The 57671-nt window shown below is 38.6% G+C and carries 52 protein-coding genes, 1 other RNA gene and 3 pseudogenes (2 of these 56 running past the window's edge); 23 read left to right on the top strand and 33 right to left on the bottom strand.

The genetic code is table 11. From position 1 onward, the window contains the following. Positions 1-55 carry the 3' portion of an IS30 family transposase gene (locus SH603_RS06090; RefSeq protein WP_321533653.1) on the top strand. 1076 nt of this gene lie to the left of the window's left edge, so 55 of the gene's 1131 nt are visible here — the last part of the coding sequence; the start codon falls outside the window, past its left edge; the stop codon is at positions 53-55. 154 nt (positions 56-209) lie between these two features. After that, positions 210-479 (top strand): YbaN family protein, encoded by a 270-nt coding sequence (locus SH603_RS06085; RefSeq protein ID WP_169471673.1) that lies wholly within the window; start codon positions 210-212, stop codon positions 477-479. A 40-nt stretch (positions 480-519) separates the two neighbouring features. Here SH603_RS06085 and SH603_RS06080 read toward each other — a convergent pair whose 3' ends face one another. The 4 genes from SH603_RS06080 to SH603_RS06065 all read right to left on the bottom strand — a co-directional run bounded on the left by SH603_RS06080 (position 520) and on the right by SH603_RS06065 (position 6482). Then, entirely contained in the window at positions 520-2844 is a 2325-nt protein-coding gene (locus SH603_RS06080) for an ATP-binding protein (protein ID WP_169472921.1), read from the bottom strand. A 177-nt stretch (positions 2845-3021) separates the two neighbouring features. After that, positions 3022-3876, bottom strand: coding sequence for a DNA/RNA non-specific endonuclease (locus tag SH603_RS06075; RefSeq protein WP_135951560.1), 855 nt, complete (start codon positions 3874-3876; stop codon positions 3022-3024). A gap of 109 nt (positions 3877-3985) precedes the next feature. Further along, a complete protein-coding gene (locus SH603_RS06070; protein WP_169472919.1) occupies positions 3986-5377 on the bottom strand; it encodes an amino acid permease in 1392 nt (463 codons plus the stop codon). A 286-nt stretch (positions 5378-5663) separates the two neighbouring features. Continuing rightward, positions 5664-6482 (bottom strand): LPXTG cell wall anchor domain-containing protein, encoded by an 819-nt coding sequence (locus SH603_RS06065; RefSeq protein WP_169471676.1) that lies wholly within the window; start codon positions 6480-6482, stop codon positions 5664-5666. Between the two features lie 187 nt (positions 6483-6669). Here SH603_RS06065 and SH603_RS06060 point away from each other — a divergent pair, with 187 nt between their 5' ends. Then, a complete protein-coding gene (locus SH603_RS06060; RefSeq protein WP_013923736.1) occupies positions 6670-7800 on the top strand; it encodes an IS30 family transposase in 1131 nt (376 codons plus the stop codon). Between the two features lie 64 nt (positions 7801-7864). Here the strand turns inward: SH603_RS06060 and SH603_RS06055 are convergent, their stop codons facing one another. Then, complete coding sequence (locus SH603_RS06055) at positions 7865-8833, bottom strand: IS30 family transposase (RefSeq protein WP_003668074.1); 969 nt, start codon at positions 8831-8833, stop codon at positions 7865-7867. A gap of 145 nt (positions 8834-8978) precedes the next feature. Then, a complete protein-coding gene (locus tag SH603_RS06050; protein WP_169471677.1) occupies positions 8979-10754 on the bottom strand; it encodes a 1-deoxy-D-xylulose-5-phosphate synthase in 1776 nt (591 codons plus the stop codon). A gap of 167 nt (positions 10755-10921) precedes the next feature. Between SH603_RS06050 and SH603_RS06045 the strand changes: the two genes are divergently transcribed. The 4 genes and pseudogenes from SH603_RS06045 to SH603_RS06030 form a co-directional block, all read left to right on the top strand. Further along, positions 10922-12172 (top strand): DUF2075 domain-containing protein, encoded by a 1251-nt coding sequence (locus tag SH603_RS06045; RefSeq protein WP_019252783.1) that lies wholly within the window; start codon positions 10922-10924, stop codon positions 12170-12172. 2 nt (positions 12173-12174) lie between these two features. Beyond that, positions 12175-12495 (top strand): annotated as a pseudogene (locus tag SH603_RS06040) (hypothetical protein); the annotation flags it as partial. Between the two features lie 116 nt (positions 12496-12611). Continuing rightward, complete coding sequence (locus SH603_RS06035; RefSeq protein ID WP_321533652.1) at positions 12612-13742, top strand: IS30 family transposase; 1131 nt, start codon at positions 12612-12614, stop codon at positions 13740-13742. Between the two features lie 33 nt (positions 13743-13775). Continuing rightward, positions 13776-14159, top strand: a pseudogene (locus SH603_RS06030) (TVP38/TMEM64 family protein); the annotation flags it as partial. Between the two features lie 63 nt (positions 14160-14222). Here the strand turns inward: SH603_RS06030 and SH603_RS06025 are convergent. The 3 genes from SH603_RS06025 to SH603_RS06015 are packed head-to-tail and all read right to left on the bottom strand — an operon-like array spanning position 14223 to position 17460. Further along, positions 14223-16736 carry an excinuclease ABC subunit UvrA gene (locus tag SH603_RS06025; RefSeq protein WP_321533651.1) on the bottom strand — a complete coding sequence of 838 codons (2514 nt, stop codon included), beginning with the start codon at positions 16734-16736 and terminating at the stop codon, positions 14223-14225. A 15-nt stretch (positions 16737-16751) separates the two neighbouring features. Further along, positions 16752-17090, bottom strand: coding sequence for a fluoride efflux transporter FluC (locus tag SH603_RS06020; protein ID WP_169471345.1), 339 nt, complete (start codon positions 17088-17090; stop codon positions 16752-16754). Further along, entirely contained in the window at positions 17083-17460 is a 378-nt protein-coding gene (locus SH603_RS06015; protein WP_321533650.1) for a fluoride efflux transporter FluC, read from the bottom strand. Before SH603_RS06015 ends, SH603_RS06020 begins: the two co-directional genes overlap by 8 nt. Positions 17461-17566: 106 nt before the next feature. Between SH603_RS06015 and SH603_RS06010 the strand changes: the two genes are divergently transcribed. Beyond that, entirely contained in the window at positions 17567-17959 is a 393-nt protein-coding gene (locus SH603_RS06010; RefSeq protein WP_169473142.1) for a VOC family protein, read from the top strand. A gap of 51 nt (positions 17960-18010) precedes the next feature. Here SH603_RS06010 and SH603_RS06005 read toward each other — a convergent pair whose 3' ends face one another. After that, on the bottom strand, positions 18011-18826 hold the full coding sequence (locus SH603_RS06005; RefSeq protein ID WP_169477794.1) for a YdcF family protein: 816 nt from the start codon (positions 18824-18826) through the stop codon (positions 18011-18013). Positions 18827-18829: 3 nt separating this feature from the next. Beyond that, the gene (locus tag SH603_RS06000; RefSeq protein ID WP_321533649.1) at positions 18830-20566 is read right to left on the bottom strand and encodes an ABC1 kinase family protein; all 1737 of its coding nucleotides are present in this window, start codon (positions 20564-20566) and stop codon (positions 18830-18832) included. A gap of 139 nt (positions 20567-20705) precedes the next feature. Between SH603_RS06000 and SH603_RS05995 the strand changes: the two genes are divergently transcribed. Then, positions 20706-22067 carry a hemolysin family protein gene (locus SH603_RS05995; protein ID WP_019252776.1) on the top strand — a complete coding sequence of 454 codons (1362 nt, stop codon included), beginning with the start codon at positions 20706-20708 and terminating at the stop codon, positions 22065-22067. A 58-nt stretch (positions 22068-22125) separates the two neighbouring features. On the opposite strand, the gene SH603_RS05990 is transcribed toward SH603_RS05995, so the two are convergent. After that, on the bottom strand, positions 22126-22554 hold the full coding sequence (locus SH603_RS05990; RefSeq protein WP_169470798.1) for a CopY/TcrY family copper transport repressor: 429 nt from the start codon (positions 22552-22554) through the stop codon (positions 22126-22128). Positions 22555-22708: 154 nt separating this feature from the next. Here SH603_RS05990 and SH603_RS05985 point away from each other — a divergent pair, with 154 nt between their 5' ends. Beyond that, complete coding sequence (locus SH603_RS05985; protein ID WP_321533648.1) at positions 22709-24097, top strand: DHA2 family efflux MFS transporter permease subunit; 1389 nt, start codon at positions 22709-22711, stop codon at positions 24095-24097. Positions 24098-24146: 49 nt separating this feature from the next. Here SH603_RS05985 and SH603_RS05980 read toward each other — a convergent pair whose 3' ends face one another. After that, positions 24147-24602 carry a DUF441 domain-containing protein gene (locus SH603_RS05980; protein WP_035157368.1) on the bottom strand — a complete coding sequence of 152 codons (456 nt, stop codon included), beginning with the start codon at positions 24600-24602 and terminating at the stop codon, positions 24147-24149. Between the two features lie 71 nt (positions 24603-24673). Beyond that, positions 24674-25090: a cupin domain-containing protein gene (locus SH603_RS05975; RefSeq protein ID WP_169473143.1), complete on the bottom strand. Its 417-nt coding sequence runs from the start codon at positions 25088-25090 to the stop codon at positions 24674-24676. Between the two features lie 274 nt (positions 25091-25364). Here SH603_RS05975 and SH603_RS05970 point away from each other — a divergent pair. Continuing rightward, a pseudogene (locus tag SH603_RS05970) lies at positions 25365-25646 on the top strand (transposase); the annotation flags it as partial. A gap of 92 nt (positions 25647-25738) precedes the next feature. Here the strand turns inward: SH603_RS05970 and SH603_RS05965 are convergent. Beyond that, positions 25739-26263 (bottom strand): GNAT family N-acetyltransferase, encoded by a 525-nt coding sequence (locus tag SH603_RS05965; protein ID WP_321533647.1) that lies wholly within the window; start codon positions 26261-26263, stop codon positions 25739-25741. 159 nt (positions 26264-26422) lie between these two features. Here SH603_RS05965 and SH603_RS05960 point away from each other — a divergent pair, with 159 nt between their 5' ends. After that, a complete protein-coding gene (locus tag SH603_RS05960; protein WP_169473136.1) occupies positions 26423-27268 on the top strand; it encodes an alpha/beta hydrolase in 846 nt (281 codons plus the stop codon). On the opposite strand, the gene SH603_RS05955 is transcribed toward SH603_RS05960, so the two are convergent. After that, positions 27242-28090 carry a glycosyltransferase family 8 protein gene (locus tag SH603_RS05955; RefSeq protein WP_321533646.1) on the bottom strand — a complete coding sequence of 283 codons (849 nt, stop codon included), beginning with the start codon at positions 28088-28090 and terminating at the stop codon, positions 27242-27244. The two genes, SH603_RS05960 and SH603_RS05955, sit on opposite strands and share 27 nt — an antisense overlap. A gap of 95 nt (positions 28091-28185) precedes the next feature. On the opposite strand from SH603_RS05955, the gene SH603_RS05950 reads away from it, so the two are divergent. After that, entirely contained in the window at positions 28186-28845 is a 660-nt protein-coding gene (locus SH603_RS05950; protein WP_321534218.1) for an HD domain-containing protein, read from the top strand. Between the two features lie 62 nt (positions 28846-28907). Here SH603_RS05950 and SH603_RS05945 read toward each other — a convergent pair whose 3' ends face one another. Then, on the bottom strand, positions 28908-29552 hold the full coding sequence (locus SH603_RS05945; protein ID WP_153700744.1) for a hypothetical protein: 645 nt from the start codon (positions 29550-29552) through the stop codon (positions 28908-28910). Beyond that, a complete protein-coding gene (locus SH603_RS05940; RefSeq protein WP_153700745.1) occupies positions 29549-30427 on the bottom strand; it encodes a DegV family protein in 879 nt (292 codons plus the stop codon). Before SH603_RS05940 ends, SH603_RS05945 begins: the two co-directional genes overlap by 4 nt. Before the next feature lie 216 nt (positions 30428-30643). Here SH603_RS05940 and SH603_RS05935 point away from each other — a divergent pair, with 216 nt between their 5' ends. Then, on the top strand, positions 30644-32326 hold the full coding sequence (locus SH603_RS05935) for an NFACT RNA binding domain-containing protein (protein ID WP_169472813.1): 1683 nt from the start codon (positions 30644-30646) through the stop codon (positions 32324-32326). Positions 32327-32374: 48 nt separating this feature from the next. Here SH603_RS05935 and SH603_RS05930 read toward each other — a convergent pair whose 3' ends face one another. The 5 genes from SH603_RS05930 to SH603_RS05910 all read right to left on the bottom strand — a co-directional run bounded on the left by SH603_RS05930 (position 32375) and on the right by SH603_RS05910 (position 37780). Beyond that, on the bottom strand, positions 32375-34849 hold the full coding sequence (locus SH603_RS05930) for an ATP-grasp domain-containing protein (RefSeq protein ID WP_321534217.1): 2475 nt from the start codon (positions 34847-34849) through the stop codon (positions 32375-32377). Continuing rightward, complete coding sequence (locus tag SH603_RS05925) at positions 34849-35934, bottom strand: carbamoyl phosphate synthase small subunit (protein ID WP_169477788.1); 1086 nt, start codon at positions 35932-35934, stop codon at positions 34849-34851. The genes SH603_RS05930 and SH603_RS05925 overlap by 1 nt, the downstream gene beginning before the upstream one ends. 76 nt (positions 35935-36010) lie before the next feature. Further along, on the bottom strand, positions 36011-36922 hold the full coding sequence (locus SH603_RS05920; RefSeq protein ID WP_321534216.1) for an RluA family pseudouridine synthase: 912 nt from the start codon (positions 36920-36922) through the stop codon (positions 36011-36013). A 3-nt stretch (positions 36923-36925) separates the two neighbouring features. Beyond that, entirely contained in the window at positions 36926-37372 is a 447-nt protein-coding gene (lspA, locus tag SH603_RS05915; protein ID WP_169471218.1) for a signal peptidase II, read from the bottom strand. Further along, the gene (locus tag SH603_RS05910) at positions 37373-37780 is read right to left on the bottom strand and encodes an EbsA family protein (RefSeq protein WP_003667861.1); all 408 of its coding nucleotides are present in this window, start codon (positions 37778-37780) and stop codon (positions 37373-37375) included. Positions 37781-37803: 23 nt separating this feature from the next. Between SH603_RS05910 and SH603_RS05905 the strand changes: the two genes are divergently transcribed. Then, positions 37804-38199: a ribonuclease HI family protein gene (locus tag SH603_RS05905; RefSeq protein WP_004562299.1), complete on the top strand. Its 396-nt coding sequence runs from the start codon at positions 37804-37806 to the stop codon at positions 38197-38199. Positions 38200-38383: 184 nt separating this feature from the next. Here SH603_RS05905 and SH603_RS05900 read toward each other — a convergent pair whose 3' ends face one another. From SH603_RS05900 to SH603_RS05880, 5 genes are all read right to left on the bottom strand, one after another. Next, the gene (locus tag SH603_RS05900) at positions 38384-39538 is read right to left on the bottom strand and encodes a THUMP domain-containing class I SAM-dependent RNA methyltransferase (RefSeq protein ID WP_169472809.1); all 1155 of its coding nucleotides are present in this window, start codon (positions 39536-39538) and stop codon (positions 38384-38386) included. Positions 39539-39682: 144 nt separating this feature from the next. After that, entirely contained in the window at positions 39683-40159 is a 477-nt protein-coding gene (locus SH603_RS05895; protein WP_321534215.1) for a class Ib ribonucleoside-diphosphate reductase assembly flavoprotein NrdI, read from the bottom strand. A gap of 312 nt (positions 40160-40471) precedes the next feature. After that, positions 40472-40847: RNase P RNA component class B (gene rnpB / locus SH603_RS05890), an RNA gene on the bottom strand. A 32-nt stretch (positions 40848-40879) separates the two neighbouring features. Continuing rightward, positions 40880-41242 (bottom strand): cell division regulator GpsB, encoded by a 363-nt coding sequence (gene gpsB, locus SH603_RS05885; protein WP_003666193.1) that lies wholly within the window; start codon positions 41240-41242, stop codon positions 40880-40882. A 71-nt stretch (positions 41243-41313) separates the two neighbouring features. After that, positions 41314-41886: a DUF1273 domain-containing protein gene (locus SH603_RS05880; RefSeq protein WP_019253613.1), complete on the bottom strand. Its 573-nt coding sequence runs from the start codon at positions 41884-41886 to the stop codon at positions 41314-41316. Positions 41887-42004: 118 nt separating this feature from the next. Here SH603_RS05880 and recU point away from each other — a divergent pair, with 118 nt between their 5' ends. Together recU and SH603_RS05870 are read left to right on the top strand one after the other, a co-directional pair. Then, the gene (gene recU, locus SH603_RS05875; RefSeq protein WP_003674119.1) at positions 42005-42619 is read left to right on the top strand and encodes a Holliday junction resolvase RecU; all 615 of its coding nucleotides are present in this window, start codon (positions 42005-42007) and stop codon (positions 42617-42619) included. 11 nt (positions 42620-42630) lie between these two features. Further along, positions 42631-44892 (top strand): PBP1A family penicillin-binding protein, encoded by a 2262-nt coding sequence (locus SH603_RS05870; RefSeq protein WP_321534214.1) that lies wholly within the window; start codon positions 42631-42633, stop codon positions 44890-44892. A 77-nt stretch (positions 44893-44969) separates the two neighbouring features. On the opposite strand, the gene SH603_RS05865 is transcribed toward SH603_RS05870, so the two are convergent. From SH603_RS05865 to SH603_RS05850, 4 genes are all read right to left on the bottom strand, one after another. After that, positions 44970-45887 carry a DMT family transporter gene (locus SH603_RS05865; RefSeq protein WP_003667879.1) on the bottom strand — a complete coding sequence of 306 codons (918 nt, stop codon included), beginning with the start codon at positions 45885-45887 and terminating at the stop codon, positions 44970-44972. Between the two features lie 22 nt (positions 45888-45909). Next, positions 45910-46614, bottom strand: coding sequence for a DnaD domain-containing protein (locus SH603_RS05860; RefSeq protein ID WP_169471213.1), 705 nt, complete (start codon positions 46612-46614; stop codon positions 45910-45912). Positions 46615-46697: 83 nt separating this feature from the next. After that, positions 46698-47216: a DUF5590 domain-containing protein gene (locus SH603_RS05855; protein WP_169472806.1), complete on the bottom strand. Its 519-nt coding sequence runs from the start codon at positions 47214-47216 to the stop codon at positions 46698-46700. A gap of 93 nt (positions 47217-47309) precedes the next feature. After that, complete coding sequence (locus tag SH603_RS05850) at positions 47310-50174, bottom strand: helicase C-terminal domain-containing protein (protein WP_321534213.1); 2865 nt, start codon at positions 50172-50174, stop codon at positions 47310-47312. 215 nt (positions 50175-50389) lie between these two features. Here SH603_RS05850 and mvk point away from each other — a divergent pair, with 215 nt between their 5' ends. From mvk to SH603_RS05820, 6 genes are all read left to right on the top strand, one after another. Continuing rightward, complete coding sequence (mvk, locus tag SH603_RS05845; RefSeq protein ID WP_169471211.1) at positions 50390-51340, top strand: mevalonate kinase; 951 nt, start codon at positions 50390-50392, stop codon at positions 51338-51340. Then, positions 51340-52311, top strand: coding sequence for a diphosphomevalonate decarboxylase (gene mvaD, locus SH603_RS05840; protein ID WP_169472803.1), 972 nt, complete (start codon positions 51340-51342; stop codon positions 52309-52311). Before mvk ends, mvaD begins: the two co-directional genes overlap by 1 nt. A gap of 27 nt (positions 52312-52338) precedes the next feature. Beyond that, positions 52339-53466 carry a phosphomevalonate kinase gene (locus SH603_RS05835; RefSeq protein WP_321534212.1) on the top strand — a complete coding sequence of 376 codons (1128 nt, stop codon included), beginning with the start codon at positions 52339-52341 and terminating at the stop codon, positions 53464-53466. 15 nt (positions 53467-53481) lie between these two features. Beyond that, positions 53482-54528: a type 2 isopentenyl-diphosphate Delta-isomerase gene (gene fni / locus SH603_RS05830; protein ID WP_169471208.1), complete on the top strand. Its 1047-nt coding sequence runs from the start codon at positions 53482-53484 to the stop codon at positions 54526-54528. A 60-nt stretch (positions 54529-54588) separates the two neighbouring features. Then, positions 54589-55077: a DUF1440 domain-containing protein gene (locus SH603_RS05825; RefSeq protein WP_113896465.1), complete on the top strand. Its 489-nt coding sequence runs from the start codon at positions 54589-54591 to the stop codon at positions 55075-55077. 127 nt (positions 55078-55204) lie between these two features. Further along, positions 55205-56173, top strand: coding sequence for an IS30 family transposase (locus SH603_RS05820; protein WP_003668074.1), 969 nt, complete (start codon positions 55205-55207; stop codon positions 56171-56173). A gap of 26 nt (positions 56174-56199) precedes the next feature. On the opposite strand, the gene SH603_RS05815 is transcribed toward SH603_RS05820, so the two are convergent. Then, a protein-coding gene (locus SH603_RS05815; protein ID WP_321534211.1) for an alpha-galactosidase crosses the window boundary here: on the bottom strand, positions 56200-57671 show its 3' portion. 718 nt of this gene lie beyond the right edge of the window; the window shows 1472 of its 2190 coding nt (coding positions 719-2190); the start codon falls outside the window, past its right edge; its stop codon occupies positions 56200-56202.

The following is a 57671-nucleotide window of genomic DNA, read 5'->3' as shown; positions in this document are numbered from 1 at the left end:
AGAGATATCACAGCTCCATCAACCAATAATCAATTGGTCAGTATTATTTATTTGAGTCCAGTGGCTAACTTATTCTTGAAATTTAGGTGTCAATTTATTTCTCTCCTTAACTTAAATGTAATAAAAACTTAAGCAGCTCCCCACCCTTTTTTCGTTCGCACATGATAGAATGGTAGTAACTTTAATATGAAAGAAAGGAGGAATTCTTAATGATCATAAAATTAGTATTAAAACTTGGATGGATCTTGTTAGGGAGCATTTCATTCGTTGGTGGGATAATTGGGATACTTCTCCCTGTAATTCCGCAGGTTCCATTCTTCCTCCTCACAATATGGTGTATCACTAACATTTCACCGCGTTTTCACAACTGGCTCCTTCGTAATCCACTCTACATAAAATATGCAAAACCCTTGGTAAATCGGCTTGAAAATCTGAAACATCATCCGAAACAAAGGGCACAAAAAATTAATAGTAAATAAAAAGGTCTTGAATGCTATTTGCGTCCTAGACCTTTTTATATTAGCCAAATAATCGTGCCCAGAATCCCTTCTTTTGTTCTTTAACAGGCGATTCTGTAACTTTTTCAGCTGTATTCGTAGTTAACATTTCCTCATTATTTGCTTCGTTTTCCGCAGTATCTTCAGCATATGGGTTGCGTTCACCAATCCATTTAAAGAATTCATCAGCTTTAATTTCCACAAATTTGCCACGCTTGCCATTGATACCATCTACACAAAGTTCAATTGGTAATGCATTTCGGTACTTTTCAATACTATCGGCAGTAAAGCCATTAAAAGTATTAAGTTTCGAAATATCAAATAACAAACTTTGATCTTGCTGGCGGTATTTAAAGTCTTCTTCTTGTGTTAGGTAAAGTTTAGCCCACCGGTTACGCGAACTTTCCTTAAAGTCATCACAGATTTCATCTGCAAAGTAAGGAGGTATTTCCATATCCGCCATTTGATAGTAATCGCGGAAAATCTTACGGGTATTTGCCAAGAAGTCAAGTTTACCAGTCTTTTCATCGAATGCGCGCCATGGCGTTTCATCGTCCTCTAGTAAGCTTGCCATCCGCATTACAAAGTCCTTAAACAACGTATTATTTAAGGTTTGTCGTACGTTATAGATATATTTATTGGCTTCACCTTTTTGCTGGTCATCAATAACCTTATCAATTTGAAGATAATAAGTCCGTCGTGCAGTTTCACGTAGCATAGTAAAACCAGAATCATAGTTAGTTGTTCCGATTAATGGCGCAATTGCATGTGGATTGTTAACCAATTCATTCATCGTATCAACAACTAAGTGCCGACTATATTGATCCTGTTGGAAGAAGTATGGTTCAATCTCATCCATTAAAACGGGGTATGAACTTCCAAGCTTCATGTAGTGCTCGATTGCATCAACAGTTTTTGCTTTTTTCTGCGGTGTATCTGTAGGATAGATAGTCCCAAAATCAATTAATGACCGATCAGTATTCCATGTCAATTGATTAATAATTCGTAATAGAGTTGACTTTCCAGAACCAGCAGTTGCTCCTAGAATCAAGAAGTTAGGAATATCATTACCATCTTCAGGATTCAAACTAGCTTTCGCACGAATTTCCCATAAAAATGGTGCCGTAAAACTATATAAAATAGCTTCATAGAATCGCTTGCCATAATCATCATTGTAGTCAACAACGTATTGCTGATATCCTTTTAATACCGCATCAATACTCTTTAAGCCATCACGAATTTGACTAATAGTCGCAATCTTCCCAAATTGAATTGGGTGCGTGCCTGTATCATTCGGTACGTACAGGCCACTATTATTGTTAACCAGATTTCTTTCCATCGGACGGTCATATAAGAACGTTGTATACTTCTTCTCTGCTGACCGTTGTTGTGGTGTCATACCACTAATCAATGCATCCTGAACTTGTTTAAAAATCTTTTCGCGCGATTTCAATTTTGGCTTAGCTGCTCGTGGCGATACGGCCGTTTTTTGCAAAGTATAAATTGTATCGTGTTGTTGAATTTGTCGTTCTGCTTCTTCTTTATCTTGAGAGCGGTTAGTCGTAATATCTCGCATCGACTTAGTAATCATTGCGGGAATTTTATTTTCATCAATTTGTTTTTGAACGTCATGACTAATCAAGTCGGTCATATCTGCCGCTGCGATTTGATCTGTAACTTCATTATCAAGAATTACAACCGCATTCTTAGTTCCTTTAGTATCTTTCAAGCTCTCATCAATTTGATTTTGTGCTGCATTTAAAAGATTTTCAGTAAAAAATGGTCGTAATACTGGCTTGATGTCATTCTTATAGTGGTTATCAAGATTTTGAAATAGCCGAATGTCATCATCAAAGACTAATATTTCTTCATATTGGTTACGCTCTTTATCAAATGAAGCACTGTCCAAGTTAAGACTTCCCAAAATCACACGAGTATCATGGGTCTCGGAATTACTTAGGAGGTAAAAACGTGAATGGATAGCCTGGGTTGGTGCAATTGCAACTTGAAAAAGATTGTTCAACACGTTTGCTTGATTGTCACTAGTTAATGCTTCAAAGACTTTAGCAGGCTTTTTATTAGCAGCAGATAGCAATGCATTAGTTAAAGCAACCTTAGTGATCACTTCATCACCAGTTTTAGCTTCATAATTTTCAGGGCTGCTCAGTGCAACTTCGACTTTAATGAATCGACTTAGATACTGATTAATAAAGTTGGCAGTCACGTTACCAGTAACTGCTGTTAAACGATTGAACTTATTAGCATCAAAAAGCTGGCTAATCTTTAATGGTGGAGTATCCTGACCATTAAAAACAATATGAATCTTTTTTAGATCTGAATCTGTCATTGGCGTAGTCCTTTTCTAAACAATATTAACTCTTTTTATTTTCGTTTATTTAAACCAATTTTGCAAGTGACCATCGAAATATTTTGTTTCTACGCTAGTTTTATATGCATATGATAAAGAACCCCCAATACTTTAATTAAATGAAGTATTGAGGGATTATTCTAATTACATAGTTTTTTAATTCGTGTTCACTTGTGTTACTGCCCCTGTTGCATAATTTATACTGATATTGTTTTGCACATTGGGGACAAAGACATTGTATTGCAAACTGCCATCCTTTGATTTGGCCTCAATATGGGCACCAGAAGGCACTAAATTATTACCATCATATACGTCAGTTACCCGATAACGAACTTGTTTATTTTGATCCAGAGCTTTTCGCACTAAACCTTCATAGTAGTTTTGCCCGGTTGATGTACTGCTTCGAGCTTCGTTGGCCCAAGCAGTTTGCGTTGCAATATTAGCAGAATTTGACTCCGAAGCATCAAAACCACGGATACCACCTACTAATGCATATCCTAGTAAGTGTCCTCGATCATAAGCATGGGAGATACCACCTTTTAAGTTGTGGGCTTGTAAAAATCCAGCTGGCTTCCAATTAGTGGCCCCATTCCCAGTTTCATTCCGATTACGATACTGGCGTGTTGTTCGATTGAGCCAGGCGTCTCCCTGCCATGCTCGTCCACGCGAATCACGTCGATTAACAGCGTATGGCGCATTATTAATATTTGCGTTCAGCGCTGTCTGATTGTTATTTAAAATAAACGCTCCGTAACCATTCCATTTTATGTCAGATGTTCCTAACTGCTGACGGACGCCATTAGAAAGAACACTCGTAGCCTGCTCTTGGGTTGGCGGCGTAAAAGAAGATGATCGATTATTGTTGCTGGAATGGCGCCAAGATGCTACCCGTTGGATTCCCTGTGGTAAGGTGCTTCCCTTGTCAGATGGCTGGGAAAAACTACCAATGCCGAGAATCGCTACTAAAGCTAAAAGTAAATACTGGGTCTTTTTATTGAATCGAAATCGCATGTTTCTAAAATACCTTTCCTCTTAAACGTATGTTCGTAAAAGTATTTTATCATTTTAAGCGATAAAAGAAAATACTCCCAAAACAATCTGTTTCGAGAGTACTTATTCTTTATGCTAATTTATCTTGGCGCTGAGTTCTTAACTTGTAGATAATGCTCATGATAACTAAGAAGACTGCCCCAACACTAACCGAAATCCGTGTATCTGGGTTAAAGAACATAAACAGTAAGATAACACTTAGCGCAATCAAACTAAAGTAGTTATATGCTGGATAAAGCGGCATCTTGAATGGGTGATCCTTTAACTCAGCCGGATTATTACGCCGGAAGTTTAATTCTGAAATCAAAATAATAAACCAAGGTACCATTCCAGGAAGTACACTTGAACTATATACAATCACGAAGATATTAGCAGAGGCTGCATTAAACATTGATATAAGCATGTTAACAATAAAGCCAAGAAAAATCCAGAATGAAATTGTTAAGATTGCAACATTTGGTACAACCCGCTTTGACAATTTACTAAAGACCTTAGGAACCTCACCGTCAACTGAAAGCTTGAAAAGCATCCGACTAGCACTGTAGATTCCTGAGTTGGCACCGGACAATGCAGCAGTCAAAACAACAAAGTTAATGATTCCAGCTGCTCCAGTAATACCAACTTTAGTAAATGTCTCAACGAATGGTGATCCAACTGCTTTTAATTCGTCCCATGGATAAATGGAAACGATAACGAAAATTGCCCCAATATAGAAAATTAAAATCCGCCAAATAACAGATTTAACTGACTTAACAATCGCATGGCGTGGTGAAGCGGCTTCACCAGCAGTAATACCAAGTAATTCAATTCCTTGATAGGATCCAGCAATCACAGATAGTGAGAACATGAATCCCATGAATCCACCAGTAAAGAATCCACCATGTGACCATAAATTGGAAATTCCAACCGGATGCCAATTGTTACCCAACCCAAGGACAATTACTAACAATCCAAGAATGATCATAACAATAATTGTAACAACTTTAATCATCGCAAACCAAAATTCCAACCGGCCATACGCCTTAGCAGATGCAAGGTTCGCAAGAGTTAAGATAATGATCATTACTAACCCAGAAATCCAGTCTGGTAAGTTAGGCCACCAATAATTAAGATATTGACTCATGGCAATAATATCTGAAATACCAACAATGATAAATTGAAAGACGTTACTCCACTTTGTCAGGTATCCAGCTAAGGGATGAATATATTTAGATCCATAGTCCGCAAAGGAACCAGTTCCTGGACTGATATAGATCATTTCCCCTAACGCACGCATAACACCATACAGGACTAAACCTACAAAGGCATATGCTAATAGGACAGAAGGACCAGTCCATTTAATAGTTGATGTGGCTCCCATGAAAAGACCACTACCAATTGTCCCACCAATTGCAATCATTTCCATTTGTCCGGGAGTCATTGTCCGATTTAATTTAACTTCATTTTTCTGATTATCCATCATTCTAACCTCACTTTAAATAAAAAAGCTACCCAAAATGTCCCTAGCCAACCCTTGTCAATTTTTGATAAGTGGTTGAGACATCTTGAATAGCTATTGCTAACAGATTTAAGAGATATTAAAATTACTCAACCACGGTAATTGTTGTTGTGGTTGAGGTGGAGGTTAGGTAATGAATAATCGATTTATTGTAAATTTGCATTTTAGTTTCCTCCATTTCGTTTTTCAATAACATTAGAATACTATTAGAAAATTAAAAATGCAAGTCCTTTTATCAAGTTTTTTTGTTTTATTTCTTTTTGTGCGCCTTCTTTAACGAAAAAAGACTCATCCCCGCGACCATTATCGTTATCCCCAAACCAAGAAAAGTCGTTAAATTATCGGTCTCATTTCCCGTTTGTGGAAGTATTTGCTGGTCAGAGTTATCGTTTTTACGCGAATTCCGATGTGAACGATTTAGTCGATTATTAATGCCCGTTACCCGTTGGTGCAAATTTTGCTGCTTTCTTGTATTATTTACCTCCCCATAATTTCCCGTGACCTGACTATCATCCCCCAGATCTTCTTCCACGGGGTAATTATCCTGCGAATCTTTCTTTTCCTCTTTTTTATTCTCTGTTGCTTTTTCCACCGCCTTCTTTTCTGCCAACGTATTCTCTTTGCTGTCCTTTTTTGTCACTTCATCTTTATTGAGGGGCTGATAATAAACATTTACTGTACTTTTTAATTGTGGTAAATCCTCTATTTCTGTAACAGTCGGAATCTTATCCATTGATGGTTTAAAACCAGGTTGATCAGGAATATCAACTTCTTCAAAAGGTTCAATTATCCATATTGCCTTTTGGGTGGGATTATTCGTTACTTCACGGTGAGCATAAGACATTTGTTCCACTTTTTTAACTTCATTTAAGAGATGAAAATAAATTACACGTTTGATCTGGACACGTTCTTTCTGATTATTTGCGTTAGATACGGGCTGCGTAATTGGCTCTTGGGATACAGCTAGAACTGGTGGAGTATTTAACGATAGCGAAAGGATCGTTGACGCTATCGTTAAGCCTACTAAGCAAGTGTTTTGCAATACATGAAAGTGGTTTAAATGGTTCATATTATTTTGCTCCTCTTTTATATACTCTTTAATATATATACGTAAAAAGAAGCAATTCGCATTTTTTAAATGGTGGATTATAGAATGAAGTTAGCCACCCAGTTGGTGGTAAATAAAAAACGCCATTCGGCGTGACATCAGGTATCATATTAAGTGAACCAAACCTATATGAAAGGATGTCCGTCAAATGACGCACTTAAATGATACCATGTCTACTAGTTTATTGACTACTCATAAAAAGAATGCTCATCTTACTAAAGAAGAACGTGTGATGATTGCGACTTTAAAGTCGCAAGGACTTTCCAATCGCGCAATTGGTCGCCAATTAGGAGTTAATCATCAAACAATTAATAACGAGCTCAACCGTGGTACGGTCCGCCAACTTCGTCGTCAAAAATCTAATGGTAAGATTTACGAATATTCTTACTACATCTATAGTTATGAAGCTGGTCAGGCCACATATCTTGAACATCACCGCCATTCTGGTCGTCGTCGCTTATATTATTCTTCAAAGCAATTTTTACGATTAGCTGATCAGCTAATGCTTGGTGAGTTTGACGACCACCATTACTCCCCACAAGCGGTTATTTATAAGGCTCGAGATTTAATGAATGATGGCACCCTGATCCCAAAGTCGGTTGTAACTTTATATCAATGGATTAATGAGGGTGTGCTTCGTACGTCCAATTTAGACCTCTTTGAAAAACCTAAACGTAAGCATCATCGAACTCATCCGCAAGCTAAAAGGTGCTTAGGGCCTAATATTGCTCAACGACCTCAAACTGCGGACCAACGGTCCGAAATTGGCCATTGGGAACTAGATACAGTTCAGGGACAGAAAAACGGTAATGACAGTGTTGTACTAGTAATGACTGATCGCCTTTCACGAGTTAATATCACGAGTAAAATTGCTGGTAAAACTGCGCATGCAGTAAATCAGTTCTTTATAAATTTACGCCAGAAAATGGGCACAGATGCTTACTATCGCATCTTTAAGACAATAACCTCTGACAACGGTTCAGAATTTAGTGAGTTAACACAAGTTCACGATCATGTTTTCTATGCTGATCCGTATTCCCCTTGGGAACGTGGATCCAATGAGATCAATAACCGGTTTCTCCGCAAGGAGATTACCAAAGGTGAAGCTATAAATAACTATAGTAGTGCTCAGATCATAGCGACTAATGATTGGATGAATCACTATCCACGAGCTATGTTTAATGGACATTCGTCAATGGATATCTATCGTAAGGCCTTCTACCAAGAGATATCACAGCTCCATCAACCAATAATCAATTGGTCAGTATTATTTATTTGAGTCCAGTGGCTAACTTATTCTTGAAATTTAGGGCATTTTTTAAATCCTGAAATGTCAATTTAAATTAGAAAAAAGGTGAAAGTTGTTCTTCTGTGACATGACTCAAGAATACTTCTAATGGTGTACGATAATTAAGAGATTTTCGTGGGATATTGTTGCGACGATGCATTAGCTGAGTGACTAGTTCGTCTGGCAAATCGCGAAAATCTAGCTTTTTACTAAGACCATCACGACGCAAGAGGCCGTTATTATTTTCGTTTAGCCCTCGTTGATTGGGAGCACCGACTTCCGCAAAATAGGTGTGAAGATCATACTTATTGGCTATTTCTCGCCATCCAGCAAATTCTTTCCCGTTATCAAAAGTAATTGATTTAACAAAGTGACGTGGCAGTTTAGCGAGCCATTGATCAAGCTGGCAATTCACTGCTTCGTCTGTTTTATGATGAATATTAAGGACAATCATTACTTTGGATTGTCGCTCTACTAGCGTCATTACCGCTCCGCGGTGAGCTTTACCTTGAACTGTATCAGCTTCAAAGTGCCCAAATTCATGTTGGTAATGCGGAAAATCACGATATCGTTGATAGATACTGCGTCCTAATTGGCCAGCTTTACCACGATGTTCCACATAGCCATTGGGATGGCGTTTTCCTTTCATCGGTAGCTGTTTAACGGAAAAGCCATACTGATTGCGGGCAAACATGCGATAAAGGGTGCGCATACTGCAGCTAATTGGGTGTTCATGACGACCAATAATAGTATCAGGAGTCCAACCTGCCTTGATTTGCGCATGGATATAGTTAACTTCGATAGTTGGCAGTTGGGTCTGCTTCCGACCACAACGACGCTTATGTCGCTGATAAGTCTGAAGATATTGGTCGATGGTTTTACCGTCGTTGAGGAAACGATAAACACGATAGATGGTTTCTTGACTACGCTGAAGTAATTTAGCAGCCCGATAAGCTTTAGTACCTTGATACCAAAAATCAGCTATGAGAGTTAATTCACGTGTGGTAAGATGTTTATAGGTCATTTGTGATTGCCTTTCTTTTGATTAGGGATATTCAAAAGTCTATCACAAATGGCTTTTTACTTTTTCTAACTTAATTTTACAAACGACGAATCAAAAAAACTATCACCTACAAGTAATCCTTACCTGCGATGACAGCTTTGTTAACTTATAATGAATGGATAACCTGCTCAATATCATCCACAATTTGTTTAGGGGTTAAGTGATACCATTCATAGAGGACTTCGGTAGGAACATTATCCGCAAATTCACGCGGTGCTCCAAAGTTCAAAACCTTCATTCCCTTTGGTCCATAGTAACGAGCAATGGTTTCCCCGAAACCTCCACTAAGGACCCCATCCTCTAGTGTAACAACTACATCATGATTTTCTGCTAGGTGGTGAAGGACATCTGAATCGATTCCAGTTACAGACTTTGGATTGATCAATGTAGCATCAATGTTAAGCTTATCTTGAAGTTCCTTCCTTACCCTTTCACCAAGTTCCCAGAAGTCACCAACAGCCATAATTGCAACTTCACTTCCGCGATGAGCAATATCATACTTGATCGTACTGTAGTCATCTTGTGTTGGTGTCCCGTGAAGAAGGGGCTTTTCTGGTTGCCGAATTACTACTGGTTCATCAGTTTGATTGATTGCCCACCGTAACATCGAAATCATTTCTTCGACGTTTGTTGGTGCTAAATATTCAATGTTTGGCAAATCACTAATCATTGAAATATCGAATGTTCCTTGATGAGTAGCAGAACTTTCTGAAATTGACCCGCCTCGCACAATCATTACAACCGGAGCATCATTTAATGCCATATCATGAATCAATTGATCATATGCTCGTTGAAGGAAAGTACTATTTTGAAATACAACAGGGCGTGCACCTGCTTGCGCCATTGCAACAGCAGTCGTAATTGAATCTTGTTCAGCGATCCCAACATCATAATAACGATCCGGGTGCTTAGCCTTAAACTTGCCAAGATCAAACGCACCAGGAATTCCAGCATTAATAGCAACAACTGGCTTATCCGCTGCAATTTGCTTATCCAATTCAGCAAGGACAGCATCGCTATATGATTCTCCACTTGCCTTAACCTTATCTTCACCAGTCTTTAGGTCAAATGGAGTGCGCCAATGATACTTCATCTTTTCTTCAACAGCAGGTTCATACCCTTTCCCTTTTAAGGTGTTAACATGAAGGACGATTGGATGGTCAATATCCTTGATTTTCTTAAAAGTGTCGATCATCGTCTGCAAGTCATTGCCGTCTGCAACGTATTTGTAATCGAGACCCATAAACTTAAAAATATTATTGGGAGATTCACCGTTAGTATCCCGGAGTTCTTTTAGTCCTTTGTATAAACCACCCTGGTTCTCATCAATTGACATTTGATTATCATTAACGAGAATAATCAAGTTAGAATTAAGCTTAGCAGCATTGTTTAATCCTTCAAAAGCTAATCCGCCACTTAAGGACCCATCCCCAATTACTGCCATAACGTTATTATGTGATTGCGGCTTCACTAAATCACGCGCTTGAGCCATCCCCACTGCAAGTGCGATTGATGTTGAAGTATGGCCGATTTCAAAAAAGTCATGAGCGCTTTCTTCTGGTGACGTAAATCCAGTAATATCTTCATAATGATCAGGATCAAGAAAGCCTAATTTCCGGCCTGTCAGCATTTTATGGGCATAACTCTGGTGTGAAACATCCCAAATAACTTTATCGTGGGGCGAATCAAAGACATAGTGAAAAGCAATCGTTAGCTCCATTACGCCAAAGTTAGGGCCCACGTGTCCACCGATTTTTGCGTCGCGTTCAAGAACAAGTTGACGCATTTCTGTTGCTAATTGTTTTAATTCGTCAAGTGACATGTCCTTAATATCGCTTGGTTCATTAACTTCATTTAAGAGGTAATCAGGATGCAGATTCATCTATTCCACTCCTTCTTGATTTTACATTTAATAATTAGTAATACTTATTGCTCTTATTATTCTAACACTTTCTAAAGCATTGAGTAAATTACTCTCAAGTTCAAATTGACGAAATTCATGCATTTCGATACCATTAAATAGAGTAATTCGTTAAAAAGGAAATAGTTATGAAAAATATAGACAACGCTGCAACTAACAAAATTTCACCATTTAAAAAATTAACGACAGAGCAAGAACAACTCGTCAATGACATTATTTCATTTACTAAACACCATCTAACACAAAATCATCCTGCAATATATACAGTCTACGGGGATGCGGGTACCGGAAAAAGCGTAATCTTATCACAATTATTCGTCCGCATTCAAAAAGAAGCGCGGACACAACAAAATTCCGTTCTTTATCATACTAATAATTATTTTCTTGTTAACCATCCGGAAATTCTGAAAGTCTATAAAGAGATTGCCGGGCCAATAAAAGAGTTATATAAAAAGGACTTCGCTCGGCCAACCTCATTAATTAATCAATTAGATAAGCAACACCAAACCATTGATGTTGCTGTTATCGATGAAGCTCATCTTCTATTATCCAAGCCTGATCATTATAATAATTTTTACCATGATAATCAGCTTGTCGAGATTATTAAACGCGCTAAAATTGTCATAATTGTCTTTGATCAATACCAAGTCTTACGGATGAAAAGTCTCTGGACCCCTGAACGACTTCAGGCAATTACGAACCAATATCCCCATAAAGATTATCATTTGACCCACATGTTTCGCATGAATGCGAGCGATGACTTAGTTAAGTGGTTTAATGAATTTACTAACTATAAATTAACCGCGCTACCAGCATCCGCCCGTGATCATTATGATTTTCGTATTTACAGTGATGCCGAGGAAATGAGGAAAGCAATTGTCCAACGTAATAAAGAAGTAGGACTTTCCCGCATCCTTTCAACGTCTGGATATCCGTCAACGCTCGATGGTGGTAAACACTACATTGAGGAAGGCAGATTTAAAATGCCGTGGGATCAATATAACTATACAGTTACTCCCTGGGCAGAACTACCTCAGACCATTAATGAAGTTGGCTCAATCTACACTTGCCAAGGATTTGACTTAAATTACACCGGCATTATTATCGGTCCGCCGATTAGCCAAACGCCTCAAACAAACCAACTTCAAGTTAATTTAGATCGTTATACAGATGTTGAAGCATTCAAAAAACGTGCTGACCTAACTGATCCAGCTGAAATTAAGAGTTTAGAAAAAAGAATGATTATGAATTCTTTAAACGTTTTATTCAAGCGTGGTGTATATGGAACTTATCTTTACGCTCATGATCCACTTTTACGACATTCTCTTACCTCCCTTTTTAAGAAGGCTGGGTTTACGCTACCAAAGGAGGAACAATAATTATGAAAGAGCGTAAATTAAATAAAACGTGGCTGATCGTTGGCGCAATTATCCTCGCTGTCATCGTTCTCTACTTCATTTATCGAACATATAAGCCAGAAATTGACTTACTACTAGACTTTAATGCCCATAATAAGGCTAAGCTTCTCCATATGATCAGAAGTCATGGTTTTACCGATATCTTTCTTCTTATAGCTTTAATCGGTATCCTAAATGCGATTCCAGGAATGTCTAATTCCGTTGTTTGTATCTTTGCTGGGTTATGTTATGGACCAATTGTTGGTTTTCTGATTAATTGGGTTGGAAACATTTTAGGAAACTCTGGTGGATTATAGAATGAAGTTAGCCACCCAGTTGGTGGTAAATAAAAAACGCCATTCGGCGTGACATCAGGTATCATATTAAGTGAACCAAACCTATATGAAAGGATGTCCGTCAAATGACGCACTTAAATGATACCATGTCTACTAGTTTATTGACTACTCATAAAAAGAATGCTCATCTTACTAAAGAAGAACGTGTGATGATTGCGACTTTAAAGTCGCAAGGACTTTCCAATCGCGCAATTGGTCGCCAATTAGGAGTTAATCATCAAACAATTAATAACGAGCTCAACCGTGGTACGGTCCGCCAACTTCGTTGTCAAAAATCTAATGGTAAGATTTACGAATATTCTTACTACATCTATAGTTATGAAGCTGGTCAGGCCACATATCTTGAACATCACCGCCATTCTGGTCGTCGTCGCTTATATTATTCTTCAAAGCAATTTTTACGATTAGCTGATCAGCTAATGCTTGGTGAGTTTGACGACCACCATTACTCCCCACAAGCGGTTATTTATAAGGCTCGAGATTTAATGAATGATGGCACCCTGATCCCAAAGTCGGTTGTAACTTTATATCAATGGATTAATGAGGGTGTGCTTCGTACGTCCAATTTAGACCTCTTTGAAAAACCTAAACGTAAGCATCATCGAACTCATCCGCAAGCTAAAAGGTGCTTAGGGCCTAATATTGCTCAACGACCTCAAACTGCGGACCAACGGTCCGAAATTGGCCATTGGGAACTAGATACAGTTCAGGGACAGAAAAACGGTAATGACAGTGTTGTACTAGTAATGACTGATCGCCTTTCACGAGTTAATATCACGAGTAAAATTGCTGGTAAAACTGCGCATGCAGTAAATCAGTTCTTTATAAATTTACGCCAGAAAATGGGCACAGATGCTTACTATCGCATCTTTAAGACAATAACCTCTGACAACGGTTCAGAATTTAGTGAGTTAACACAAGTTCACGATCATGTTTTCTATGCTGATCCGTATTCCCCTTGGGAACGTGGATCCAATGAGATCAATAACCGGTTTCTCCGCAAGGAGATTACCAAAGGTGAAGCTATAAATAACTATAGTAGTGCTCAGATCATAGCGACTAATGATTGGATGAATCACTATCCACGAGCTATGTTTAATGGACATTCGTCAATGGATATCTATCGTAAGGCCTTCTACCAAGAGATATCACAGCTCCATCAACCAATAATCAATTGGTCAGTATTATTTATTTGAGTCCAGTGGCTAACTTATTCTTGAAATTTAGGTTTAGGAAACTCTACTGTAATGAGTATAATTCGTAAAATTAACCTCTCCAAACGAGTAAAGAAAAACAAGATCCTTCATTACCTCTTGCAACAAGAGCATCCGTTAATTGCACTTACAATCGGCTTTATGATTCCGGTTATCCCTAGTGTACTTGTAAACTACGCTGGTGCCCGCTTAAATGTTAGTCGAAAGCATTACTTGGCAATGGTAACCGTGGGCATGGCTCCGACTTCCTTTCTCTATGCCTTTGGTGGAGATGCTATTTTCAAGGGTAACATTAGACGACTGATCGGTGTCGCAATCGCTATTTTAATTCTAATTGGCTGTTACTTACTCGTTCGCAAAATCTGGCAAAACCATGAAGAAAAAGCAGCAACAAAATAATTAACTTGATTAAAAACAAGGCTCCAAACGTCCGGCAAATCCGAATGTTTGGAGCCTTTATCTTTAATTAAATCTTGACCAATATTCTGCCAAATACTTGTTGGTTAAACTTTCTGGTTTTTGAATAAGGGCTAACGGATTCCCCTGAGCCACAATTTTTCCACCATTACTGCCACCACGCGGACCCATATCAAGCATATAATCTGCGTTAATAATCAAATTTAAGTCATGAGTAATAGTAATGATCGTCGCTCCCCGATCAAGTAATTGCTGCATTACTGCTAAAAGGGTTTTAACATCAAGGGGATGCAAGCCAATAGTCGGTTCATCAAATACAAATAACGTTTCGCTTTGATTATGATTAAGGTGTTTAACAAGTTTTAAGCGTTGCGCCTCACCACCAGAAAGGCTAGGCGTACTTTCGCCTAAGTGCAGGTACCCTAAGCCCACTTCATCTAATAATTGAAGTTCACGAGCAATTTTCGGCACTTCCTTAAATACACTTATCGCTGCCCGAACATCTAATTTTAAGAGATCAACAATTGAATATCCCTGCCATTTAACTTTTTGAACTTCTTCATTGTATCGACTTCCCCCGCATGTTGGACAAGTCTGTTGCATATCTGGCAAGAATTGAATATCAAGAGTTACGACCCCCGCGCCACCACACGTTGGACATGCTCCCTGTTTATTATTATAAGAAAAGTAAGAAGGTGTATAGTGTTTCTCTTTGGCTAAGGGCTGGGCTGCAAATAACTTCCGCAGATTATCCATAATACTGGTATAAGTTGCGACTGTTGACCGGTTAGTTTTACCGATTGGCGCTGCATCAACACTCACTACTTCCTTTAACGGACTTGATAATTTGCTAACTTGTGAAGGTAATTTAGCCCCATTTGCTTGAGCATAGATAGCGGGAACTAAACTATCAAGGATCAGACTTGTTTTACCAGCACCCGAAAAACCAGTGATAGCAGTCAGCCGATTAACTGGAATCTCTCCTTGGACGTCTTTAAGGTTGTAATAATCTTTTACTTCAAAGACAATCTCTTGACTAGCTGGTTCGTTTGCTATGGGGCGACTTTTTAATACTGCTGTCCCATTTAAATAAGAACCAATTTTAGACTGAGGGTTATCAGCGATTTGCGATGGTGTTCCCTCCGTAAGAATTTCTCCACCTTTTTCTCCAGAACCTGGGCCGATTTCAATAATCCAATCTGCTTCTTTGATAATATCAACATTGCGATCAACAACTACTAATGAATTACCTTGGGCCACTAATTCTTTAAATACGTTTAAGAGGCCTGTAATATTGTCAGGATGTAAGCCGATGGAAGGTTCATCCAGAATATATAAGACACCAGTCGTTTGGGTTCGAAGAGTTCTTGCAAGCTGAATACGTTGTAATTCACCTGTCGATAAAGTATTCCCATTTCGTGACAAAGTTAAATAATCAAGGCCTAATTCCAGTAATGGTCGTAAATTGTCATCAAACTCTTTAAATAATGAGGTCGCCATCTTTTTCATATCTGAAGGAAGAGCAGCTAATACATCTTGCTTCCACTTGCTCAACTCTCCAAGCGTAAGGTCACTAACTTGCGCAATATTTAAACCACCAGCTAATTGGTTTAATAATTCTGGCTTTAACCGTGTCCCATGGCAAACTGGGCACGTTGAATAATGGAAAAATTCACTAATTCGTTTTTGAGCCCGCACGCTCTTACTGCTTTTGGCAGATGCTAATACCGCTTCATGAGCGTTCTCATATAAAGCATTAAAATCATGAAAAACACGGCCTGTTCCTGAGCGGAAGTCCATCTTAAACTTCTTTTGTGGACCATTTAAAACAAAATCTTTTTCTTTAGGGGTTAAATCTTTATATGGAACATGAATCCGGACACCTGCCAGTTCAGCAACACTCGGCATAAAGTTTCGTCCAGGTAAATGCCATGAAGCAACTGCCCCATCAGCTAAACTAAGATTTTCATCCCCAACAAGTTTACTTTCATCCAGTTCACGAACTTTTCCTGTTCCATGACATCGTAAGCAGGCTCCGTCAGAATTGAATGCAAAGTCTTCTGCTCCATAGGCATAAAACTTGGTGCCACAAGTAGGACAGGTTAATTGTCCCATTTCATCGCCACTCTTACTCATTACCTCCGCAATTTCAAGACTTGGTTTTAATCGATGCCCATTTGGACAGACCGATTCGCCAAGTCGCGAAAAGATCAGCCTAATTACATTCAACATCTCACTCATTGTTCCAACGGTTGCTCGTTCAGATGGAATTGCGGGACGTTGCTTCAATGCTAGTGCTGAAGGAATATGTTTAACACTTGTAATATCAGCTTGAGCACCTAACTTTATTCGCCGTCGTGTGTAAGTAGAAAGAGCTTCTAAGTACCGTCGAGATCTCTCTTCATATAAAATCCCCATTGCTAATGAGCTTTTCCCAGAACCAGATAATCCCGAAATCGCAACAAATTTATGTAGCGGGATATTGATATCAATGTTCTTAAGGTTGTGGACTCTTCCACCTTTTACTTCAATTTGCGTTGGTAGTCTGGTTTCTGTCACTATTTTTTACTCCTTTCATATCATCATTCCACAGATCGCGGCAATAACTCCACCAAGATAACTTAAACCGAAATAAACAGCGAACATCCCCCATCGCTTTTCATCCATCATTGAAATTAACTCAACATTGAAAGTCGAAAAAGTAGTATAACCTCCTAATAAGCCAATCCCAAATAATAGCATAATCGAGGAATTACTAGCAAAATTGTTGGTAAGAATGCCTAATAAAAAACTACCGGTGATATTAATAAATAGAGTTGCTAGGGGCCAATCAATTCTTAACTTTTTCCACCAACTTGTGATGATATAACGAATGACGGCCCCAATTGCTGCTCCAATCCCTACATTAATCATTCTGCCGCGGACCTCCGTATTTTCGTGCCAGCATAAAACCGAGCAGCGCCAAAGCCAAGCCGCCAAGAGAGCTCACAAGAAAATAACCGATACTAGCAATTATACCTTGGCTTTCAAGCTTAACAATAGTTGTGGCTAAACTTGAAAATGTCGTAAAAGCGCCAATAAAGCCAGTTCCTATCCCGACATTTAACCATGCTGCTAATAGTCCCCACTCAATAAAATAATAAGTTATAAAAGCTAGCAAAAATGAACCAATAAGGTTAGCATATAAAATCCCGTCGCCGCCTAAGAGGGCACTAAGCTCATAACGGGTAATTCCGCCGAGGAAGCCGCCAGTTGCGACGCTCATTATTGTTTTTATATTCATAAAAATCTCCTTAGATCTGCAATCATTTCATTATACAACTTTTGCTATTTCAATTTAGAAACTTGTATAATGATATTGATTTCAAAATTTAAGGGAGACTTAGACAATGAAAATACGACGAATTGATCACGTTGTTTTAACTGTAACTGATTTAGAGCAATCAATGCGCTTTTATCACGAAGTATTTGATATGCCGGTAATTAAAGAACAAAGTAATGACGACTTAATTACAATGCGGTGTGGGCATCAGTTAATCCGTTTACAAAAAATTGACCGACCAACTACGCTAAAGGCAGCTAATCCGACAATTGGTTCTGCTGACTTATGTTTAGTTGCCGGAGATAGTATTGACGATATTGTTCACCATCTTAATAGCTATTATATTGATATAATTGCTGGACCAATTGTAAAACAAGGGGCAGAAGGCGAAATGACCTCACTTTACGTTTATGATCCAGATAATAATCTGATTGAAATTGCAGTATATAAGAATAAATAAAGTAAATATGAGCGAGAGAAGGTTGTTTTCCCCTTCTGTCTCGCTCATATTTCATTTCAAAATAAATTCAACTAAAAGTAAAAGGAGCGTGCTCCCGCAAAATACCCACCAATGGTCACGGATAATCCCGAGATAGTCCCGAATAAAAGTTAATGGACAATATCGCCAAGGCGTCTTGCTACTAATGAATGACCAGTTTAATCCCAACTTCCTTGCATAAGCTCTCGCACGAAGAACATGAAAATCACTAGTTACTACTACAACCGTCTCTTGCGGCTTAATAAATTGACTAGCGAAGGCTAAATTTTGCCATGTATTAAGTGCCTTATTTTCGCGAATTATTTTTCTTGCTGGGATTCCGTGAGCAATTAAGTAGGCAGCCATGACTTCTGCTTCAGATTCTTTTGCTTTCTGCACTATTCCCCCAGAAACAATAATTTTTGCAGATTGATGAGTTTTCCAACAGCTGATGGCCTTATCAAGGCGAGTAGTTAACACTGGTGGAACCTGGCCATGTCTAACAGCTGCCCCTAAAACCAGAAAGTCCTGAACCGTAGCAGGACATTTTTGCAGGCGGGTACAACAACTGAAAATACAAAATAAAATTAAGTTAAACGTACTTAAAACGTCAATAGTTGCTACTACTAATGCACTTAGCCAACTTACTGATTGAATCGGTAAATTTTTAAGCAAAAAAGCAAAAATAGGCAACACTACTACCAAGTTGATCAACATCAAAACCAACGCAAACGTATTGAATCTAGCCGCCTTGGTTTCACTATTTAAATGGCGAACCAAAATAAGCCTAATCGTGATTCCCCAGCATAACGCACATATTAATTCATTAACTAAGTTTAAATATATCATTAATCATCGTTTCCTTCGCCAATTTCGCCATCGATGGATAATCTCCGTAACAACTAAAAGAATAATAATTATGATTGCAATAATATAGCCAGATACTCCTAAACGATAGATATGCGAATCAGCTGGTGTTCCCTGGACTAATAATGATGATCCTAAAATTACTGCTGCCAAAATAATCGTAATCATAAAACGATTCATTACCCGTTCTATCTGCTTTAACACTCGTTGCTCATTTTTATACTGGAGATCAACTTTGGCATCCCCGCTAACAAATGTATCGATTAACTCATTAATTCTTTCTGGCATCTTCCCCATTGCTTTGCTAGCAAGGAAAAAATTGACTAGGTTATTATCAAGGGCAGAACGCCAATTGAAGTTTCGTTTTAAATAACGCCTCCCAAACGATTGGGCAACTTCAAGCATTGATATTTCAGGATCAAGTTTAGCAACTGAACTTTCAAGAGTCCCAAATGCCTTAATCAGCATTGTTACCTCTCCCCGCATTTGAAGGTGGTTTTTCTTACATAGCTGAACAATTTGGTACAGCATTTTCACGAAATCAATATTGCCAAGGCCAGTTGAAAAATATGGTTGAATAAAGGCGCCAAGTTCTTTATAAAATGCATTTTCGTCAACTTCCCCGGTTCGATTACAAACATTTAAAACTGCTTTGCCAATTTTTCGCGTATCCTTTGTGTTGATAGTAATCACGATATTCGCAATACTATTTGCCATAGCTGGACTTAACCTTCCCATCATCCCAAAATCAAGGTAGATGATCCGGTAATTTGGTAATGCCTCCTGCTGATCATAACTAATGGTTGTATTATAAATGGTCTTTTCATGGTGTTTGGTCGTTACGTATTGCTTTGCTGACTCATCCGGACGTAATTCGTGAATTAATATATTTCCTGGATGCGGGTCTGCATGAAAGTAATGGTCAACAAAAACTTGTTTTAAAAAGTTATTAACGAGCGTAGTAGCAATTTCATGATTAATAGTCGTTATCTCTTGATCATTATCATTTGGCTGCTTAAAACGATACCGAATGCTTTTTCCTTCCATCGCTTCATTAACAAGAATCTTAGGAGCACAATACTTCATATATACTTTAGGGACTAAGATTGGTCCGTCACCGTTATTTAATGTATAAAATTCTTCCCCGTTTTTTGCTTCTTCAAGAGTATTGACCTCACTTAATAATGAAGTACTGAGTTCATCAATTACTTTATCCAAATCAACTACTGCAATGTCTTGGGGAACATACTTAAATAAAACCACCGCTTTCCGTAACAAGGCTAAGTCAGTATTAACAAGCTTACTGACTTCTGGATGTTGAACTTTGACAACAACTGGTGTCCCATCCTTAAGTGTTGCATGGTGAACTTGCCCAATCGACGCAGAAGCAAATGGCTTTTCCACAAAGCTAGCAAATTCGTCATTAATTTTCTTCCCAGTTTCTTCTTCAAAAGTTTGCTCGACGGTCGCAAAGCTATCAGCTTTAACCTGATCTTGCAAGTGGCGAAGTTCTTTAATATATGCTGGGGAGACAAGGTCTGGACGGGTTGATAATATTTGGCCAAGTTTAATAAAGGTCGGTCCCAGTTCTTGCAGTGCCTGACAAATAGCTTGTGGATTAGTTTGATGGTAAAAATTGCTAACAAAATGATATTTTCGCATCACTTGCATAATCTTACGCAAGCGTGCTGACTTCTTGATTTCTTCTTCATTAGTCGTCATATGTCTTCTCCTACTTATTTTCCTTTATTTTAGCATTTTCACTTATAAAAAAATAATTAAACTCCCCTTTCGTTACGTTTTACTGATACAATAGTAGTCGATAAGTTTTTTAAGAAAGTTTAGGTGAAATTTTTAAACGATGAATGGTTTATGGGATTCATATTGGTTTAAATTAATTATCATTATTTTGATTTTGCTGTTAGCTGCTTTATTTACACTGCTGGAGTATTCAGTTGTTAAAGTGCGGCCTAGTGAGTTAAAGGAGCTCCGGCAAACGCGAAAAGTCAAACGCGCAGAACACATGGTAGCAAATCTTAATGAGTACCTATCAACAGCTCAAGTCGGGGTTACGATGACTTCTTTAGTTTTAGGTTGGTTAGGTGATGAATTTATCACTGATCTGTTGCTAAAGATTAATATTATTCCGCACGATGTTCTTCAAGCGATTGCACCAGTTATCGGTGTTTTAATTTTTACATTCTTCCACGCGGTATTTACTGATTTAGTTCCGAAAAATATGGCGATTGATCGACCGGTACCAATTCTATTATCAATTGTTCACCCGGTACAATTCTTCCATACTGTTTTTTATCCATTCGTTTGGTTATTTGCGGTAGTCGCTGCGGCAATTACAAAAATGTTAGGATACAATGTTCAGCCAGAAGAAGACACATATTCACAAAATGAAATTATGACCTTATCCCAACAATCGGAAAAAGCTGGGGAAATGGATAAAGAAGACGTTATCTTCATGCAACGGGCTTTTGAAATGAATGATAAGGTTGCTGAGGATATTATGATTGATCGGACACAGTTAGCGGTTATTGATATTACGGCTTCAATTGAAGATGCAGCCAAACTTTATTTTGAAAAGAAATTCACGCGTTTCCCAGTTGTTGCTAATAATGACAAAGACCACATTCTTGGTTATATTTTTGCATATGATATTATGCGGCAAAACCAAATCAACCCGCAACAATCAGTTCGCACAATCATGCGCCGAATTCCAATCGTTTACGAAAATGAACAACTCACCAATGTCCTTGCTGAAATGATGAAAAAACAAGTGCCAATTGTCGTTGTCCAAGACGAATACGGTGGTACTTCTGGGATCATTACTGATAAGGATATTTATGAAGAATTGTTCGGAACCGTTGGCGAAGAAATTGATCACGCTACCTCTGACATGATTGAAAAGAAAGATCCTGATAGCAAGGGTAATCCTACCTTTGAAGTTTCTGGTAAAATGCCACTAGATGATTTTGAACGTTACTTTGATACAAACATCGAACAATTTGATAACTCTGAAGTAACAACCTTAACTGGGTTCTTCCTTGAACGGCAGTATGACTTAAAAGTTGGACAGCCAATTAGAGTCGATAATTTCTCATTTACACCTCTTGATTTAAAGAACGCTTATGTTAATAAATTCAAAGTAGTTTACATTAAGCCTAAAAAAAAGAAACCATCAGCTGATGAGGATCAAAACAAAGAAAAATAAAGACTAAAAAAGCTCCTCGCAATTTAGGAAAGATTTCCTAGTTGCGGGGAGCTTTTCATTAGCAGTTCATCTGCATATTAGGAATACAGTTACATTTGACGTGATCCGGTGAATCATTTACTTTGCTTGCCAATAATTTTTGTAACTTAGCAATATCATCCTTGCTAAGGGTTACATTATTGATCACATGTTCAAGGGTGCTTCCAACGTGTCGTTCACAAATATTATTAAATAGGTTGTCCGCTGCTTGATCCATCGTTTGTTGTTCAGGAACGAGGGGCTCATAGATAAATCCACGTCCTTGACGAGTGGCAGATAAGGCTTTTTTATCAACCAGGCGTCGAAGTAAAGTCTTAATCGTTGCCGGTTTCCAGTCAACTTTTTTCTGTAAAACTTCAATAATTTGGCTACTGGTCGTTTGCCTTAGACTCCAAACCACCCGCATAATTTGCCATTCAGCGGGAGTTATTTCTAAATTAATATTCATCTAATTCCTCCTGCGTTTACATATGTAAATTATTCATAACTATATTTTATCATTAATTTACTTACTTGCAAATTTCTAATGCGTATTGACATTAATAATCTGGCTAGTAAACTCAATACTGTTTGACTAATTTTAAGGAGCGCTATATCTACTAATGAAAAATCAACGCATTAGCCATGCATTAGTAATCATGGTATTTGGTACATTTTTTAGTCTTCTCTGTTCAACCTTAATGAACATTGCCCTCCCAACCTTCATGAATGTCTTTCATATTAGCGAGGCCCAAGTTCAATGGGTGACAAACGGTTATATGCTTGTCAATGCCCTAATGATTCCTGTTAGTTCATTTCTTATAAAAAGATTCCCATTCAAAAATCTCTTTATTATTTTCTCTGGAATTTTTCTTTTAGGAACCATTATTGGAGCGATTGCGTGGAGCTTCAATCTAGTTGTAATTGCTCGGATGATTCAAGCTCTGGGTGCAGGAATGATGATGCCGCTAGTAAATGTCTTGGCAATTCGTTACGCAAAACCGGGTAAAAAAGGTCAAATTATGGGCATTATTGGACTCGCCTTTAATTGTGCCCCTATCTTAGGTCCTGCCATTTCTGGCTTTCTATTGCACTTTTTCTCTTGGCGATACCTTTTCCTATTAATTATTCCCTTTGCAGTAATTACATTACTACTTTCATTCTTCCTGCTTCCTAAAATCCCCCATAATGAACATCCCCGCTTTAATACATTAGCTCTCATTTTAATCACAGGCGGATTATGGTCACTATTGATGGGCTTATCAAATATTTCGAACAATCACTTACTCTCATTTAATGTTGCAGGGTATGTCCTTATCGGCTTAGCCTTTCTCTTGCTGTTCTTTCTTAACCAACGTCACAGTAACCATCAGTTGATCAACTTTAGGATCTTCTCACATAAACAATTTGTCTTTGCCACTGTTATTAATATGCTAATTACATCAACAATGTACGGTAATGCAATTTTGATTCCCCTCCTAGTACAGATTGTCTTGGGCAAAAGTACGGTTGTTTCAGCCATCGCTGTCCTTCCGGGGGCAATCTTAACGGGCTTACTATCGACAACGAGTGGCCGCTTTTATGATATTTATCCAATTAAGATTCTTGTTGGGACTGGTCTCATAATCGATATCATCGGAACAATTGGCCAAGCCGCAATCGGTGCGCGTAGTTCTGTTCTCATGATTACCCTCTTTCAAACTGTTCGCCAATTTGGGTTAGTAACGATGCTGATCCCATTACAAACTCAGGCCCTCTCACTTCTATCTAATGAGATTGTTCCCGATGCGGTTGCTACCTTTAATACGTTACGACAAATTGCGGCTGCCTTTGGAACTGCCCTCATCGTTTCAATTGTTGGTATTGTTAATCACTTAGTTCATAACCCGTCCTCACACCTCGGTATTCAAGCAGGCTTCCTCCTATGCTTATGCTTGCTATTAACTTCGCTATATCTTAGCACTAAGTTATATCATAAAATTTCTTCGCAAGAGCAATTAGAAAATGCGTAAAACAAAAACCAAGTGAGATCCCTTTTGACCTCGCTTGGTTTTTTGCTATTTAAAAGTGCAAATTCAATAGCGTTACAATACAATATGTCATCCCACTCGCGATAACTGGACCGGCAGCAATTCCTTTAAACACAACCACTCCAATAATCGTTCCAAGTACTAAGGCAACTGTAACTTGAGGAACAGCAGCCAACTGGTTGACTCCGTACTTTGATAAGATGGCAACTGCAATGCCCATGCCGACTGCAATCCAACCAGCAGGAGTCTTAAAAGCAGCCCATAAATCATTAAAGCCAATTTGACCAGTCGCAATTGGAATTAAGATCGCAACTGAAATCACTGTCACACCCCAATTAATTCCCTTATGTTGTATCAAGGGCAACCATTTGGCGGTATAAGGGATCAGTTTCAGGACCATCACTACTACCGTGGCAATAATCAATGACGAGTTATGGCCAAAGATTGCAATTAATAATATTAAAGCTAAAAAAAGCCAGCTTTCCATGTAATCTCCTCCTCAAACTTTATCTAGTATATCAAAGTTGAGGACGAGGACAAAGAAGGCTGACTGATTAACTATTCAGAAAGGCGGTTGTAAGTAGCGTCATCTACTTCTTCGCACCATTCGCTAGTTCCCTTCGTAATAGCAATGTGGGAGAACCAACTATCTTTAGTGGCTCTATGCCAGTGCTTTATACCTTCATGAATTGCTACAACATCACCCGGTTTTAACAATTGCGCTGGCTTATCTTCTTCTTGGTACCAACCCTCGCCAGCAGTTACTAATAAGATTTGGAAGCCATCATGGTGAATATGCCAGTTGTTACGGCAACCGGGCTCAAAATTAACGTTTGAAACATTTACATCAATGTTATCATCAGGAGATACTAACCCATTAAGATAACTTGTTCCAATAAAGTATTTTGCAAACGCAACATTCTTATCACCGAAACCAAAAAGGTCATTTTTTACTTCATGTTCATTCTTAGCCATCATTACTAACCCCCAATTAATTGTTGGTTTAATAATAAACTGTAGCATTAAGAATGTAAAAAGCTTATTATAAATGGTGAGTTATTCAAAAAATGAATTATAATTTTCGCAGCCATGAAAATAATGACTTTTCATTGAAAGCTGGACTACCATGAGTAAGAATATGGTAGCCAGACGTGACATTTAGGTTACCAGCATAGTTGATGAAATTCTCTTGATAATCACCAGTGTCACTCCAACCTGTACTAAATGGCGCAAGCTTACCAGTGAATTTTTGAAGCATGCTTACAATCAACGTGATTTTACAACTTTCTTTCAATTACTTAAACTCCGGCCAGACAGTGTCAGCCATTATGCAATCCACCGTTGTCAAGTTTTAGCACGCTATAAAGAGGGAATTAAGCGGGGCTTTGAGACGAAGTTCTCAAATGGTCGAACCGAAGGGATTAATAATCGAATTAAAACTATCAAACGAGTTGCCTGTGGTTATCGTTACTTTACGGCATTTAAAACGCGGATTTATTTAATTATTGGCCACCAAATTCAAACTAACTAAAAAGAACCGCCACGAATGACGATTCTAACTAGACCAATTTAATTGGCGAAAATTCATATTTGCGTATCAACACTACTTGACGTAGAGCCTGTTTAATTACCTGTTAATAAGTCGTAAACATATGAATTTTCTTCTGGACGGTAAACCCCGTGAAGTTCACCAACTTTAGTAAAGCCATTTTTGTCGATCAAGTGTTGCATGATCTTGTTGTCTTCATGAGTATCGATCCGAATAGCCTTAATATCCTTCCGATTATTCTTAATGTAATCAATTACACTAGTGAATAATGCTGAGGCATATCCATTTCCAGCATGATTGGAGTGAATTGCCACACGGTGAATAACAACATAACGATCAGTGTCAATTAACCAATCACCGTCAAGTTCATCATATGAGTGATCTGGTGCTTCAACAATTGATAATGCACCAACAGTTTCATCATCTTGTGATTGTACAAGGTATGCAAATCCTTTTTCAATATCTTCTTTGATATGTTCTTCGTTCGGGTAATCTCCTTGCCATTGATCGATCCCTTGTTCGGCTAATTGGTTCCGACCATCTCGCAGAATTTCCATAATTTGATTTAAATCATCCATTTTGGCTTGTTTGATTTGCATCGTATTACCTTCCCTTCTCATTACATTAATTAGATGTGTTATTCGTTAAACAACCCTAATACTGTAACATACTTTACGTTTTAAATACAACTGTTAACAATTAAAAGTTATGCCTTCAATATGCTATGATAGCACTAAAAAGAAAAAGAAGGTTTTTATATGACCAAATTTATTAAATTTACTTTAACAATATTTACTGCACTTTTTCTAACATTTATTTATGGACTAGCAGCAAATTCGATTCATGCAGACCTTTCCAATAAATATATTCATTCTACTACCCCCACTCTCTTTTTTCATGGCTACGGAAGCGGTGCCCATGCGGAAGAATATATGGTAAACGGCTTTGTGAAAGCAGGCGTGTCAAAAACAGTTATCACCGCAGATGTTGCTGGCGATGGAACCGTTACTCTTAAAGGAGATATCCCTCATAACACTGTCAATCCGCTCGTGATGGTTAATTTTAATGATAACCATAGCACAAATTATGAATTACAAGGTCAATGGGTTAAGAACGTTCTTGAAGAACTGCAAGCTAAATATCATTTTAAAAAGGTAAATATTGAAGCACACTCCATGGGAAACATGGCAGTTATGTATTTTCTCCTTGCTAATGCCGGGAACCATAACCTTCCGCAAATTCAAAAACAAGTTGCGATGGCTGGAACTTTTGATGGTGCAATCGGTTGGAATGAACCTGCTAATCTAACAGTGAATAAAAAGACGGGAAAACCTTCCGCAATGAATGATTCCTATCAAAAGCTACTCCCGTTACGTCACCGTTACCCACGACAAATTAAATTATTGAATATTTACGGTGACTTAAAAGATGGCAACGATAGCCAAGTTTCAAACGCTTCCTGTCTTTCGCTCAAGTACCTCATTAATAACCGCGCACGTTCATACCGCGAAGTTAAGATTACGGGGCCAAATGCTAAACATGAATTACTTCATCACAACCCCCAAGTCAATAAAATCTTAATTAACTTCTTCTGGGGGAAGTAATAGTGCTGCACTAATAAGTTTGTTAGTCATTTGAAAGTAGTTTTTGTATAAAGCAGTGAATCGTCCACTATTTTTAGCTGGTAGCCAAGGCTTGTCTCGCCCGCAATAATGAAGAATCACGGTATTACGCATTACCCAATCGGTTGTCCATTCGCCAAAGGAAATCGTTTCGTAAATACCGCCCTTACGAGTATCAAAATTATATAACTGATCAGGGATAGACTTAATATAGCGTCCATATAAGGCATTCAAGACGTCTTGATCAGGTAATAAAAGTGTATGGGTACGGATGTAGTTAAAAATGTCCGTATCCTTTACTTTTTTACGGATAGTATCAAGGTTCATCAAGAGAATGCCAGAATTATAATACCCGTCAGCATCAAAGTTTTGCAGACGAATCTTATTAATAACCTCTGTCGTATTCGTAAGGTTTGTATGGATGGCAGAAGCATATAGGTATCCATCTAATGAAGTCTCATACAGACTTGAAAGATCATTAATACACAATACATCAGCATCTAAATACAAAATCTTATGCAAATCTTGAGGTAAAAGACGGTATGCTAGTAAACGATAATATATTGTCGTCGGGTAGCGGTCTGTAACTGGTGCTTTGCTAAATAATTGATCATTAACTTTGATCGGAAAATAGTTCATTTCTAATTGCTTACAAACTCTTTCCAAGTCATCAGTTCGTTTCAATTTATCCTTTTGTAAGACATATACGTTAAATTCTTGTGCTTGCGTATTTAGTTTAATTGATAATAAAACGGTTGCTAATTGTGTAACAAACTTGTCGTTAATTGAAAATAATAAGTTCATTTCATTCCACTCCTCACATCTTATTTTACAAAACGTTGACGTGGATTGCGATTCAGTATTTAATAATTAAAGAACCAATCAAGAATAGAGGTTTTATGATGAAACAAGCGCAACAATTAACTGCCATTAAAGAGTACACCATTCAAAAATTAGGTCAAGACAAGACTGGTCATGGGATAGACCATATTAACCGCGTAGTGAAAATGAGTAAACGGTTAGCTATGGGCGAAAAAGTTGACCCATTTTTGCCGATTGTAGCGGCCTACCTTCACGATACAATTGATGAGAAATTAGTTGACAACGTTGAAGCAGCTAAACAAGAATTAGTTGATTACTTAAAGCAAAATGACTTTAGTGATGAAGAAGTCAAAATAATTATGGATGTCATCAATAATATTTCTTTTGCCTATACTTTAGATAAAGAGGAAGTCAAACTCTCCATCATTGGACAAATAGTACGTGATGCCGACTGGTTAGATGCAATCGGCGCAATTGGCATTACCCGGGCAATCTATTATGGAGGTGGTCATCATGAAAAAATATACGATCCGGCTATTAAGCCTCGTCATAATATGTCCCGGGAAGAATATCGTAATTTAGCAAATGAAACTATCATTAATCACTTTGATGAAAAGCTCTTACACCTAAAGGACATGATGAACACTGAAACTGCCAAGAAAATTGCAAATCACCGTCAACAAGTAATGCTCGATTTTCTTGACGAGTTTCACGCCGAATGGGACGCAAAGATGTAAATTGTTTATGGAAATAGTAAATGCCATGGAAGAAATACGAATGTTTTTCCATGGCATTTTGCTTACTTATCATCTTTTTTATTTTTAGCACTTCTTAAGTCGACAATAATCGAACCGCCCTGCTTATCGCCTGCAGAGTTACCTGAATCATTATGATGATTATTATCAATATGCAACGCTTTTCGCGCTATCCACCGACAAATCAATGAGATCGGCGCTACTAGGAAGCCATATAATAATCCTGTCAGTAATGCGTTAGGAATAATTAGTTGAACAAATGTTAATCCACCTGTTGGCGTCCCCGTTAGGACTAATCCAATTAAACCATAAAAGATTGAGATAAAGAATAATTGAACTAAACCGGTAAAAATAGCAAGCCATAATAATTGTGAATGATTGAGATCAATAGATAATGGAACCTGTTTGCGTAAAATCAAGCCAACCACAATCAAAATAACAATAAAATCGACTAATATTACCCAGTCGGCAGTTCCTAAGACAATCATGATTATGGCACTAACCAGCGTCACGATAAATGCAATATTAATTCCTAATGCAACTGCTATCCCCACTGCAATCACGCCAGCTAAAGGCATAAACGCCTCACCGGTCGGTAAAATGGTTTGAAAGCCAGTAAATGATATTAATATCATCAAAATACCTGCCGCAATTGCCAAAAAGGTTTTAATTAAAGTTTGTTTTTTCATGCTAAAGGCTTCTTTGCTGTGTCTTGCATCCATGCTAAGGCTAGGGCTCCTTGTCCTAAGTGGGAGCCAATTACCGGACCAAAGTAACTCAACTCAAATGAAATATCAGGATGATCCGATTGAAGTTTATCAAGCCACTTTTGGCCTTCTTCTGGAGCATTCGCATGAACAACCATTGCTCTAACTGGATAGTCAAGTTTGGCAATATCCTCATCAAAGATTTGTTCACAGCGAAGTTTTGCCTTTTTCATTGACCGCACCTTTTCAAACGCTTCAATGGCATGCGTTGGAGTATGCATAGTCAAGAGGGGTTTGATTTTCAAAATTGAGCCTACAAATGCAGAGGCGTTTGATAAACGACCACCACGAACAAGGTTTTGCAAGTCATCAACCACAAATACATTATTAAAGGTATCACGATATTCTTTTACCTTTTTAACAATATCATCTAAATCATCGCCTTCACTAGCTAATTTAGCTGCTTCTAAGGCTAAGTATCCCATCATTTTAACTGTTAAGTGGGAATCAATTGGTACGATCTTGATTGTATCCTTCATCTGCTCAGCAAGTTGCTCAACAGTATCCAAATATCCTGTAATAGCCCGTGTTAAATGAATGCTAATCACAGCATCATACCCATCATCAGCTAATCCTTGGTAGACTTCCATCAATTGGCCGATTGGCGTTTGGGAAGTCGTTGGAAAAGAGCTTGAATTTGCCATCTTTTCATAAAAATCACTGGTGGAAATATCAACACCTTCACGGTATGTTTGACCATCCAATGTCACTGGGATTGGAACAACATGAATATTATTAGCCGCCGCCTCTTCAGGAGAAAGGTAGGCAGTGCTGTCAGTAACAACAGCAATTTTCATCTTATCAACTCCATGTTCTAAATTTGTATAATTAAAAATAATTGCGTTTTTACGCGGATTTCACACACATAATACAAAAAGCATACCACATTGACGGCCCTAAACCAACCAAAAATATGTCCACTAAAGTAACATTACTTTTCATTAATGATGTAAAACTGTATAATTAATAGTGCTATTTTCGTTTGTAATTATAATATTTAGGAGGCTACACTAATGTCTTTTGACGGCTTGTTTACTCATGCAATTGTCCATGAGCTAGATCAAAAATTAACTACTGGTCGGGTAGCCAAAGTTAGTCAACCTTACCCTGCAGAATTAATCATTACGATCCGTGCCCATCGACACAATTATCCATTACTCATTTCTGCTAATCCAACATACCCACGAATCCAAATTACTGAGATCCCCTATAAAAATCCAGCAGTTCCAACTAATTTTACAATGACGATGCGGAAATACCTTGAAGGCGCAATCGTCAATAAAATTGAACAAGTTGATAATGATCGGATTATCAAAATTACCTTTGACACTCGTGATGAATTAGGCGATAGTCAACAACTAGTCCTTGTGAGTGAGATTATGGCCCGGCATAGTAATATCTCCCTCGTTAATCTTAAGACGGACAAAATTATTGACACCATTAAGCATGTTGGCTCAGATCAAAACCGAGTTCGCTTGTTATTGCCAGGTGCAACCTTTGTTATGCCACCAAAGCAAGATAAAGTTAACCCTTACTTACCAAACCAGGTCTACTCTGACCTTGTAAGGCAAACTAATGACGAAGCAGAATTAAGTCATCAGTTACAGCAACATTATCAAGGATTTGGCAAAGACTCCGCGCGGAAATTAGCTGCAGAATTACTGCAAAGTGATAATTTACCAACTACCTATCAGCAATTTCTTAATCACTTTGAAAATCCAGAGCCAGTATTAATCACCCGCTCTAATGGAAAGACCCAATTTGCTGTGTTCTCTCCATTAAATATTGATGGTGAGTTGCAACATTTCGACTCCCTCTCTGCCCTTCTCGATGCCTTCTATGCCAATAAAGCAGAGCAGGATCGTTCCAAAGAATTAGCTGGGCAAGTGTTAAAAGTACTGAAGAATGAGCTAAAAAAAGATCGGCGAAAAGTAAAAAAACTGCAACAACAATTACAAGATGCAGCAACTGCAGATCAGTACCGAATTTGTGGTGAGATCCTTACTACCTATCTTAGTAAATTAACTCCCGGAATGAAAGAAATCGAACTTCCTAACTTTTATGATGATAATAAGCCACTGAAAATCAAGCTTGCTCCAGAATTATCACCATCGCGCAACGCCCAAAAGTACTTTACTAAGTATAATAAGCTCAAAACCTCTGTTGAGTATGTAAAAGAACAGCTGAAACTGACAAATGATGAAATCAAATACTTTGAAAACATTGAAAATCAGATTAAATTAGCTGCTCCCGCTGATATTCAAGAGATCAAACTGGAATTACAAGAGCAAGGTTATATTAAAAAGAAGAAAAGCGGAAAAAAGCAACGAAAAGTTAAGGTAAGTGCTCCAGAAGAATTTCATACTAGTGATGGCACCACAGTTCTAGTAGGTAAAAACAACCTACAAAATGACCGTCTTAGCTTTAAGATTGCTAATAAAAATGAAATCTGGTTACATGTTAAAGATATCCCAGGTTCTCACGTGGTAATCCGCTCAACAACCCCATCTGAAGATACGATTCTTGAAGCCGCACAGTTAGCAGCATACTTCTCTAAAGGTCGCGATTCAGATAATGTGCCCGTTGATTATCTTCCTGTCAAGCGACTTCATAAGCCAAACGGAGCTAAACCTGGATTTGTTATTTTTACAGGTCAGAAAACACTTTATGTAACACCACATAAGCTTTCTAACTAAAAAACTTCAGCCCAAGACACCGGGCTGAAGTTTTTTTATATCTCTAAATTATTCTCCTAAAAATTGCATCTGAGCACCAATAACTCGGTTACGGGCAGGAATTCCTCCCTTAACTCGCAACGCCTTAAATGGGAAGGTTGCACGATAGTTAACAATCCCAGATACCGGTTTAGGCTCCAACATCTTATCAAATTTACCAGTGAATAATTGAGTAAAAATCCCTGGTAAGCTAATATGAAGAGCTTTTGATAAAAAGGCTACTTCTGGCAATGACAATGGTTGAACTTTAATTAAACTAAATTCCCCATCATCCTCTTCAAAAATTGCTTGATATAACCCTGGCTGTTCCATCTTTAATACAGCAATACTAGCCTGGTCATTAAGATTTTGGTAAGTTGATGAAGGAAGATCAGCCGGGTAGCGCAAAGCAGTAGATTGATAATTTAACGCAATTGGCGAAAAAAGATCAGTCATTGTCCCTAATGAATAAGCGTAATTTCCATCATAGACATAGTTGAAGGAGTAACGTTGCTTATCGCTACTAGCAGCAGTAGTCGGCAATTCATCTGGAATTATAACAATTTTTACATCCAGATCATAATTCTGCAACGATTTTAGTAATTTATCATAACTAGTGGGAATAAATAAATACTGGGGTTGCTCTATCCGTAATATTTGCAAGATATTTTCAATTGTTGCCGGTTCAATATAACGTTTTTTAGCTAACTCTGGATCAAAAGTGACAGAACTAGGGTTTGAATTTACCACAACATTATTAAAGCCTTCATTATGAAGCTCCTTTAACATCATAGCAACAAAGTAATCACCAGAATTACTTAAACCTAATCGTAATCCGCCTGTTCCAATCACCAGGGCGCTTGGTTGAGAAGTTCGGCTAATTTCATTTTCTTCTTCGTAAGCAGAGTAAAAACTATTAGTATGCTGATCGAACTCCCCAGCTGATGGTTCGATTTCTTTATACTTTGTCAATAATTGGTGGTCTATACTCATCTGATAAACTTGTTCAGGAGTAGTATTCCACAGTCTGGCAATAAGTTGGTTACTCAAGCCGTAACTCTTAGCTTTTTGCAAAACCGGCTCTTTATTTGGATGATCAGCAATTTCACGAATCAATAACCGCATTTTATTAATCTGTTCAAAATAAAATGGATCAATCTTTGTCATCTCTGCTAATTCATTAACTGAGTACCCTCTCTGCATTGCTTCAATTAATACAAAAAGTCGACCGGCTTCGGGGTGGACAATTTTAGCGATTAATTGGTCATCAGTCAATTGCTTCTGGGCGGCAAGATGAAAGTCGGCTGGTTCATGGTAACGGGATTCAATTGCCTTAAAAAGTGCTTCAATAGTACTTCGGCCGATACCAAAAACCGTCCCCACCGACCGCTTTTCTGTTCCAAGTAAACGACTAGCTTTTGGTAAATCGTTGAATCCCCATATTGGAACCCGTGCAGCAATATGATCCATTGTTGGTTCGATAAGAGCCGCATGATGAATATAATTTTCACCAAGATCAATGTCCCGCAGATGCTTTCCCGCATATAATTGTGCTGTTACTTGAGCAATCGGGTAACCAGTCGACTGCGATACAAATGCTGTAATTCGATCAAAGTATGGACTGCTCTTAATGACATAAAAACGATCACTGTTTGTATCAAGGGCAAACTGAATATGGTTCGTGCCGACAATTCTTAATTTGCGGGTAATAGCAAAAGCCGTATCCCGAATATCTTGAATCTGCCGATCGAGAAGTGTCTGGACAGGATTGAAGGCAATTGAATCACCAGCATGAATACCGATTGGGTCCATATCTTCAATCATTGACAACATCATCATTGTTCCAGAACTATCACGTTGAACAACGACTTCAATTTCCTTATAGCCGGCAAGACTTTGCTGAACTACTACTTGTTCTGCCCGCGACTGGCTTAAGCAAACCTTTACTGCATCTGCCAATTCACTTCGATCATGCACAATTTTACGCGTACTGCTACTCTTAGGTAATACTGACCTGATAATAACTGGATACCCTAGTTTAGTTGCCTCATCCAAAGCATCCTGATAATTATTAACCGTTACGATTTTCTTAACTGGTGCTTCCATTTGTCGAAGCGTTCGTTCAAGCAAAACAGCACTATTAATTTGACGAATAGTTGCTTCAGGAATCCCTAGCAGTTGAATATTTTCTTTACGAATAATCCCTTTTTCTAGTAATTCTTGGGTAAGCTCAAAAGCTCGACGATTACCTAAAGTAGGTAGGATTGCGTCTGGATGAAATTTATTAATAATATCTACTAGGCTCTCGACTCTTAATGGGACAATACAACCGTGATCAACATTTTCTAAGCTTACCGAAAATGGGTTATCGTCTGCCAAGATAGTCTTTATCCTCATTTGTTTAAAAACGCGTGATACCCGATAGATAGCAGAGTCGAGTTCATCTCCATGCTGAACATCGTTGGCTCCCGCTCCAATAATTAATACTGATTTCAACTTTTCCATTAATGACGATCTCCCCTCCTATTCATTGTATCGATGAATTCATCAAATAAGCCATCAGTTTCATCAGGCCCCGGTGCACCATCGGGAAAGAATTGAACTGAAAATGCTGGGTAACGACGATGACGAAGCCCTTGAACACTATTATCAAGCATATCAACATACGTAATAAAAAGCTGGGAGCGGTCAACTGAATTACGATTAATTAGATAACCCTCCGCCTGGGTTGCATAGATAATGTGGTCAGTAATGATTTCATGAATTGGATGGTTCATGCCATGATGTTCAACTGGAATTTGCTGGACATTTGCTCCGTTGGCGATTCCAAATAATTCATGGCCCAGTCCAATAGCAAACATTGGTACTTTAGTTTGGACATTACGAATCATTTCCAGGACTGACTTACGAACATTATTGGGATTCCCTGGACCACTCGAAAGTACAACCCCATCAGGATCTAACCGTAATATTTCTTCAGCCGTTGCAGTATATGGTAAGACAGTAATATTACATTTTCGTCGACTCAATTCCCGTAATATTCCGTTCTTTAATCCAAAGTCAATCACAACAACACTTAACCCAATTCCGGGATTAGGATATGGTTTAGGAGTAGAGACTTGAGCAACTTGCTGGTTCGTTAAAACAGTCGCATGAAGCTGGTCAAAAGCGTGGTCATCTGGAACTGGAACAATGCTTCCCTTTAATGGTTTTCCAGCTTTTCTTAATTTATGAACTACTGCCCGTGTATCAATATTAGTGATTCCCGGAATGTTCATTTGTTGAAGGTATTTATCAAGAGTCAATTGGCGTCCGTTATCATTAGTTCCAGCATCAGCAAGTGAACGAACAATAATTCCTTTAATTGTCGGTACAATTGATTCATAGATATTACGTTGAATCCCATAACTTCCAATATTTGGCTGGGTAAAAACGACAATTTGGTTATTGTAAACCTGATTAGTGATGATTTCTTGGTAACCAGTCATACTGGTATTAAAAACAACCTCACCAAAAGTAACAGCTGGTGAACCAAAACCTTCGCCAGCGAAAATTGAGCCATCTTCAAATATTAGGTATCGTGCTGTCACTGTCCCACTCTCCTAAAACTTTGTTAGTAATTGATCAATATTATTATGAACGTTCTCCAAATTAAACACAATAATTTTATTGGTCGGTCTTGCGTAAATGTTCAAGCATTTTTACAAAATAAGCTGGTAATGGAGCCGTAAAAACCATTTCTTTACCAGTTCGGGGGTGTTTAAAGCCCAACAAACGAGCATGTAAATATTGGCCATTGCCGGTAAGTGTTTTTCGGGGCCCATACAACGGATCTCCTGCCAGTGGATGACCGATATATTTCATATGAACACGAATCTGATGGGTTCGTCCCGTTTCTAGCTGACAAGCAACTAAGGTATAATTCTTAAACCGTTCTAACACATTAAAATGGGTTACCGCATGACGTCCATCAACTACAACTGCCTGTTTCTTACGGTCTTTTAATGAGCGACCCAATGGAGCATCAATTGTTCCTTTATCTTCTTTTATAACCCCATGCACAAGCGCAACATATTCTCGTTTATTAGTTTTTGCCTTTAATTGAGCTGTCAAAGACCGGTGCGCCATATCATTTTTGGCTACCATCAATAGTCCTGAGGTATCCTTATCAATCCGATGAACAATCCCTGGTCGAAATTCTCCATTAATAGTTGACAATGGGGAATGATATAAAAGAGCATTCACAATCGTATGGTCTGGATGGCCTGGTGCTGGATGAACGACCATCCCCTGCGGTTTATTAACGACAATAACATCATCATCTTCATATACAATATCAAGAGGAATATCCTCAGGTGCTAAATCAACTTTTTGTGGTTCTTCTGGAATGATTTGGACGTGATCACCTACAAGCAACTTATATTTAGGCTTTACCTGTTTGCCATTAACAAGGACGTGACCATCTTCTATCCAATGTTGAATTTGTGATCGGGAAAATTGATCAAAGTGATGACCAAGCTGCTTATCAATCCTTCCCACCATCTCACCATCAATTGTTAATTCTAATTCTTCAGACATTTGTTAGTCTTTCTCCTTTAAGATGCAAATTATTAGCCAGATTACGCCAATTGTTAAGCACATATCCGCGATGTTAAAAATTGGAAAATTAATAAATGTTGTTTCAAACATGTCCACAACATACCCTTGTCTTAACCGATCGATAAAGTTGCCAATTGTTCCTGCCATAATCAATGATAAGCCAATTAGCATAGGAACATTTTTACGGTACTGCCAGATAAAGTAACCAACTACAATAATCGCAATAATAGTTATAATGGTAAAAAAAGTTTGTTGCCCTTCAAAAATGCTCCAAGCAGCCCCTGAATTTCGTAAATTAGTTAACTCAATAATACCAGGAATTAACTGCTTACTACCACCAAGAACAATTGAAGAAGCAACCCAAGATTTTAATAATTGGTCACAAATTGTTAAAATTAAAATAATTTCAATAGCGATCCCCAGTAACAATTATTGAACCCCCTGTTGTTTCAATGCTAATTTCAAACGTGCAATTGCTTTGGTGGTAAAGGTAAAACTCATTACCTCTCCATTCACAGTAATTGTTACCGTATGCTTGGTAAACTCTGGCTGACGAATATCAGAGATTGGGATAACGAGGTACTGTTTTTGTAACAAGCGATTAAATACCATTTTAGTCGGAGTGATTACTACAGTTCGTCGCCGCCATTCTAATAAGGCAAGGATTACAAAAACTGCAAAAAAGAGCGCGCTGAGCCACTGAAAATGAGTAATTTCAAGCCAAATTACGAGACCGGCAATAAAGAAGAGAAAAGTCCAACACCAGCTAATAATTGTCCCCGTAAGGTCTGGTTGGTAAAAATAACGAGTTTCTTCTTCCATAATTATAAATGTCATCCTTTCAGAAAAGAGGTAGTTTTATGATCAAAATCTTTACAGATGCTGCAACAAAAGGAAACCCGGGCCCTACTGGTTTGGGAATAATAATAATTGCCAATCATAAGCAAATTCAGCTTGCAATCCCAGTAGATAAGGAAAGCATGGATAATCACCATGGCGAATTCGCTGCAGCTCACTTTGGATTTAAATATTTAATTGATCACTTTAGTAATAATGAAACAATCCTATTTTATACTGATAGCCGTATCTTAAGTGACGCAATCGGCAAAAATTATACAAAACATTACCAAAAAGAATTAGCAGCATTAAATCCTCTTCTCCAACACTTTCCAACAGTTGTTACCCAGTGGATTCCTGAAAGCCAAAATCGTGGAGCACATAATTTAGCAAATCAGGCCCTCCATAAAATAGAGTGATTTTAGAAAACAGCATATCGTTTTAATTATATCATCCACGTGTTCTATCAGCCACCAAACAGAGAAAAAGCCTTAGCGGTCGTTACAATGTAACTCCTACTAAGGCTTTTATTATTGGGAAAATTTGTCCCCTACGTGCCCCCTAGCACTTATTTTTGATCTTTCGAATCGCTTGAAATCCTTGCTATTTAAGGGTTTTGATCTTGGAACGATCTTTTTTGCCCCAATATTGATAGAGATCTGTTCGTAAGGCACCATTATAAAGTTTACGACGCTTTGTGGCGGGTGCTCCATAATACTTTTCAAATTCCATATCAGCCGTCAAAATATATTTACTCCATGTGGTTAATGGACGATATAACTCACCCATCTGCCGGTAAAGTTCATGAACTGATTCCTTATCACTTAGCCGTTCACCATATGGCGGGTTAGCAACGATAACTCCATTAACTTCGCTTGTTTGCCAGTCTTTTACGGCCAATTGCTTAAACGTAATATCATGAGTTAAACCTGCCGCACGAGAATTTTCTTGAGCAATATCAATCATGTTTTGGTCAATATCATATCCGTAGATATCTAGTTCAATATCATAATTTGCTAAGGAATCGGCTTCATCCCGAACTTCATCAGATAAACCATCTGGAACTAAGTTAACCCATTGTTCACTAATAAATGAACGGTTGATACCCGGCGCAATATTATGACCGTATAATGCTGCTTCGATTGGAATCGTTCCCGAACCACATACAGGATCGACAAATGGATTATCCGGGAACCAGTGAGCCAGCATTACCAAGGTGGCGGCCATATTTTCCTTCAACGGTGCTCCACCTTTATTTTTACGATATCCACGCTTAAAAAGCCCCTCTCCACTAGTATCTAATGTAAGAAGAACATGGTCTTTATTAATCGCTACCTCTAACGGGTAAGTGGCACCAGTTTCGGCTAAACGAGTCCGCCGATGGTATGCATTACTGAGACGTTGAACAATCGCCTTTTTAGTGATTGCTTGAACACTTGGGACATTATGCAATTGTGAATTATGACTTTTTCCTTCTACTGGGAAATTTGCGTCAATTGGTAACAAATCTTCCCATGCGATGTCTTCAGTACGATCAAACAATTCTTCAAAAGACCGAGCATCGAATTCACCAACAACAATCTTTACGCGGTCTGCTGTTCGTAGCCAAAGATTAGTCCGAATGACATCCTTCATTGTCCCTTGAAAACGCACTCGACCATTTTCTACTTTGACTTCATAGCCAAGGTCTCTTAGTTCTTTTCCTACTAATGCTTCAATACCTGCAGCAGCAGTAGCAATTAACTGATATGTTTGCACATTAAACTCTCCTTTAGACTTATTCCTATTAGTTATTTTACCTTATGTTGCTTCAAAATGAAAAGAAGTCGCAAGAAGAAACAAAAGAGACTGCAAAAATTTGCAATCTCTTTTGTTTATGAATGGTAGTTGACTTTAACCTAACTACATTAATGAATCCTTATTTGCTTTATCAGTTAATATTTTGTAAATGCGTTCAATATCCCGGGTGGTGCCACGAGATTCAAATGCGTCCAATAAAGGCAAACCGTATTCCTTAGCGTATGTCTTGGCAGTTATTACATACATCTTCCCTAAGGTTAAGTTCCCGCTGCCAATTATTCCTGCACAACGTTTAACATTATCATAACTTTCCAAATAATCGTGCATTGGCGTTGTTAAGATTTCCGTTAACGTCGGTGTAAATCTACTTCCACCGATCATATATGTTGGTAGCAAAACAAAAAATTTACTATCGCTTTCGGTCGGAAGTGTCTCCTCTGAAATCTCCAATAAATCGATTAAAGGATTTTCATTATTTAAATGATGCTGTTGCGTTACGTATTCTTGAATCCGATGGGTAAATGATCGTACATTCCCAGAAAACGACATATATACAATTTTTATTCTCTTATTATCCATAATTCCCTAACTTTATTATCTGATATTTTATTAATCGAGAGATAAGTTAACTAACAAATAACTCATTTTTTTCCCCATTAATATTATAGGCGCACTTGCAATAAAATGAAATGATTATTTATATTTTATTGCTATTTTAAGAACTTTTAAGCTATATCTAGCTAAAATTCCTAAAAATTTATTTATCACCGTTTAACTTTTTTAATTTAAACAAGTAATTATTAACGCATTATATCAAAGAAAACCAATAAAATTAGGTTATGATTTTTAAAATAAAAAAACCCGAGCGAACTCGGGTGCCTGTATGCAAGTATCTGTAGGCCATGTTTTGTCGTAATATAACTATCAGGCATAATTATATCGAGGTAATCATCTATCTCAGAGTACCGAAATACTCTCCCCTGGAATCACTTCAATTTGTTATCCAAAGCTCCCCTACCGTAGTTTGGGTTTCCCGCTTGAGGGGTTTACCGCGTTCCACCAATATCGTTTCCAATATTGTATCGTCACTGTGGCACTTTTCAGGAATACTAGGACGTAGTTAAAACCTTAGTCTGTTTTTCCGCCGTCACCATAAAATGGTGCCCCGCCTTATTTTTTCAGCGAGCACAAACACTACAGGCATCGCAGCCTGTGCGAGCATGGACCTTCCTAACACAACATAAGCTGTGCTCAATTACCCGAAACTTGCAAAATTATTAATAAACTATTCGACACGCACTAAAGCAAATGTGAGTCATTATTATCGTTACCATCTAATTGTGAACCAAATACACGACGTTCAAGATTAGATAAACGCTTTAAAATATCCATATTTGTAGCGCTCGATACAGGTTGACGAGAAGCAGTTTGGTTACTCATAGACGAGCCAACTTCTACTTGACGGTTTAATTCGTCAACCTTCGCTCTTAAACGTTCATTTTCATCATTTAAACGTTCAAGTTCTTTATTATAGGTGTCGTAGTCTTTAATAACATCGTCTAAGAAAGCATCAACATCCGCTTCATCATAGCCTTTGCCAATATTTCTCTCCTTAAATTGCTTGTGCAAAATATCTTGTGGAGTAAATTTTATGTTATCCAACTTAAACACCTCAATTGTTTAGTTTGCGTAGTCCAATAACTATAATACCAAATCAAAGAAAAAATGCAAGATTAAAATCCATCTTTTTCTCTTTGCCGCTCAGCCCATTCTTCTGCCTCTTCTTGAAGTTCATCAAAATTAACAAGCGTCATCAAATATTCACTTTCTTCTTTATATTTTTGAATTGTCTCATAATCATACTTAGTTTTCCCTTGATACTCTGGATCGTAAAGAAGAAAAGCTTCATCAGTATGGGTAAGCATAAACTGCTGATAATTTCGCAACTGTTGCGGGGACTGATAAGGTTTATCTGAAACATTCGCGAAAAAGTCAACTTGCTGAGTAATATTCGTCAGTTTTAACTGGTTACTTTCATTCCATTGCTTACCAAATTCTGCAAAAGGAAACATTAAAGCTGTTTTTAATTGTGAAAAATCAGCTTGGAGTTCTAAGGCAGCTTCAAGTCCCCACCTTTCCGTCCCCATTTGTGGTCCAGTTATTACCCAGAATTCATCATCATTCAATTCTAATTGAGCCCTTAAATATTTTTTTAGAACTTCTTTTATTACTTGGACTTTGGGATCATTATCCTTAAATATATTCAATTCGTAACTTCGATAACCAGTAATCCACGCTCTCTTCATAAAATCCTCCCTAAACAAGCAGATATAAAGCCTTTTAACTTAAACTTGTAATCATCTTGTATCAATCATTATGCAACTAGTCTGGTATAATAAATCTCTAGTTAGGAGAGTGATCACCGTGACCATTCACTATCCCAATGGTCAGCAACCTGTACAACACTATAATACACATAATGAATTACCGACACCACATCAATCTATTTATGCCAAACGTGGGATGTCGTTAGAGGATGAAATCAATCATAGTAATCAGTACTATTTGGCTCGCCATATTGCTGTCATTCACAAAAAGCCTACCCCTATTCAGCTTGTAAAAGTTGATTATCCCAAGCGGAGTGCGGCTGTTATTAAAGAAGCATATTTTCGGCGGCCATCAACTACTGATTACAATGGAGTGTACCGTGGATACTATATTGACTTTGATGCTAAAGAAACACGTAATAAAAATTCTTTTCCATTAAAGAACTTTCATCCCCACCAAATTCAACATATGCGTGAATGTGTAGCACAGGGGGGAATTTGTTTTGCTTTTATTAAATTTACGGAGCTTGACCTGCTATATCTGCTTCCCGCATCCAACCTATTTAAATATTGGGATCAACAGCAAAGCGGCGGCCGTAAATCAATTTTGCGAACTGATATCGCTAAAGAAGGCTATCAAATTCATTATCAACTCAATCCGCGTTTACCATATTTAAACGCTGTTGATAAAATAATTGCTGCAAAAGCGTAAAGGAGTTTACTATGTCAAATAATAATCAGTCAACGCGTAGTGAGCGTCATAATAACAATGACAATCAACAGCGCAATGTTGGCGGCTTAATAAAGAAAATCTTGCTATGGGTAGCAGGAATCGTTGTTCTACTAATGGTGGCATCTGCAGCTTTATTTTTCTACTATGCCTCAAGCGCTCCTAAAATTAGTAGAAGCGACTTAACAAGTCAGAGTATTACGACTATTTACGATGATCAAAATCGAGTAATTTCTCGTTTAGGAGCACAGAAGCGAGAATATGCCAAGGATAATCAAATTCCAAAGCAGTTAAAAAATGCTGTTGTTTCAATTGAGGATCGACGCTTCTACAAGCACCATGGTGTTGATACAATTCGAATTCTTGGAGCAGCCACTTCTAATGTTTTTGGTCGTTCAGCCGGGATGCAGGGAGGAAGTACGCTGACTCAACAGTTAGTTAAATTATCCGTCTTCTCAACAGCTGCCTCTGATCGAACATTAAAACGTAAAGCTCAAGAAGCATGGCTTGCTATTAATGTTGAGCAGCATTTTAACAAGAGTCAGATTCTTGATTTTTATATCAACAAGGTTTACATGGGCAATGGAATTTATGGAATGCAAACAGCAGCCCAGTACTATTATGGTAAAGATTTAAAGGATCTTGATCTTTCCCAATTAGCCCTTCTCGCCGGAATGCCACAATCTCCTACTTACTATAATCCACTTGTAAGCAACACAAAGTATGCAACGCAACGGCGAAATGAAGTATTGAATGCGATGGTTCGCAGCAATTACATTACCCAATCCCAGGCTAACCAAGCAGCAAGCGAAAGCGTTACTGCTGGTTTAGACCCTGATCACGGTAATATTTCGGGAAGTGGAACTGCTGTTGATTCTAAGGTTGTGGATCCTTATGTAAAGCAGGTTCTTGCTGATTTACAAGCACAAGGATACAACCCTTATAGTGATGGGTTAAAGGTTCATACCAATCTTGACCTTGATGCTCAACAACATCTTTACGACGCTGCAAACAAAAACGTTCAGTTTCAAAATGACAAAATGCAAGCCGGAGTTGCTGTTACCGACCCTCACAATGGACAAATCATTGCCATGCTTGGTGGCCGTCACACAGGAAATGTTGTGTATGGCCTTAACCGCGCTGTGCAAAGTAACCGTAGTTCTGGGTCAACCGCAAAGCCATTAATGGATTATGGTCCAGCTATTGAATACTTACAATGGCCAACTTTCAAATCAATTGCTGATACGCGGTTTGTCTTTCCTGGTACCAATACTGTCCTTCATGATTTTGACAAAAAGTACAAGGGCAATATGACAATGCGTGAGGCTTTAGTTCAATCACGGAATGTTCCTGCTATTCGCGCATTGCAAGCCGTTGGGATTAAGCGTGCTACTTCTTTCCTTGATGGGTTAGGAATTTCGCAAAAGCAACCATATACTTTACAAAACGGGATTGCTCTGTATATCTCTCCACTTCAAGTTTCTGCTGCATATGCGGCCTTTGCTAATGGTGGTACTTACTACAAGCCTTACTACATTAGCTCAATTACTACTCAAGATGGCTCAGTAAAGCAATTCAATCCTAAAGGTAAACGCGCAATGAATAAGGCTACTGCCTACATGATTACTGATATGCTTAAAGGAGTTTTCACGGATTCACAAGGAAGCGCAACTGACGCTCGACTTGACGGTGTTAACCAAGCTGGTAAGACAGGGACGACAAACTATCCGGGAAATTCTAGCCAGTCTGGCGTAATGGATTCCTGGATGGCTGGTTATACTAAGAATTACTCAATTGCAGTTTGGACTGGTTACGACCACCCACTCGAACCTGGTGGCAGCATTTCAGAACAATATGTAAAGTCAGCGCAATTGCTTTACAAGGACTTAATGCAATATCTTGACAGCCAAAATCACGCATCTGATTGGACGATGCCAGACACTGTTGAGGCTGTTCGAGTTAAAGGTAAACGTCAGCTTGTAATTCGTGATTCAAAATGGGTATTTGATTACACTGAAGATACATCAGATGATCGTGATAGTAGTTCTACTTCTAGCTCAAGCGATTCATCATCGTCTTCATCTTCTAGCTCTGTTTCAAGTAGTAGCAGCGAAAGTCGCACAGAAGAACGAAACAATGCTCCAGCTGAGTCTTCATCAAGCAGTGCTCCGGCTAGTTCAAGTTCATCTGCACCTGCACAAAGTTCAAGTTCTAGCCCTGCCCCTGCTACACAACCAAGCACAACTAATCCCTAATAAGATCTTTTAAAAATTGCAGATAATAAAAAGGATTGTGGAATTTTTCTCCGCAATCCTTTTTATTATCAACTTTTTTAATAATGAATTGTATGTTTTCGCCGACCATTTTGCAGAATATAGACGGCAATAATTACTAAAATAATTCCTAAAATTTCTGCCCAATTCAAGTTCAATTTAAAGAAGATCACACTTAAAATCGAAGTTGTAATTGGTTGAACGGCATCCATGATACTAACTACATCAGATGGGGCATATCTAGTTGCATGAAGCAAAATTCCAAATGGTAAAATCGTTCCGAATAACACCACTGTCGCAACTGATGCTACTAATGTGGTAGTAATATGTGGTGGATTGACCCAAAATGGCCGATAGAGGTTAAATAGGACTCCGGCAATCATCGTTCCCCAGCCGAGGACAACAATTGGCGGATTCTCATCAGCAGCTCGTTGTGGAAGGACAACATAGAATGCAGCTGTAATTCCAGAGCCCAACCCCCAGAGAAGGGATACAAATGGTAAAGCTAATTGAGTAAAGTTACCACGCGTAATACATAATGCTACCCCAATTAAAGCAACAACAAACGCAATAATATCACTCCTGAACGGACGACGATGCATAAAAACAATTCCACCTAACACAATAAAAAGTGGGGAAAGATACTGAAGAATTGTTGCTGCTGAGGCATTTCCTGTTTGAATAGCATAATAGAATGTAAGCAGGTTTGCCATCAATCCTAAAATAGCATAACTAATAACTGAAATAGCAGTTGCTCGTGTCTTAAATACGTTAAAAATCTTTTTTCCATATAAAAATACACTAATTACTAATAAAATTACTCCTGCTGAAAAAGTCCGCATTGAAAGCATCCATGTAGCAGGAATTGCTAAATTTTGTGAGATGAGTTGCAAAACGGTTCCGGATATTCCCCACATAGCGGAGGCAACCGCTGCCCATATAATTCCCTTCATTACTTGAGAAGAAGATTTTTCCATGTCAACCACCCTTTATTTAATTTTATTCGCCTAATTTATAAATCGGTATTTTAGGCTTTTTCAATGTCTTCTTTTCTGGCTTTTGTCCAACCTCTTTTCGCTGTTCAAACCTCTTTTCGTGCTCATTGATATCTCTTTCTGTCCGTAATCCCTGACGATCCCAGCTTTGTAGAATCCGGTCCATATATTGAAGATTTAGCGCACTATTCATTACTGCCTGCCGTAAAGCAAGTTTAATCATTATTGCTGAATAATTATCCTTATCCAACCAGTCATTAACAATTTGCAATTCCATTGATGAGAGGGGCCGGCCAAATTCGGCTTCTAGCTGATTAAATGTCTCAACCCGATTATTAGTATTTTCAACCTTAACCGTTGCCGCTTGGTCATTCTCATTGAGCAATGCTAATTTGTTGATAAGGAGCGAAAAATCATATATTGCATCTTCTTTGCCATCTTCCATTTTTCGCATCTTCTGTTCAACAAGATGGTTTGTCATCATCTGGTGAAGCTGTTCAAACACCTGCCGCTCTTTTGTTCCTAAGTTCTTTGCAATTGTGCGAACATCCGGATTCATTATTCCCCGATCTTGGTAAGATTTAAACTGAAGATATAAGACAAATTGAGAAGTTGTCATCCCCAGTTCTTTATAATGATAGAGCAATAAGTTGCTTATATTTGTTTCTCCCGCCTGCAAGTAATGCTGTAAAAGGCTTGCATCTGTCATTTAATCAGCCCCTCTCTTAACAAAATATTTTTGCAAAAGTAAAGAGACTGAGTAATCACAGCCTCTATTAGTTTCAGCTTTTATTAAAGATTATTAATATTTTGAACATATTGTCCAGTCTTAAAATTAATCAGATCATAGCAGAGATTTCCTTTTTGATTACGATATGTTACTTCCCAGACAGTCTTATCATTAAATACCCCAGGAGCAACTTTTAAAATTTCACGCGGATTGCGATTTGATTTTGTCATCGCCCGTGCTCTTGCAGCAGTAATCCCACTCGATTGTTTTAGGACCCTAATCTTGCCACCATGTTGGGGAACCATAACCAGAATCGGTTGGTTTTGCTGATTCTTACCACTAATCGTATAGTAAGTATTCTCCCGATTATAAATATAAAATTGGTCAGGAGACCGAAGATGAGCATATTTCTCGGCAAGTAAAATCGTCTGCCGTCGTGCTGAATTTCGTGGCTGATTGCTAACAGCAAAAACGCTCCACACTATTAATAAGATTAGTAAAATCGCAATCAAAAGGTTACGAATTGTCCGCATTGAGGAACCTCGACTCTGTTCACGCTGAACTTCACGCCGACTTTGCATATCTTTTCCCTCTTATCTCTTTAGTTTATTAGATTCTTATATGGCAATTGTTTTTGATTATACCAGAAATCAGTAATTAAAAGTTGATAAAGTTTAATTAACTTTGTCCTCTTTACCATTTTGTAAAAACTTCTGAGTAATTGAAATCAATTCAGCAGTTTTTTTGCTATTAACCGGTAAATCAAGGGGCAGACTACTCAAAATCGTCTTTCCATACCGCCTTGTCTGCAGTCGCGGATCAAGAACTACTGCCACCCCATGATCATCTTCCGTCCGTAACAATCGTCCAATCCCCTGACGTAACCGCATCGTTGCTTTTGGCAGTTCTGAATGATAAAACGGATTTTTACCCTGTTGCTGGAGTAACTTATTATGAGCCCGATTCATTATTTCATCAGGTGAATCGAACGGCAACCGCGTAATGATTAAGAGTTCAAGGGCAGACTCTGGTAAGTCTATCCCTTCCCAAAAACTAGAAGCACCAAGAAGGATCGAATTTTTTCCGCCACTAAACTGTTTTAAGATTTTATCACGATTACCCGTAATCCCCTGGGCTAAAATATCCCGCTGATCAAACAGATCCGTTTCGCGAAGTTGGCTATATACCTGCTCAATCATCACCAATGAGTTGAATAAAATCATTGTCTGATAATCAGCATTCTTCGTTAGTTGGTAAATCGTATCACTGAGATATTTAATATAGTCACTATTATTTTGCGCACTGGGTACTGGGGCATCTTCTGCAATCAATAATTTAGCATCCTGTTTGTAATTGTACGGGGATGCAAAGCGGCGCGTTAAAGTATTATTGCGCTCTAAATCTAACTGGTGGTAAAGGTACGGCGACCGTGGCGATGTAAACAATGTCGCCCCCACAAATAACGGTTGAGCAAAATATGGATAAACATTTTTTGTGAGGTAATGCGTTGCTTCCAATAGTCCCCCACTAAGCTGTAAGGCGCTTTGTTCACTTGATTGGCGAATGGTAATCCAAAAAGCAGCGGCCTCTCCCTGTTGCTGAAGCGTTTCATTAAATTCATTTAGTGTCTGATCGGCTTCACTTAATTTTGCAAGTTGACTTTGAAATTGGCTCATGAGGTAACGATCACTTAATAACCACCGGTCTGGCTGACTGCTAAACAGATGGCTGAGGGCAGAAAAATGAAGCTGCACATTGCTCAATGCTTGCTCTAGCTTCATCATCACGGGCCCACTAATATCTAAAAGAGACATCACTTGATCATTTTGCAGTGGTTGTTCAATTAATTCATTATCAGGATTACCAGTAGCACTTGCCATATATTCACGGTAAAGGGCTTGCTGGAAAAGGTCAACCGCTTCTTCTACTGCATTGAGGTCGCCACGAAGCAATTCAACATTATAACTACCTAGTGCCTGTTCGGCGAAAATATCGGTTAAGTTCCGGTCATTGCCATTATTAACTAACCCAGACATTATATGAATTGCTGTGCGCAATTTTTGAAAATTAAATGTTCGCCGTGATCGTTTTAAGATACTTTCGCTTAAGTGCTGAGCTTCATCGATTACTAAGTATGGGCGGCGAGTCCCATCCCCTAATTCCTGGGCATGAGCAACCAAGTATGCATGATTCGTAATAATAATATCTGCTTGATGAAGCCGCTTTTCCCGCCGAATGAGAAAATCATCATGGTAAAAGGCATTTGCTGGATTCAAGCTCCGAATACCCTGATGCCGAATTTCAGTAAAGTATGGCGACTGCTGAGAATTTAAATTAAGTTCATCAAGGTCCCCACTTTGCGTTGAAAGCAGCCATACTAAAATTTTAGCTTTTAACAACTGAACAAGCTTCGAATCTTCAATCACACTTAAGGAATGAACAAAACGGGCAATATCAATATAATGAGCGTTTCCCTTGATAATCACACTATTCATTTTAAAAGGCAACACCTTGTTTAGTTGCGCGATTGATGTATCAATAATTTGTTGCTGGAGGATATTGGTTGCTGTGCTGACGACAATCTTCTTATCAGGATATGCAACATAACTTAGCGGAAAAAGGTAGCCCAATGTCTTCCCTACTCCAGTTCCAGCCTCAACAATCATATTTTGGGGTTCATCATGAGTATAATTATTGTAAATGCTGTTCATCATTTTTGCTTGAACAGACCGTAGTCTCAACGTATCTCCATATAGCTTTTCCTTTGCCTTTTTAGTGGAAGGATATTTATACTTTTCCCGCTGACTATTAGCAGTGATTGGCCGCGATTTATGAAGAACAATTCCGTGGGAGACATACAGCTCTTCGCTTAATGGCTGAGGCGATTTACGTCGACGCTGTAACTCAGCATCAAAAACCCCGGCTGTTTGCTGAGGTAAGTTGAGCTTCAACTGAGTAATCTTTTCAAGCGTAAGCGTTGGTAATTCTTGAATTCGTTTTAACAAATCATTAAGTAAGTCTGCTGTTGCCTCAGCGTCTGACACTGCACTATGAGGGTGATCATGCTCAATGTGCAACGAACTAGTTAAATCTCGTAAACGGAAACTCTTTGCAGTAGGAAGAAGAATCTGACTAAGGGTCACAGTATCGATTGCTGGAATTGACAATGAAGGATATCCAGCTCGCTCTAATTCTGCATTTAGGAAAGGAAAGTCAAAATTAACATTGTGAGCCACAAAGGTCGTTTCCGCCAGCAAGCTATAAATAGTTCCAGCAATGTCTTCAAATAAAGGTGCTTTTCGTACGTCTTTATCTTCAATTCCTGTTAATTGAACAATTGAACGAGGAATTTTCTCTCGTGGATTTATTTTTGTTTCAAAGTGATTTATGATTTCGCCATCTTGAACGAGAACACAACCGATTTGAATGATTCGATCACCATGATTAACATTCGTTCCGGTCGTTTCTAAATCAACAACTGAGTAGATTGGCGCTTTCTTGTCACGCTTTTTTGTGCGCTGACTACTACGCTGTGTCACACTATCACCATATTTCTCCGAAGTTATTATATAAGTTATTAAATATTCTAAACTAAATGATACACCATTCTACTATAAATTTCTCATTTTTACACGAATTGGCCTTTCTTTGTGCTAAAATGTTTAGATTTGGTAACATCCACAATCGTTTTTAGCTAGAATCACTGTTTTATGCTATGATTAAGTTTGAATTTTTATGTAGAAAGTAGGTTACGATGGTGAAACAACAAGGGATTGGTACTAGCCATGCGAAAATCATTTTAATGGGAGAACATAGCGTAGTATACGGTCAACCGGCAATAGCCTTACCATTGCCAAGCGTTCAATTATCAGTTACGCTCAGCAATCGCCAAGATAACCAGCGAATTATTAAAAGCCGTTATTATCATGGTAGTTTAAAAAATTTACCTTCTTCCATGATTGGAATTAAAGAATTAATTGATACTTTATCTGCAAGGTTTAATGACCAAGAAACTGGTTGGGACTTAAAAATTGAAAGTCAATTACCTGCAGAACGAGGAATGGGGTCGTCTGCTGCCAGCGCGATTGCAATTATTCGGGCATTCTTTGACTATTATGATGAACCGCTTGATCGAACATTATTGCTTCAGCTTGCAGATGTTGAGGAACAAATTACACATCGTAGTCCATCCGGTTTAGACGCTGCTACTGTCAGTTCAGATAAACCGCTTTTTTATGTTAAGGGGCGGATTGGGATACCAATTGAAATGAACCTTGATGCTTCTTTAGTAATTGCTGATACTGGAAAAAAAGGTGCTACTAGGGAAGCTATTTTGGCAGTTAAAGATGAACTGAAAAATAACAACGAAAAAGCTGAGGAACATATTAAGCACCTCGGTGAATTAGTAAACCAAACAAAAGACTATCTTGTGCAAAATGATATTGTAAAATTAGGCGACGCTCTTAACTTTGCGCAAACTGATTTAGCCGCTCTTAACGTGTCAGACCCATCATTAGATCACCTTATTCATGTCGCACGTGATAATGGTGCTCTTGGTGCAAAACTAACTGGCGGCGGTCGCGGTGGTTGCATGATTGCCTTAATGCAAACAGCTATGGGAGCTCGTCGCCTTGCAAGCATCTTAAAAGAGAACGGGGCGCATGATATTTGGCTTCAACCACTTGATAAGCGAGGTAATAACTAATGGCAACTGCAAAAGCACATACTAACATTGCGCTTGTTAAATATTGGGGGAAGAAGGATCAAGAATTAATCATTCCACAAACCGACAGTCTCTCCCTTACGCTTAATGAGTTTTACACCACTACTACCGTAAATTTTGATAATCACCTTACTTCAGACTTAGTTGCCATCGATCAACAGACACTCAGTAAGCAAGCGGCTAAAAAAGTAGTTCATGTTCTAGATATTGTTCGGCAACTAAGTGGAATAAAATCTTTTGCACGCGTAGAGTCAATTAATCATGTTCCAACTGCAGCCGGCCTTGCCTCTTCAGCTTCTGCCTTTGCCGCTTTAGCAGGTGCAGCCAGTGCTGCGGCCGGATTAAATCTCTCAAGACGTGATCTATCACGACTGGCCCGGCGCGGATCCGGTTCAGCAACTAGATCTATTTATGGTGGACTGGTTGAATGGCAAAAAGGGACTGACGATGCATCCTCATTTGCACAACCAATTTTAGAAAATGTTGACTTTCCAATTGAGATGTTAGCAGTCTTAGTTGATACAAAAAAGAAAAAAGTTTCCAGTCGCACTGGAATGCAATCCAGTGTTGAAACTTCACCCTACTATGATGCCTGGCGCCAAGTGGTAGCGAATGACATGGTTGCCATAAAGCAAGCTATTAAAGCAAAAGATATTGACCAAATCGGCCATATTGCTGAAGAAAATGCCCTTCGGATGCACGCACTTACCTTTTCAGCCGACCCCGGTTTTACCTACTTTAATGGTGAAACGCTAACCATCATTAAAGCAGTGGAAGACTTGCGCAACCAGGGAGTAAACTGCTATTATACGATGGATGCTGGTCCGAACGTCAAAGTTATTTACGACCGAGGAAACCGGAGTAAAATTGTTGAAGAATTAAGCAATATCGTTGGCCCAGAACGGTTGATGGTTTCACAACCGGGACCTGGAATAAAGATTTGGAATGAATAAAATTTAATGATAAGGGGACTTTAAATTTTGATTACTGAAAAAGCTCCCGGTAAATTGTATATTGCCGGTGAATATGCTGTTGTTGAAAATGGTTATCCTGCAATTTTAGTTGCATTGGATCAGTTTGTTACCTGTACGATTGAGGAAAGTGTGCAAGAAGTTGGCCAAATTATTAGTCGCCAATATAATAACGATCAACTATCCTGGCGACGTTTAGGAGACCAAATGGTAGTTGACAAACGTGACAATCCTTTTTCTTACATTCTTTCTGCTATTAAGGTTACAGAAGAATATGCTCGTACTTTTAGTCGCGACTTACGAATATTTAATATCCATATTGACAGTCAATTAGACAGTGCTAATGGTCGAAAATATGGTCTTGGTTCCTCTGCGGCTGTTACTGTAGCAACTGTTAAGGCCCTTTGTCGGTTCTATAATTTGCCCGTTAACAAGGACCAAATCTTTAAATTAGCTGCAATTGCCCATTTTGAAGTTCAAGGAAATGGTTCGTTGGGGGATGTTGCCGCTTCTGTATACGGCGGTTGGATTTCCTACCATTCATTTGATCGGCAGTGGCTTGCTCAACAACGTAAGTACCTTGACCTAAAGACGATCATTGACTTACCTTGGCCTGATCTTAATATTGAGTCTCTAACCGCTCCCAAAAACTTAGAGCTTTTAATTGGCTGGACTGGTAAACCAGCATCAACTTCCCAACTTGTTGATAAAATTTCTCTTTTTAAAGCCCGTCGCCAAACTGAATATCATCATTTTCTTGAAAAAAGTAAATCGTGTATCCAACGAATGGTTGATGGTTTTCATTGTCAAGATCTTGAAGCAATTAAAAATGAAATTCGTTATAACCGTGACCTCTTAAAACAACTGGGCACTAATTCAGGGGTAAACATCGAAACCGAATCATTATCTAAGCTTTGCCAAATCGCTGAATCTTTTGGCGGCGCCGCTAAGACTTCTGGTGCCGGTGGCGGTGATTGTGGGATCGTCGCTATTGATAGCAACTCTAACTTTGGGAATGTCTTAAAGAGTTGGGCCAAAAACCATATCGAACAACTTCCTTTATCCGTACACTTTATCGATAACGCAAAAAGTTTCAAGAAATCTGTTAAGCACCATCTTTCTTACATTCACAAGTAGATCAAAGGAGGCTCCATGATGGAATCACGTCATGCCCAACGAAAAAACGAACACCTTTCATTAGCTGCCAAATATTATGACCAGGTTCATCAACACCATTATTTTGATCAAGTGCGTCTAATTCATGATAGCTTGCCTGAAATGACAACAGATGAGGTTGATTTGCATGTCCAATTAGCTGATAATTTAGAAATTGAATGTCCTTTTTATATTGAGGCAATGACTGGCGGAAGTGATCAAGCCCTTAAAATCAACCAGCAACTTGCTCAATTAGCTCATAAACACCATTTGGCAATGGCAACGGGATCTCTCAGTATTATTTCAAAAGACCCTCAATCCTTTTCGTCTTTTGAGATAATCCGCGAAGAAAATCCAGATGGCATTATTTTTGCAAATTTAAGTGCAAATGCCAGTCTTGACCAAGCGATAAATGCTATTTCCCTTCTGAAGGCAAATGCCCTTGAACTGCATATCAATGCGGCCCAAGAACTAATTATGCCTGAGGGGGATCGTGATTTTAACTGGTTAGATAATATCCAGTATCTTATCAGTGAACTCGAAGTCCCTGTTATTGTAAAAGAGGTTGGCTTTGGAATGAGCAAAACGACGATTGCCAAGCTGCAAACTCATGACGTTCACCTCATCAATGTTAGTGGACGTGGTGGGACAAACTTTGCGGCGATTGAGAATCGGCGTAACCATGAGATTAATTTTGAGAGTTTATTGGACTGGGGACAAACAACTCCCGAATCACTATTGGAAGCTCATTCAATTCGGCGCGGTAAAACTGAAATTATTGCCTCTGGCGGAATTACTTCTCCCCTCGATATTATCAAGGCTGGTGTATTAGGCGCCCGGGCAGTTGGTGTTGCCGGTTACTTCCTCAATATTCTTCAAAATGAAGGCTATGAAGCATTAGACCAAACGCTCGGTGAATGGCAAGTGATTGTTAAACGCTTGCTCGCGCTCCTTGGTTGCTCATCATTTACCGAACTTTCACGTGTTGAATATGTTTTAGGAACGGACTTGCTATCATATGCTCGTCAACGACACTTACGCTAACCTAAATAATTGAAATTCCTATTAAGATTGATACAATTGATTTAATAATTAAAGGTTTGGATGGTGATTGAAGTGAATAAAATTAATTGGAGTAAATCAATTACAGTGGGTATAACGGCTGGTCTGGTTGCTGGTCTTGTTAAACTCGGTTGGGAAAATATTCTCCCACCACGGACACCAGAGCGAGATCAAACAAACCCACCGCAAAAAATGCTTGAACAATTTGGCGTTCCGGCACAGATCACACACGCCACTTATACCTATTCCGGCCAACAGTTGCCATGGGTAAGCTATGTTGTTCACTTTAGTTTCTCAGCTGGCTTTGGAGTTCTCTATAGTATCGGCGGACAGTTGGCACCGTGGATCAAAAAAGGTGATGGAGTACCATTCGGGATTGCTGTTTGGGATTTCTTCCATCTCAAGCTAATGCCATTAATGGGAACAGTGCCTGCTGCAAAAGATCAACCACTTGAAGAACATGTTTCTGAATTTTTGGGACATGCAATCTGGATGTGGACGATTGATGCATTAATAAAAAGTAAAAAATAATAAAAATCCGAGAAAGATTTTCTCGGATTTTTATTATTTCGTCGTTTGTAAAATTAAGTTAGAAAAAGTAAAAAGCCATTTGTGATAGACTTTTGAATATTCCTAATCAAAAGAAAGGCAATCACAAATGACCTATAAACATCTTACCACACGTGAATTAACTCTCATAGCTGATTTTTGGTATCAAGGTACTAAAGCTTATCGGGCTGCTAAATTACTTCAGCGTAGTCAAGAAACCATCTATCGTGTTTATCGTTTCCTCAACGACGGTAAAACCATCGACCAATATCTTCAGACTTATCAGCGACATAAGCGTCGTTGTGGTCGGAAGCAGACCCAACTGCCAACTATCGAAGTTAACTATATCCATGCGCAAATCAAGGCAGGTTGGACTCCTGATACTATTATTGGTCGTCATGAACACCCAATTAGCTGCAGTATGCGCACCCTTTATCGCATGTTTGCCCGCAATCAGTATGGCTTTTCCGTTAAACAGCTACCGATGAAAGGAAAACGCCATCCCAATGGCTATGTGGAACATCGTGGTAAAGCTGGCCAATTAGGACGCAGTATCTATCAACGATATCGTGATTTTCCGCATTACCAACATGAATTTGGGCACTTTGAAGCTGATACAGTTCAAGGTAAAGCTCACCGCGGAGCGGTAATGACGCTAGTAGAGCGACAATCCAAAGTAATGATTGTCCTTAATATTCATCATAAAACAGACGAAGCAGTGAATTGCCAGCTTGATCAATGGCTCGCTAAACTGCCACGTCACTTTGTTAAATCAATTACTTTTGATAACGGGAAAGAATTTGCTGGATGGCGAGAAATAGCCAATAAGTATGATCTTCACACCTATTTTGCGGAAGTCGGTGCTCCCAATCAACGAGGGTTAAACGAAAATAATAACGGCCTCTTGCGTCGTGATGGTCTTAGTAAAAAGCTAGATTTTCGCGATTTACCAGACGAACTAGTCACTCAGCTAATGCATCGTCGCAACAATATCCCACGAAAATCTCTAAATTATCGTACACCATTAGAAGTATTCTTGAGTCATGTCACAGAAGAACAACTTTCACCTTTTTTCTAATTTAAATTGACATTTCAGGTTTTAAATTATTTACCTTTAAAGTAATGCACTTCGGAAATGGAGTCCCCCGTATGAGTCGGGTCACGGAACAAACCGACATTCATCAATTCATCCCCACCATAAGTCTTATCAGTCATCTCATCATGATAATCAATTGTTGGATCAAGTCCCGCCATCTTGGTATTATTAATTTCAAAACGGTTAGTATGCAACTGCTTAAACATAAATAGCAGTGCTTCTGACTTATCCGGACTAACAAATTCCCAAGCGACTGTATTGCTATCAAAAGGACTTTCTAAGCGAATAAAGTCACCATATTGAATTAAGTGGCGGTGAGCCTTGTAGAACTTGATCTGTTCCTTTACCATTTGCCGATCCTCTTCAGTCAAATCTGCTAGGTCAAGTTCATAGCCAAAGACCCCACTCATGGCAACATCGCCCCGCATCTTAAAACTAGTAGAACGGCCAGTTTGCTGGTTAGGTGAAACCGATACATGTGCTGTCATAGATGAGATTGGATAAGTTAAAGATGTTCCGTATTGGATCTTTAACCGTTCGACCGCGTCTGTATCATCAGATGGCCAACTTTGCGGCATGTAGTAAAGAATACCAGCATCAAAGCGGCCACCACCGCCAGAACAGCCTTCAAACAAGATATTAGGATAACGGGTAACTAACCGCTCCATTAAGTCATATAAGCCTAAAATATAACGGTGGCTAACTTCTCCTTGATGTTCTGCATCCGCTGCGCTAGAGAAGACCTCAGTAAGATTACGGTTGAAGTCCCATTTAATATAGTCAAGCGGCACCTTATCTAAAATTAAGCACATTTGATTATAGATATTATCAACAACTTCTTTACGGCTAAAGTCTAGCACTAATTGATTACGAGAAAGTGTCATGCCACGGTTCGGTTCATGTAAGGCATAGTCTGGATGTTCCTTATATAACTTAGAATCGACTGAAATCATTTCTGGCTCAAACCAGAGGCCGAATTTCATGCCATGCTCGTGGGTCCGGTCCGCTACCCGCTTTAATCCACCAGTAAGCTTATCCTGGTTAACAAACCAATCACCAAGCGATGAATTATCATCATTCCGGTGGCCAAACCAGCCGTCATCAAGAACAAACATTTCAATTCCCAATGGCTTTGCTTTATCAATAATTTGGTCTAACTTCTTATCATCAAAGTCAAAGAAGGTCGCTTCCCAGTTATTAATAACAATTGGCCGGTCTGCATATTGATACTTACCGCGAGCAACCCGGTCCCGTAATAACTTATGGAATACTTGTGACATCCCATTTAAGCCACGTTGACTAAAGCCCATGATTGCTTCCGGTGTCTGAAAATCCTTTCCCGGTTCAAGAACCCATTCAAAGTTATAATCATTAATTCCAGTTATTAAGCGAATCTGGTCAATCTGATCTTTTTCCAAGGTAAACTGGTGATTACCTGAGTAGACAAGGAGCACTCCCAAAGCATTTCCCTGAAATTCAT

This window comes from Limosilactobacillus reuteri (genome assembly GCF_034259105.1).
GTDB lineage: Bacteria > Bacillota > Bacilli > Lactobacillales > Lactobacillaceae > Limosilactobacillus > Limosilactobacillus reuteri_G.
The sequence above is the reverse complement of the archived record's forward strand: the minus strand, read 5'-3'. Positions and strand labels throughout refer to the sequence as shown.

Bases quoted from the DNA above. Each gene is read 5' to 3' on its own strand.
- SH603_RS06075 (WP_135951560.1), bottom strand. From the start codon at position 3,876: ATGCGATTTCGATTCAATAAAAAGACCCAGTATTTACTTTTAGCTTTA.
- SH603_RS05880 (WP_019253613.1), bottom strand. From the start codon at position 41,886: ATGAAGAGAGCGTGGATTACTGGTTATCGAAGTTACGAATTGAATATA.
- SH603_RS06060 (WP_013923736.1), top strand. From the start codon at position 6,670: ATGACGCACTTAAATGATACCATGTCTACTAGTTTATTGACTACTCAT.
- SH603_RS05870 (WP_321534214.1), top strand. From the start codon at position 42,631: ATGTCAAATAATAATCAGTCAACGCGTAGTGAGCGTCATAATAACAAT.
- SH603_RS06020 (WP_169471345.1), bottom strand. From the start codon at position 17,090: ATGATTAATGTAGGGATTGGAGCAGCAATTGGGGCCGTCATTCGTTAT.
- SH603_RS06050 (WP_169471677.1), bottom strand. From the start codon at position 10,754: ATGAATCTGCATCCTGATTACCTCTTAAATGAAGTTAATGAACCAAGC.
- SH603_RS06045 (WP_019252783.1), top strand. From the start codon at position 10,922: ATGAAAAATATAGACAACGCTGCAACTAACAAAATTTCACCATTTAAA.
- SH603_RS05945 (WP_153700744.1), bottom strand. From the start codon at position 29,552: ATGAAAAAACAAACTTTAATTAAAACCTTTTTGGCAATTGCGGCAGGT.
- SH603_RS06085 (WP_169471673.1), top strand. From the start codon at position 210: ATGATCATAAAATTAGTATTAAAACTTGGATGGATCTTGTTAGGGAGC.
- SH603_RS05935 (WP_169472813.1), top strand. From the start codon at position 30,644: ATGTCTTTTGACGGCTTGTTTACTCATGCAATTGTCCATGAGCTAGAT.
- SH603_RS05905 (WP_004562299.1), top strand. From the start codon at position 37,804: ATGATCAAAATCTTTACAGATGCTGCAACAAAAGGAAACCCGGGCCCT.
- SH603_RS06010 (WP_169473142.1), top strand. From the start codon at position 17,567: ATGAAAATACGACGAATTGATCACGTTGTTTTAACTGTAACTGATTTA.
- SH603_RS06070 (WP_169472919.1), bottom strand. From the start codon at position 5,377: ATGATGGATAATCAGAAAAATGAAGTTAAATTAAATCGGACAATGACT.
- SH603_RS05980 (WP_035157368.1), bottom strand. From the start codon at position 24,602: ATGGAAAGCTGGCTTTTTTTAGCTTTAATATTATTAATTGCAATCTTT.
- SH603_RS05860 (WP_169471213.1), bottom strand. From the start codon at position 46,614: ATGACAGATGCAAGCCTTTTACAGCATTACTTGCAGGCGGGAGAAACA.
- SH603_RS05965 (WP_321533647.1), bottom strand. From the start codon at position 26,263: ATGCAAATCAAACAAGCCAAAATGGATGATTTAAATCAAATTATGGAA.
- SH603_RS05940 (WP_153700745.1), bottom strand. From the start codon at position 30,427: ATGAAAATTGCTGTTGTTACTGACAGCACTGCCTACCTTTCTCCTGAA.
- SH603_RS05930 (WP_321534217.1), bottom strand. From the start codon at position 34,849: ATGGAAAAGTTGAAATCAGTATTAATTATTGGAGCGGGAGCCAACGAT.
- SH603_RS05920 (WP_321534216.1), bottom strand. From the start codon at position 36,922: ATGTCTGAAGAATTAGAATTAACAATTGATGGTGAGATGGTGGGAAGG.
- SH603_RS06065 (WP_169471676.1), bottom strand. From the start codon at position 6,482: ATGAACCATTTAAACCACTTTCATGTATTGCAAAACACTTGCTTAGTA.
- SH603_RS05825 (WP_113896465.1), top strand. From the start codon at position 54,589: ATGGTGATTGAAGTGAATAAAATTAATTGGAGTAAATCAATTACAGTG.
- mvaD (WP_169472803.1), top strand. From the start codon at position 51,340: ATGGCAACTGCAAAAGCACATACTAACATTGCGCTTGTTAAATATTGG.
- SH603_RS05855 (WP_169472806.1), bottom strand. From the start codon at position 47,216: ATGCAAAGTCGGCGTGAAGTTCAGCGTGAACAGAGTCGAGGTTCCTCA.
- SH603_RS06035 (WP_321533652.1), top strand. From the start codon at position 12,612: ATGACGCACTTAAATGATACCATGTCTACTAGTTTATTGACTACTCAT.
- SH603_RS05955 (WP_321533646.1), bottom strand. From the start codon at position 28,090: ATGAACTTATTATTTTCAATTAACGACAAGTTTGTTACACAATTAGCA.
- mvk (WP_169471211.1), top strand. From the start codon at position 50,390: ATGGTGAAACAACAAGGGATTGGTACTAGCCATGCGAAAATCATTTTA.
- SH603_RS06000 (WP_321533649.1), bottom strand. From the start codon at position 20,566: ATGACGACTAATGAAGAAGAAATCAAGAAGTCAGCACGCTTGCGTAAG.
- SH603_RS05975 (WP_169473143.1), bottom strand. From the start codon at position 25,090: ATGGCTAAGAATGAACATGAAGTAAAAAATGACCTTTTTGGTTTCGGT.
- fni (WP_169471208.1), top strand. From the start codon at position 53,482: ATGATGGAATCACGTCATGCCCAACGAAAAAACGAACACCTTTCATTA.
- SH603_RS05995 (WP_019252776.1), top strand. From the start codon at position 20,706: ATGAATGGTTTATGGGATTCATATTGGTTTAAATTAATTATCATTATT.
- SH603_RS05865 (WP_003667879.1), bottom strand. From the start codon at position 45,887: ATGGAAAAATCTTCTTCTCAAGTAATGAAGGGAATTATATGGGCAGCG.
- SH603_RS05820 (WP_003668074.1), top strand. From the start codon at position 55,205: ATGACCTATAAACATCTTACCACACGTGAATTAACTCTCATAGCTGAT.
- SH603_RS05960 (WP_169473136.1), top strand. From the start codon at position 26,423: ATGACCAAATTTATTAAATTTACTTTAACAATATTTACTGCACTTTTT.
- SH603_RS05985 (WP_321533648.1), top strand. From the start codon at position 22,709: ATGAAAAATCAACGCATTAGCCATGCATTAGTAATCATGGTATTTGGT.
- SH603_RS05990 (WP_169470798.1), bottom strand. From the start codon at position 22,554: ATGAATATTAATTTAGAAATAACTCCCGCTGAATGGCAAATTATGCGG.
- SH603_RS06080 (WP_169472921.1), bottom strand. From the start codon at position 2,844: ATGACAGATTCAGATCTAAAAAAGATTCATATTGTTTTTAATGGTCAG.
- SH603_RS05910 (WP_003667861.1), bottom strand. From the start codon at position 37,780: ATGACATTTATAATTATGGAAGAAGAAACTCGTTATTTTTACCAACCA.
- SH603_RS06015 (WP_321533650.1), bottom strand. From the start codon at position 17,460: ATGAATATAAAAACAATAATGAGCGTCGCAACTGGCGGCTTCCTCGGC.
- SH603_RS05950 (WP_321534218.1), top strand. From the start codon at position 28,186: ATGATGAAACAAGCGCAACAATTAACTGCCATTAAAGAGTACACCATT.
- SH603_RS06055 (WP_003668074.1), bottom strand. From the start codon at position 8,833: ATGACCTATAAACATCTTACCACACGTGAATTAACTCTCATAGCTGAT.
- SH603_RS05895 (WP_321534215.1), bottom strand. From the start codon at position 40,159: ATGGATAATAAGAGAATAAAAATTGTATATATGTCGTTTTCTGGGAAT.
- SH603_RS06005 (WP_169477794.1), bottom strand. From the start codon at position 18,826: ATGATATATTTAAACTTAGTTAATGAATTAATATGTGCGTTATGCTGG.